59 protein-coding genes and 1 riboswitch (2 of these 60 running past the window's edge) are annotated in these 54,412 nt (G+C 71.5%); of the genes, 34 read left to right on the top strand and 25 right to left on the bottom strand.

Annotated features, from left to right (window positions below; translation table 11 throughout):
* The 4 genes from ACFVYF_RS12890 to ACFVYF_RS12875 all read left to right on the top strand — a co-directional run.
* Nucleotides 1-284: the 3' portion of a dipeptide ABC transporter ATP-binding protein gene (locus ACFVYF_RS12890; protein ID WP_389455040.1), read on the top strand. The gene continues 1,513 nt to the left of window position 1, outside the view; only the last 284 of its 1,797 coding nucleotides appear in the window; the start codon falls outside the window, past its left edge; it ends in the stop codon at nt 282-284.
* Between the two features lie 47 nt (nt 285-331).
* Nucleotides 332-1,246 (top strand): ROK family protein, encoded by a 915-nt coding sequence (locus ACFVYF_RS12885; protein ID WP_389455479.1) that lies wholly within the window; start codon nt 332-334, stop codon nt 1,244-1,246.
* 92 nt (nt 1,247-1,338) lie between these two features.
* Nucleotides 1,339-1,695 (top strand): DUF779 domain-containing protein, encoded by a 357-nt coding sequence (locus ACFVYF_RS12880; RefSeq protein WP_389455038.1) that lies wholly within the window; start codon nt 1,339-1,341, stop codon nt 1,693-1,695.
* 75 nt (nt 1,696-1,770) lie between these two features.
* Nucleotides 1,771-3,003: a phosphodiester glycosidase family protein gene (locus tag ACFVYF_RS12875; RefSeq protein WP_389455037.1), complete on the top strand. Its 1,233-nt coding sequence runs from the start codon at nt 1,771-1,773 to the stop codon at nt 3,001-3,003.
* A 32-nt stretch (nt 3,004-3,035) separates the two neighbouring features.
* Here the strand turns inward: ACFVYF_RS12875 and ACFVYF_RS12870 are convergent, their stop codons facing one another.
* From ACFVYF_RS12870 to ACFVYF_RS12845, 6 genes are all read right to left on the bottom strand, one after another.
* A complete protein-coding gene (locus tag ACFVYF_RS12870; RefSeq protein ID WP_389455035.1) occupies nt 3,036-3,230 on the bottom strand; it encodes a hypothetical protein in 195 nt (64 codons plus the stop codon).
* A gap of 177 nt (nt 3,231-3,407) precedes the next feature.
* Complete coding sequence (locus tag ACFVYF_RS12865) at nt 3,408-4,277, bottom strand: phosphatidylinositol-specific phospholipase C/glycerophosphodiester phosphodiesterase family protein (RefSeq protein WP_389455033.1); 870 nt, start codon at nt 4,275-4,277, stop codon at nt 3,408-3,410.
* A gap of 276 nt (nt 4,278-4,553) precedes the next feature.
* Entirely contained in the window at nt 4,554-5,642 is a 1,089-nt protein-coding gene (locus ACFVYF_RS12860) for an acyl-CoA dehydrogenase family protein (protein WP_389455031.1), read from the bottom strand.
* Nucleotides 5,639-6,823 carry an acyl-CoA dehydrogenase family protein gene (locus ACFVYF_RS12855; protein WP_389455029.1) on the bottom strand — a complete coding sequence of 395 codons (1,185 nt, stop codon included), beginning with the start codon at nt 6,821-6,823 and terminating at the stop codon, nt 5,639-5,641. The genes ACFVYF_RS12860 and ACFVYF_RS12855 overlap by 4 nt, the downstream gene beginning before the upstream one ends.
* Nucleotides 6,820-7,797, bottom strand: coding sequence for an NADPH:quinone oxidoreductase family protein (locus ACFVYF_RS12850; RefSeq protein WP_389455027.1), 978 nt, complete (start codon nt 7,795-7,797; stop codon nt 6,820-6,822). The genes ACFVYF_RS12855 and ACFVYF_RS12850 overlap by 4 nt, the downstream gene beginning before the upstream one ends.
* 204 nt (nt 7,798-8,001) lie before the next feature.
* Nucleotides 8,002-8,595: a helix-turn-helix domain-containing protein gene (locus ACFVYF_RS12845; protein ID WP_389455025.1), complete on the bottom strand. Its 594-nt coding sequence runs from the start codon at nt 8,593-8,595 to the stop codon at nt 8,002-8,004.
* 77 nt (nt 8,596-8,672) lie between these two features.
* On the opposite strand from ACFVYF_RS12845, the gene ACFVYF_RS12840 reads away from it, so the two are divergent.
* The 5 genes from ACFVYF_RS12840 (at nt 8,673) to ACFVYF_RS12820 (ending at nt 13,480) form a co-directional block, all read left to right on the top strand.
* Nucleotides 8,673-9,608 carry an NAD(P)/FAD-dependent oxidoreductase gene (locus tag ACFVYF_RS12840; protein WP_389455023.1) on the top strand — a complete coding sequence of 312 codons (936 nt, stop codon included), beginning with the start codon at nt 8,673-8,675 and terminating at the stop codon, nt 9,606-9,608.
* 29 nt (nt 9,609-9,637) lie between these two features.
* The gene (locus ACFVYF_RS12835) at nt 9,638-11,176 is read left to right on the top strand and encodes an ATP-dependent DNA ligase (RefSeq protein WP_389455021.1); all 1,539 of its coding nucleotides are present in this window, start codon (nt 9,638-9,640) and stop codon (nt 11,174-11,176) included.
* Nucleotides 11,173-11,646, top strand: coding sequence for an NUDIX domain-containing protein (locus ACFVYF_RS12830; protein WP_389455019.1), 474 nt, complete (start codon nt 11,173-11,175; stop codon nt 11,644-11,646). Before ACFVYF_RS12835 ends, ACFVYF_RS12830 begins: the two co-directional genes overlap by 4 nt.
* Nucleotides 11,647-11,829: 183 nt before the next feature.
* Entirely contained in the window at nt 11,830-13,215 is a 1,386-nt protein-coding gene (locus tag ACFVYF_RS12825; RefSeq protein ID WP_389455017.1) for an NADP-dependent succinic semialdehyde dehydrogenase, read from the top strand.
* 25 nt (nt 13,216-13,240) lie between these two features.
* Nucleotides 13,241-13,480, top strand: coding sequence for a DUF6213 family protein (locus tag ACFVYF_RS12820; RefSeq protein WP_383275976.1), 240 nt, complete (start codon nt 13,241-13,243; stop codon nt 13,478-13,480).
* A 240-nt stretch (nt 13,481-13,720) separates the two neighbouring features.
* On the opposite strand, the gene ACFVYF_RS12815 is transcribed toward ACFVYF_RS12820, so the two are convergent.
* Nucleotides 13,721-14,395: a transcriptional regulator gene (locus ACFVYF_RS12815; RefSeq protein WP_389455015.1), complete on the bottom strand. Its 675-nt coding sequence runs from the start codon at nt 14,393-14,395 to the stop codon at nt 13,721-13,723.
* A gap of 197 nt (nt 14,396-14,592) precedes the next feature.
* Between ACFVYF_RS12815 and ACFVYF_RS12810 the strand changes: the two genes are divergently transcribed.
* The 3 genes from ACFVYF_RS12810 to ACFVYF_RS12800 are packed head-to-tail and all read left to right on the top strand — an operon-like array spanning nt 14,593 to nt 17,405.
* Entirely contained in the window at nt 14,593-15,657 is a 1,065-nt protein-coding gene (locus tag ACFVYF_RS12810) for a type III polyketide synthase (RefSeq protein ID WP_389455013.1), read from the top strand.
* 4 nt (nt 15,658-15,661) lie between these two features.
* Nucleotides 15,662-16,876 carry a cytochrome P450 gene (locus ACFVYF_RS12805; RefSeq protein ID WP_389455011.1) on the top strand — a complete coding sequence of 405 codons (1,215 nt, stop codon included), beginning with the start codon at nt 15,662-15,664 and terminating at the stop codon, nt 16,874-16,876.
* Nucleotides 16,877-16,883: 7 nt separating this feature from the next.
* Nucleotides 16,884-17,405 (top strand): cupin domain-containing protein, encoded by a 522-nt coding sequence (locus tag ACFVYF_RS12800; protein ID WP_389455009.1) that lies wholly within the window; start codon nt 16,884-16,886, stop codon nt 17,403-17,405.
* 50 nt (nt 17,406-17,455) lie between these two features.
* Here ACFVYF_RS12800 and ACFVYF_RS12795 read toward each other — a convergent pair whose 3' ends face one another.
* Complete coding sequence (locus tag ACFVYF_RS12795; protein WP_389455007.1) at nt 17,456-18,685, bottom strand: acyl-CoA dehydrogenase family protein; 1,230 nt, start codon at nt 18,683-18,685, stop codon at nt 17,456-17,458.
* A 169-nt stretch (nt 18,686-18,854) separates the two neighbouring features.
* Between ACFVYF_RS12795 and ACFVYF_RS12790 the strand changes: the two genes are divergently transcribed.
* A complete protein-coding gene (locus ACFVYF_RS12790; protein ID WP_389455005.1) occupies nt 18,855-19,499 on the top strand; it encodes a TetR family transcriptional regulator in 645 nt (214 codons plus the stop codon).
* A gap of 100 nt (nt 19,500-19,599) precedes the next feature.
* On the opposite strand, the gene def is transcribed toward ACFVYF_RS12790, so the two are convergent.
* Entirely contained in the window at nt 19,600-20,139 is a 540-nt protein-coding gene (def, locus tag ACFVYF_RS12785) for a peptide deformylase (protein ID WP_389455003.1), read from the bottom strand.
* 153 nt (nt 20,140-20,292) lie between these two features.
* On the opposite strand from def, the gene ACFVYF_RS12780 reads away from it, so the two are divergent.
* From ACFVYF_RS12780 to ACFVYF_RS12760, 5 genes are all read left to right on the top strand, one after another.
* Complete coding sequence (locus tag ACFVYF_RS12780) at nt 20,293-21,531, top strand: MurT ligase domain-containing protein (protein WP_389455001.1); 1,239 nt, start codon at nt 20,293-20,295, stop codon at nt 21,529-21,531.
* Nucleotides 21,532-21,559: 28 nt separating this feature from the next.
* On the top strand, nt 21,560-22,288 hold the full coding sequence (locus ACFVYF_RS12775) for a type 1 glutamine amidotransferase (RefSeq protein WP_383276000.1): 729 nt from the start codon (nt 21,560-21,562) through the stop codon (nt 22,286-22,288).
* A gap of 202 nt (nt 22,289-22,490) precedes the next feature.
* Nucleotides 22,491-23,516 (top strand): 6-phosphofructokinase, encoded by a 1,026-nt coding sequence (locus ACFVYF_RS12770; RefSeq protein WP_389454999.1) that lies wholly within the window; start codon nt 22,491-22,493, stop codon nt 23,514-23,516.
* Between the two features lie 180 nt (nt 23,517-23,696).
* The gene (locus tag ACFVYF_RS12765) at nt 23,697-24,650 is read left to right on the top strand and encodes a cytochrome c oxidase assembly protein (protein ID WP_389454997.1); all 954 of its coding nucleotides are present in this window, start codon (nt 23,697-23,699) and stop codon (nt 24,648-24,650) included.
* 150 nt (nt 24,651-24,800) lie between these two features.
* The gene (locus ACFVYF_RS12760) at nt 24,801-24,959 is read left to right on the top strand and encodes a hypothetical protein (protein WP_383276009.1); all 159 of its coding nucleotides are present in this window, start codon (nt 24,801-24,803) and stop codon (nt 24,957-24,959) included.
* A gap of 24 nt (nt 24,960-24,983) precedes the next feature.
* Here ACFVYF_RS12760 and ACFVYF_RS12755 read toward each other — a convergent pair whose 3' ends face one another.
* From ACFVYF_RS12755 to ACFVYF_RS12740, 4 genes are all read right to left on the bottom strand, one after another.
* Nucleotides 24,984-26,189 (bottom strand): histidine kinase, encoded by a 1,206-nt coding sequence (locus ACFVYF_RS12755; protein ID WP_389454995.1) that lies wholly within the window; start codon nt 26,187-26,189, stop codon nt 24,984-24,986.
* Between the two features lie 91 nt (nt 26,190-26,280).
* Nucleotides 26,281-28,023 carry a cation acetate symporter gene (locus tag ACFVYF_RS12750; RefSeq protein ID WP_389454993.1) on the bottom strand — a complete coding sequence of 581 codons (1,743 nt, stop codon included), beginning with the start codon at nt 28,021-28,023 and terminating at the stop codon, nt 26,281-26,283.
* Between the two features lie 34 nt (nt 28,024-28,057).
* A complete protein-coding gene (locus tag ACFVYF_RS12745; protein WP_389454991.1) occupies nt 28,058-28,417 on the bottom strand; it encodes a hypothetical protein in 360 nt (119 codons plus the stop codon).
* A 10-nt stretch (nt 28,418-28,427) separates the two neighbouring features.
* On the bottom strand, nt 28,428-29,183 hold the full coding sequence (locus ACFVYF_RS12740; protein ID WP_383276512.1) for a LytR/AlgR family response regulator transcription factor: 756 nt from the start codon (nt 29,181-29,183) through the stop codon (nt 28,428-28,430).
* Nucleotides 29,184-29,307: 124 nt separating this feature from the next.
* On the opposite strand from ACFVYF_RS12740, the gene ACFVYF_RS12735 reads away from it, so the two are divergent.
* The 4 genes from ACFVYF_RS12735 (at nt 29,308) to ACFVYF_RS12720 (ending at nt 32,815) form a co-directional block, all read left to right on the top strand.
* Entirely contained in the window at nt 29,308-29,811 is a 504-nt protein-coding gene (locus tag ACFVYF_RS12735; protein WP_389454989.1) for an Lrp/AsnC family transcriptional regulator, read from the top strand.
* Nucleotides 29,812-29,935: 124 nt separating this feature from the next.
* On the top strand, nt 29,936-30,766 hold the full coding sequence (ddaH, locus tag ACFVYF_RS12730) for a dimethylargininase (RefSeq protein WP_389454987.1): 831 nt from the start codon (nt 29,936-29,938) through the stop codon (nt 30,764-30,766).
* Complete coding sequence (rocD, locus tag ACFVYF_RS12725) at nt 30,763-31,989, top strand: ornithine--oxo-acid transaminase (RefSeq protein WP_389454985.1); 1,227 nt, start codon at nt 30,763-30,765, stop codon at nt 31,987-31,989. The genes ddaH and rocD overlap by 4 nt, the downstream gene beginning before the upstream one ends.
* A gap of 100 nt (nt 31,990-32,089) precedes the next feature.
* Nucleotides 32,090-32,815 carry a lysophospholipid acyltransferase family protein gene (locus ACFVYF_RS12720; RefSeq protein ID WP_389454983.1) on the top strand — a complete coding sequence of 242 codons (726 nt, stop codon included), beginning with the start codon at nt 32,090-32,092 and terminating at the stop codon, nt 32,813-32,815.
* Nucleotides 32,816-32,869: 54 nt separating this feature from the next.
* Here ACFVYF_RS12720 and ACFVYF_RS12715 read toward each other — a convergent pair whose 3' ends face one another.
* The 8 genes from ACFVYF_RS12715 to ACFVYF_RS12680 all read right to left on the bottom strand — a co-directional run bounded on the left by ACFVYF_RS12715 (nt 32,870) and on the right by ACFVYF_RS12680 (nt 39,898).
* Nucleotides 32,870-34,465 carry an alpha/beta hydrolase gene (locus ACFVYF_RS12715; RefSeq protein ID WP_389454981.1) on the bottom strand — a complete coding sequence of 532 codons (1,596 nt, stop codon included), beginning with the start codon at nt 34,463-34,465 and terminating at the stop codon, nt 32,870-32,872.
* 134 nt (nt 34,466-34,599) lie between these two features.
* Entirely contained in the window at nt 34,600-35,355 is a 756-nt protein-coding gene (locus ACFVYF_RS12710; protein ID WP_389455478.1) for an urease accessory protein UreD, read from the bottom strand.
* Nucleotides 35,352-36,029, bottom strand: coding sequence for an urease accessory protein UreG (gene ureG / locus ACFVYF_RS12705; protein WP_389454979.1), 678 nt, complete (start codon nt 36,027-36,029; stop codon nt 35,352-35,354). Before ureG ends, ACFVYF_RS12710 begins: the two co-directional genes overlap by 4 nt.
* Before the next feature lie 147 nt (nt 36,030-36,176).
* Nucleotides 36,177-36,851 (bottom strand): urease accessory protein UreF, encoded by a 675-nt coding sequence (locus ACFVYF_RS12700; RefSeq protein ID WP_389454977.1) that lies wholly within the window; start codon nt 36,849-36,851, stop codon nt 36,177-36,179.
* Entirely contained in the window at nt 36,851-38,572 is a 1,722-nt protein-coding gene (locus tag ACFVYF_RS12695; RefSeq protein WP_389454975.1) for an urease subunit alpha, read from the bottom strand. Before ACFVYF_RS12695 ends, ACFVYF_RS12700 begins: the two co-directional genes overlap by 1 nt.
* Nucleotides 38,565-38,876, bottom strand: coding sequence for an urease subunit beta (locus tag ACFVYF_RS12690; protein WP_389454973.1), 312 nt, complete (start codon nt 38,874-38,876; stop codon nt 38,565-38,567). Before ACFVYF_RS12690 ends, ACFVYF_RS12695 begins: the two co-directional genes overlap by 8 nt.
* 13 nt (nt 38,877-38,889) lie before the next feature.
* The gene (locus ACFVYF_RS12685; RefSeq protein ID WP_389454971.1) at nt 38,890-39,192 is read right to left on the bottom strand and encodes an urease subunit gamma; all 303 of its coding nucleotides are present in this window, start codon (nt 39,190-39,192) and stop codon (nt 38,890-38,892) included.
* A 430-nt stretch (nt 39,193-39,622) separates the two neighbouring features.
* Nucleotides 39,623-39,898, bottom strand: a complete 276-nt coding sequence (locus tag ACFVYF_RS12680) for a type II toxin-antitoxin system Phd/YefM family antitoxin (RefSeq protein ID WP_389454969.1) — start codon at nt 39,896-39,898, stop codon at nt 39,623-39,625.
* 205 nt (nt 39,899-40,103) lie between these two features.
* On the opposite strand from ACFVYF_RS12680, the gene ACFVYF_RS12675 reads away from it, so the two are divergent.
* The 3 genes from ACFVYF_RS12675 to ACFVYF_RS12665 all read left to right on the top strand — a co-directional run bounded on the left by ACFVYF_RS12675 (nt 40,104) and on the right by ACFVYF_RS12665 (nt 42,071).
* The gene (locus ACFVYF_RS12675; RefSeq protein ID WP_389454967.1) at nt 40,104-40,739 is read left to right on the top strand and encodes an ATP-dependent Clp protease proteolytic subunit; all 636 of its coding nucleotides are present in this window, start codon (nt 40,104-40,106) and stop codon (nt 40,737-40,739) included.
* A 7-nt stretch (nt 40,740-40,746) separates the two neighbouring features.
* Complete coding sequence (locus ACFVYF_RS12670) at nt 40,747-41,055, top strand: hypothetical protein (RefSeq protein WP_389454965.1); 309 nt, start codon at nt 40,747-40,749, stop codon at nt 41,053-41,055.
* A gap of 338 nt (nt 41,056-41,393) precedes the next feature.
* Nucleotides 41,394-41,594: riboswitch (cyclic di-AMP (ydaO/yuaA leader) on the top strand.
* Nucleotides 41,595-41,597: 3 nt separating this feature from the next.
* Nucleotides 41,598-42,071, top strand: a complete 474-nt coding sequence (locus ACFVYF_RS12665) for a C40 family peptidase (RefSeq protein ID WP_389454963.1) — start codon at nt 41,598-41,600, stop codon at nt 42,069-42,071.
* Between the two features lie 297 nt (nt 42,072-42,368).
* On the opposite strand, the gene ACFVYF_RS12660 is transcribed toward ACFVYF_RS12665, so the two are convergent.
* Nucleotides 42,369-42,824: an ATP-binding protein gene (locus ACFVYF_RS12660; RefSeq protein ID WP_389454961.1), complete on the bottom strand. Its 456-nt coding sequence runs from the start codon at nt 42,822-42,824 to the stop codon at nt 42,369-42,371.
* Between the two features lie 250 nt (nt 42,825-43,074).
* Here ACFVYF_RS12660 and ACFVYF_RS12655 point away from each other — a divergent pair, with 250 nt between their 5' ends.
* Nucleotides 43,075-43,932 (top strand): helix-turn-helix domain-containing protein, encoded by an 858-nt coding sequence (locus ACFVYF_RS12655; protein ID WP_389454959.1) that lies wholly within the window; start codon nt 43,075-43,077, stop codon nt 43,930-43,932.
* Between the two features lie 9 nt (nt 43,933-43,941).
* Nucleotides 43,942-44,166 carry a DUF397 domain-containing protein gene (locus tag ACFVYF_RS12650; protein WP_389454957.1) on the top strand — a complete coding sequence of 75 codons (225 nt, stop codon included), beginning with the start codon at nt 43,942-43,944 and terminating at the stop codon, nt 44,164-44,166.
* Nucleotides 44,167-44,196: 30 nt separating this feature from the next.
* Here ACFVYF_RS12650 and ACFVYF_RS12645 read toward each other — a convergent pair whose 3' ends face one another.
* Nucleotides 44,197-45,330 carry an 8-amino-7-oxononanoate synthase gene (locus tag ACFVYF_RS12645; RefSeq protein ID WP_389454955.1) on the bottom strand — a complete coding sequence of 378 codons (1,134 nt, stop codon included), beginning with the start codon at nt 45,328-45,330 and terminating at the stop codon, nt 44,197-44,199.
* Nucleotides 45,331-45,489: 159 nt separating this feature from the next.
* Between ACFVYF_RS12645 and bioB the strand changes: the two genes are divergently transcribed.
* The 4 genes from bioB (at nt 45,490) to ACFVYF_RS12625 (ending at nt 49,682) form a co-directional block, all read left to right on the top strand.
* Complete coding sequence (gene bioB / locus ACFVYF_RS12640; protein ID WP_389454953.1) at nt 45,490-46,704, top strand: biotin synthase BioB; 1,215 nt, start codon at nt 45,490-45,492, stop codon at nt 46,702-46,704.
* Nucleotides 46,697-47,977, top strand: coding sequence for an adenosylmethionine--8-amino-7-oxononanoate transaminase (locus ACFVYF_RS12635; RefSeq protein WP_389454951.1), 1,281 nt, complete (start codon nt 46,697-46,699; stop codon nt 47,975-47,977). The genes bioB and ACFVYF_RS12635 overlap by 8 nt, the downstream gene beginning before the upstream one ends.
* A gap of 33 nt (nt 47,978-48,010) precedes the next feature.
* Nucleotides 48,011-48,745 carry a dethiobiotin synthase gene (gene bioD / locus ACFVYF_RS12630; protein ID WP_389454949.1) on the top strand — a complete coding sequence of 245 codons (735 nt, stop codon included), beginning with the start codon at nt 48,011-48,013 and terminating at the stop codon, nt 48,743-48,745.
* A 238-nt stretch (nt 48,746-48,983) separates the two neighbouring features.
* On the top strand, nt 48,984-49,682 hold the full coding sequence (locus ACFVYF_RS12625) for a class I SAM-dependent methyltransferase (RefSeq protein WP_389454947.1): 699 nt from the start codon (nt 48,984-48,986) through the stop codon (nt 49,680-49,682).
* Here the strand turns inward: ACFVYF_RS12625 and ACFVYF_RS12620 are convergent.
* Nucleotides 49,677-50,051, bottom strand: coding sequence for a fic family toxin-antitoxin system, toxin component (locus tag ACFVYF_RS12620; protein ID WP_389454945.1), 375 nt, complete (start codon nt 50,049-50,051; stop codon nt 49,677-49,679). The two genes, ACFVYF_RS12625 and ACFVYF_RS12620, sit on opposite strands and share 6 nt — an antisense overlap.
* A gap of 4 nt (nt 50,052-50,055) precedes the next feature.
* The gene (locus tag ACFVYF_RS12615) at nt 50,056-50,295 is read right to left on the bottom strand and encodes a toxin-antitoxin system HicB family antitoxin (protein WP_389454943.1); all 240 of its coding nucleotides are present in this window, start codon (nt 50,293-50,295) and stop codon (nt 50,056-50,058) included.
* 204 nt (nt 50,296-50,499) lie between these two features.
* Here ACFVYF_RS12615 and ACFVYF_RS12610 point away from each other — a divergent pair, with 204 nt between their 5' ends.
* The 3 genes in view from ACFVYF_RS12610 to ACFVYF_RS12600 are tightly spaced (at most 47 nt apart) and all read left to right on the top strand, a layout consistent with a single transcriptional unit that may run on beyond the window.
* The gene (locus tag ACFVYF_RS12610) at nt 50,500-51,426 is read left to right on the top strand and encodes an ABC transporter ATP-binding protein (protein WP_389454941.1); all 927 of its coding nucleotides are present in this window, start codon (nt 50,500-50,502) and stop codon (nt 51,424-51,426) included.
* Between the two features lie 7 nt (nt 51,427-51,433).
* Complete coding sequence (locus tag ACFVYF_RS12605) at nt 51,434-54,001, top strand: ABC transporter permease (RefSeq protein ID WP_389454939.1); 2,568 nt, start codon at nt 51,434-51,436, stop codon at nt 53,999-54,001.
* 47 nt (nt 54,002-54,048) lie between these two features.
* On the top strand, nt 54,049-54,412 hold the beginning of the coding sequence (locus tag ACFVYF_RS12600) for an LLM class F420-dependent oxidoreductase (RefSeq protein ID WP_389454937.1). 527 nt of this gene lie beyond the right edge of the window; the window shows 364 of its 891 coding nt (coding positions 1-364); its start codon is at nt 54,049-54,051; its stop codon lies beyond the right edge, outside the window.

Below are 54,412 nucleotides of genomic sequence, written 5' to 3'. Positions count from 1 at the left end.
TCCTGGAAGTGATCGCCGAGCTGCAGGACGAACTCGGTTTCGCCTGCCTGTTCGTGTCCCACGACCTCGCGGTCGTGCAGCAGTTCGCCCAGCACGTCGTCGTGATGCGTGACGGCCGTATCGAGGAGGAGGGCAGTACCGCGACCACGCTTCTGCGCCCGGCGACGGACTACACGCGGCGGCTCATCGCCGCCGTGCCGGTGCCGGACCCCGTCCTCCAGCGCCGGCGGCGCACGGAACGCCGGGCCGCGCTCGCCGCCGGCGGAACGGAGGCAGCTCTGTGAGCGCGCGGGACGGGAGCCCCGGCTCGGCATCGTCCCCCGCAACAGAGCTGTATGCCGGAATCGACATCGGCGGCACCAAGACCCAAGTCGTCCTGTGCGCACCCGACTTGACCGTGGTCGACAGCCGCGAGGTGCCCACCCCGGCGGCGGAGGGCGGCTGGGCGATGGTCCGGGCGGCACTGGACGCACTGGTTCGCCTCCTGGACGGCGGGCCCGCCGTCCTGCTCGGGGTCGGGATCGGCGCGGCGGGTGTCGTCGACTCCCGTGCCGGGCGGATCCTGGTGGCCAGCGACTCCTTCCGCTCCTGGGCCGGCTTCGCGGTGACGGCGGCGGTCGAGGACGCCCTCGGAGTGCCGGCCTTCCTGGACAACGACGTCAACGCGTTCCTGCGGGGCGAGGCGACGACGGGTGCCGTCGCGGGCGAGCCGCACGTCCTCGGGATGACGCTGGGCACCGGCGTCGGCGGCGCCCTGTGGCTCGACGGCGCGCTGTTCGACGGACCGCACGGAGCGGCGGGCGAGATCGGCCACATCCCGGGGTTCGGCGACCTGCCCTGCACCTGCGGTGGCCGCGGCCACCTGGAGACGCTGGCCTCCGGCCGCGCCGTCACGGCACGGTACGGCGAACGGACCGGACGGCGGCTCTCCGCCCGTGCCGTCGCCGAAGCGGCGGCGCACGGCGACCCGGACGCGGCCGCGGTGTACGAGGCCGCGGGGTCGGGGGTCGCGCGCGCGATCCTGATCACGGCCGGTCTGACGGACATCACGACCTTCGTGATCGGCGGAGGTGTCAGCGAGGCCTGGGAGCTCCTCGAACCGCCGGTCCTGGCCGCGCTCACCGCCGAACCGCCCGTCAGCGGACGGACGGTCCGGGTCGTCCGGGCCGGGCTCGGCAGCTCCGCCGTCGCGGTCGGCGCAGCGTCCCGCGTACGGGCCGAACTGGGCACGCCGGTACCGGGGTAGCGCTGGCCCGCGCGGTTGCCGCCGTGCAACCTCGATGCAACGTGCCGGCGGGTTGGCTGGGTCCCGACACCCCCAGGACGGGAGCCACCGCAGTGGACACGAACCCGCGCGTCGAACTGACCCCCGCCGCCGCCGAGCTGCTGCGGCGGCTGCGGGCGCTGCACGGCCCGTTGATGTTCCACCAGTCCGGCGGCTGCTGCGACGGCAGCGCGCCCATGTGCTACCCGGAGGGCGAGTTCCGTACCGGCGGATCCGATGTGCTGCTCGCCGAAATGGAGGTCGAGGGCGTCGAGGAGAAGGTGACGTTCTGGATGTCGAAGAGCCAGTACGAGGTGTGGAGTCACACCCGGCTGATCGTCGACGTCGTGCCGGGCCGGGGCAGCGGCTTCTCGCTGGAGGCACCCGAAGGAGTGCGTTTTCTGATCCGTTCCCGAGTCGTCGGCGTCTAGGACCTGTCCAGGTCATCGCCGTCTGGTGCACTCCCCTTGAGTCCTGGGACAGTTGACGAGACATCAGGGGGGACTGTGACGCGACGCAACGCGCGGTTCAGAAGAACGGTACTGACGGTCCTCGCGGCATGGAGTGCGCTGGCCGGTGCGGCCCTGGTGGGGGCGGCACCGGCCAGCGGCGCGCAGAGCGGCACCGAGATCGCACCGGGCGTCACGTACCGGGAGCTCGACATCCCCGCGGCCAAGGGGGTGACGCACGCCCATGTGGTCAGCGTCGACCTGCGCGATCCGCGGGTACGGGTGGATCTGCTCCACCCGGGCGTGGTGGCGTCCCGGGCGCCCGTCTCGCAGCTCGCCGACACACGGGGAGCCGTGGCCGGCGTCAACGGCGACTTCTTCAACATCACGGAGACCCAGCATCCCGGGGTCGAGGCGACGGGCGCGACCGTCGGCCCCGCGATCGCGAGCGGGCACACCCTCAAGGGCGCGGTCCCGGACGGCCAGCGCTTCGGGCCCGCCCTGCCGGCCGGTACGACCACGAAGGACGTGCTGGGCGTGGGCGTCGACGGCAGAGCCCGGCTCGACAGCCTCGCGCTCGACGGCTCGCTGCGCACGAAAGAGGGGCGTCTGCCGCTCGGCGGGCTCAATCAGTACGCGCTGCCCGAGGGTTCGATCGGCGCGTTCACCTCGGACTGGGGCAGCGTCTCCCGGGTGCGGGCCACCTGCGGCACGGACGCGGACCGGGCCGCGCCCTGCAGTACGGACACCCATGAGGTGACGGTCAGGGGCGGACGGGTGGTGGCCTCAGCGGACACCCCCGGTACCGGCCCCATCGCGGCGGGGACCACCGTCCTGGTCGGCCGTGAGGCGGGCGCCCAGCAGCTGCGGAAGCTGTCGGCCGGCGATCCGGTCGCGGTACGGCACCGGCTGGTGGCGGCAGACTCCCGGATCCCGTACCGCTTCGCCCTCGGCGGCTACCCGGTCCTGACCGGCGGTCAGCCGCTGCCGGGCCTGGACAACGCGACCTCGGCGGTACGAACGGCGGTGGGCATCGCGGACCACGGTCGCCGGTTGCTCCTGCTCGCGCTCGACGGCGCGCCCGCGTATCGCAGCGGACTGACCATTGCCGAAGTGGCCTCCACCATGCGGGGGTTGGGCTCCGAGGACGCCTTCAGTCTCGACGGCGGCGGCTCCACCACGCTGGTCGCCCGGGAGCCCGGTGCGGGCACCGTCAGCGTCCGCAATCACCCCAGCGGGGGCGCCGAGCGCCCGGTCCCCAACGGCATCGGGGTGTTCGTACGCTCGTGAACTCACCCGCAGGGCAAGGCCGCTGCCCTGCGTCAGGGGTTCAGGCTGCTCACGATGTCCGCCGTCGCCGTGAGTCCGTCCTGGATGGTGGGCGCCATGCTCGTGCCGGCGAGATAGAAGCCGAGCAGCATGCAGACCAGGGCGTGCGAGAACTTCAGTGCGCCGTTGCGCAGGAAGACCACCGCCAGGATCAGGAGCAGCACCACCACTGAGATGGAAATGGCCATCGTCAACCTCCTCCGCCACGTCGACACCGCGGCTTTCGGCCGCAAGTGTCGCGTAGCGGAGGGTCCGTCCGGGCGGCTGACGTGTCCTCCGAACGTGTGGTGTCCAGGCCCTGTCGTCACATTCCCGTCTGCCCCGCGATCCGGGCGCGGGCGACGACGGGAATGTGACGACGGGACCTAGGCCGCCCGCCGGTGGGCGTCCAGGAAGGCTTCGAGGCCGGCGAGGTCGTCGGTGTTGAGGTAGTCCACGCCGGCGGCGAGGAGTTCGCTCCAGAGGGCGTCGCGGGCCGGGCCGGCCAGGTCGGGTGTGGCCCAGAACCGGATCTTCTGCCGGCGCCTGTGTGCCGTCGTGATGATGCCGCGCAGCTTCTCCCGTTCCGCGGCGGGGAACGGACCGACGCCCAGCCAGGTGAAGTTGAGCGTCCAGTTGTCGCTGATCAGCGGGACGAAGGAGGCGGGGGCGGCGCTGCCGAGGTCGGTGAGACGCCCGTCGTAGAACGCTCGCCGTACGCGCTGTGCCTCCATGGGAGCCCGGGCGGCGCGGTCTCCCGAGATCACCGCGGTGACCGGTCCCGGGTCCACCTGGCCGTGCGCGAAGGTGGTGAACAGATGGCGGTAGCGGCGCAGATGCCGGTCGAGTTCGAGGTACGTCGACGCGCCTTCGGTCTTGATGTCGATGAGCAGTTGCAGGGGGGTGCGGTAACCCTGGTACACCGAGCCGTGGTTGGCCTTCACACGCGCGGCCAGCGGGGCGAGATAGAGGGATTCGAGGGTGCGGGCCGGGTCCAGGTCGACCGGGTCGTGGGCGACGAGGAGTTGGTCGCCCACGAGGTAGATGTCGGCCTCGACGCTGCCGAAGCGGTGGTCGAGGGCGTCGAGGAGAGGGCGGGGGTGGTCGTAGTCGTTGTGCGCGTGGGCGCGCCACAGCGGGCGCGGGCCGTGAGTGCGCTGCTCGCCGGCCCGCGCGTACGCGGTGGGGAGCGCGACGGAGCCCGCGAGGGCGGCGCCGAGGGTGGTGAGGGCTCTGCGGCGGGTGGTAAGGGCCATGCTCTGCCTCCCTGGAAGTGCCGTACGGGACGGATGGGTGCACCGCCCGGCCGAGCGAAATCGGGACGGGGAGAGTATGCGGCCCCTGGGGTCCGAAGGAGCAGTGTCGTGCGGGGAGTTGGCCGGACTGCCGCCATGCGTTCACCTCGTCGGGCGCGGTTCGGGGATACCGGCGCGCCCGCCTCCGCTCATGCCGTCCACGGAAGAGAAGGCGACGAACCGAGCACACCAAAAGGCCCGCCCCCCGGACGGGGACGGGCCTCAGGTGAGCAGCAGTCAGGGCGCCCGTAGGTCGACCAGTTCGGCCAGCTCCTCGCGGTGCCGCCCGGCGGTGCCGTACGCGATCGAGTCGGCCTTCGCGCGCTTGAGATACAGGTGGACCGGGTGTTCCCAGGTCATGCCGATGCCGCCGTGCAGTTGCAGGGCCTCCTCGGCCGCGTGGACGGCGACCGGCGCCGCGTACGCCTGCGCGACGGCGATCGCGACGGCGGTGTCCTCGCTGCCCGTCGCGAGCGCGTCCGCGGTGTTGCGGGCCGTGGCCCGCAGATGGACGACCTCCAGCCACAGCTGCGCGAGCCGGTGCTTGAGCGCCTGGAACCCGCCGACGGGCCGGTTGAACTGCTTGCGCTCCTTGAGGTAGCGCACCGTCTCCGTCAAGCACCATTCGGCGACGCCGAGTTGCTCGGAGGCGAGCAGCCCGGCACCCGCGCGCAGGGCACGCCGTACGGCCGTGGCGGCGTCGGGGGTCAGCCGACGGGCGCGGGAGCCGTCGAAGGTGACCGTGGCGACCGGCCGGGTGAGGTCGAGGGAGGTCCGCGGCGTCACGGTGGCGGCGTCCGCGTCCACGGCGTACAGACCGCCGTCCTCCGCCGGCACCAGCAGCACATCGGCGGCCACCGCGTCGGCGACGCCGGTCAACTCCCCGTACAGGGCGCCGTCTTCATGCCGTACGGCCGGAAAGGCGCCGCCGGGTGCGACGGACAGGGCGACGGCGAGCACCGCGATCGTCCGGCCGGAGGCCAGCGCGATCAGCAGCTCGGCGGCCTCGTCGCCCTCGCAGGCCAGCAGTGCCTCGGTCGCGACGACGGCGCTGGTCAGATAGGGCACGGGCGCGACCGCGCGGCCCAGCTCCTCCAGGACCACGGCGACTTCACGGTGGGTCGCGGCCTGGCCGCCGAGCGCCTCCGGGACGAGAAGACCGGCGAGACCCATGCCCTCGGCGAGCACCTTCCACAGGGCCCGGTCGTGCGGGGCGTCGGTCTCGGTGCGGGCGATGACGCCTGCCGCGTCGCAGTGGTCGGCGAGGAGGTCGCGGACGGCGGAGCGCAGCGCCTCTTCCTCCTCCGAGTACAGCAGGTCGGTCATCGGGCCAGGTCCTTCCAGGCGACGTCCTTGTCGGTGCGCGGCTCGGAGGGCAGTCCCAGCACGCGTTCGGCGACGATGTTCAGCAGGACCTCGCTGGTCCCGCCCTCGATGCTGTTGCCCTTGGAGCGGAGGTAGCGGTAGCCGGCGTCACGTCCGGTGAAGTCGACGAGCTCCGGCCGGCGCAGCGTCCAGTCGTCGTACAACAGGCCCTCCTCGCCGAGGAGTTCGACCTCCAGGCCGCTGATCTCCTGGTTGAGGCGGGCGAAGGCGAGTTTCATGCCGGAGCCCTCCGGGCCGGGCTGGCCCGCGACGAGCTGCTGGCGCAGCCGCTCGCCGGTGAGCCTGGCCACCTCCGCCTCGACCCACAGCTTCAGCAGGCGCTGGTGCAGGTCGTGGGTGCGCAGGTCGGGCCGCTCGCGCCAGGTCCTGGAGACCGGGCCGATCATGCCGCCCTCGCGGGCGATGCGCATGCCGCCGATGGACACGCGCTCGTTCATCAGCGTCGTCTGGGCGACCCGCCAGCCGTCGCCGACCTCGCCGAGGCGGTGCGCGTCCGGGATCCGTACGTCGGTGAGGAAGACCTCGTTGAACTCGGCCTCGCCGGTGACCTGGCGCAGCGGCCGCACCTCGATGCCGGGGTCGGTCATGTCGCAGACGAAGTACGTGATCCCGCGGTGCTTGGGCACGTCGGGGTCGGTGCGCGCGATGAGGATGGCCCAGCGGGCGAGGTGGGCGCTGGACGTCCACACCTTCTGCCCGTTGACAACCCAGTCACCCGCGTCGTCCCGGACGGCTCGCGTGCCGAGCGCGGCGAGGTCGGACCCGGCGCCCGGCTCGCTGAAGAGCTGGCACCAGACCTCCTCGCCGACCCACAGCGGCCGCAGGAAGCGCCGCTTCTGCTCCTCCGTGCCGAAGCCGAGGATCGTCGGCGCGGCCATGCCGAGACCGATGCCGATCCGGCGCGGGTCGTTGTCGGGCGCCCCCGCGGCCTCCAGCTCGGCGTCCACGACGGCCTGGAGGGTCCGCGGCGCGCCCAGCCCGCCGAGCCCTTCGGGGTAGTGCACCCAAGCGAGTCCGGCGTCGAAGCGGGCCCTGAGGAAGTCCGTCCGGTCGGTCGCGGCCGGGGGATGCGCGGCGATCAACTCCTGTGTGCGGGTGCGCAGTTCGGCGGCCTCCGTCATGCCGCGCCTCCTTCGGTGAGTCCGGGGACGACGGCGACGCGGCCGGTGGTGACACCGTCCGCGACGCGCTGCACGGCCGCCGCGGCGCCGCTCAGCGGGACCCGCTCGCTGACCAGCGGCTTGATCGCGCCCCGTGCGGCCAGCTCGGTGAGCTGCTCGTGGCAGTGCTGGACCAGCTTCGGGTTCTTGGTGTTGTACAGGCCCCAGTGCAGGCCGAGGATCGCGTAGTTCTTCACGAGGGCGTGGTTCAGCGCGGGGCTGGGGATGGAGCCGCTCGCGAAGCCGACGACGACGATCCGGCCCTCGAAGGCGACGACCTTGGTGGACTGCGTGTACGCCTCGCCGCCGACCGGGTCGTAGATCACGTCCGCGCCCCGGCCGCCGGTGGCCTCCTTGACGGCACCGATGACGTCCTCGGCACGGCGGTCCACGACGACGTCGCAGCCGAGCTCACGGGCCACCGCGGCCTTGTCGGCCCCGCCGACGACACCAATGACCGTGGCGCCGGCGGCCTTGCCGAGCTGCACGGCCGCGCTGCCGACCCCGCCCGCGGCGGCGTGCACGAGCAGCGTCTCGCCAGCCTCCAGGCGGGCCCTGCGGTGCAGGCCGAACCAGCCCGTCTGGTAGCCGATGTGCAGCGCGGCCGCCTCGGCGTCGTCCAGGGCGTCGGGTGCGGGCAGCAGGGCGGCGGTGTCCGCGACGGCGTACTCGGCGAAGCCGCCGTACGGCAGCGCCGGGTTGGCGAGCACGCGGCGCCCGTCCTCGGTCTCGCCGCAGATCTCCACGCCGGGCGTGAACGGCAGCGGCGGCCTGACCTGGTACTGGCCGCGGCACATCAGCGCGTCCGGGAAGTTGACGTTCGCCGCGCGCACCTTGAGCAGGATATGCCCCTCGGCGGGCTGCGGGCGCTCCACCTCCGCGAGCCGCATCACCTCGCCGGGCTCGCCGTTCTGGTGCACTTGCCATGCCTGCATGCGGGGCCTCCACGGGACTGTGTCTGATGTGTTCGCACCTCAGGGGCGCCTCAGCCGGTGTCGGGAGACCGACCGTGCTCAACCCATCGGGCCTGCGCGCGCTCGGTCTCCCGACACCGGCGCGCCCCTTCAGCTCACGCTTCGTCTGACCGGGCTCTTCGCATACTAAGCGGTCGCTTGCCGATCAGGGAACAGTCCGCCCCGTCACGCACCGGAGGACCGCGAGGGACGCGCCCGTACATGCACCCGCTCCCCCTGCGGCCCGAACAGGCTCAGGAACTCCGCCGGCCCCTCCCCCGTGGCGCCGAACCAGTGCGGCACCCGGGTGTCGAACTCCGCCGCCTCGCCCGGACCGAGCACCACGTCGTGCTCCCCGAGCACCAGCCGCAGCCGCCCGGAGAGCACGTACAGCCACTCGTACCCCTCGTGGGTCCGCGGCTCGGGTTCCGCCCTCCGCACCGGTTCGAGCACCTTGTAGGCCTGGAGCCCACCGGGCTGCCGGGTGAGCGGCCAGTGCGTGCGGCCGTGCCGCACGATCGGCTTGGACCGGACGCGCGGGTCCCCGACCTGCGGAGCGCCGACCAGTTCGTCCAGCGGCACCTGGTGGGCCCGGGCGATCGGCAGCAGCAGCTCAAGGCTCGGCTTGCGCAGACCGGACTCCAGACGCGACAGCGTGCTGACGGAGATGCCGGTCACCTCGGACAGCCCTGCGAGCGTCGCCCCCCGCTCCTTGCGGATCCGCCGCAGCCGCGGGCCGACCTCCGCGAGCACCTCGTCCGTCTGCGCTTCCTCACTCATCCCCCTATTGCAGAATCGGCAAAGGCATTTGTCAATACGGCAGCCGTCGCGCGACCTTGTCCGTGGAGGTGGTCACCATGACCGAGAGGTACGAAGCAGTGGTCGTCGGAGGCGGCGCGGCCGGACTGTCGGCGGCGCTGGTCCTCGGCCGGGCGCGACGCCACACGCTCGTCATCGACGCGGGCGAGCCGCGCAACGCGCCCGCCGGGCATCTGCAGGGCTATCTGACCCGGGACGGCATGCCGCCCGCCGAGTTCCTCGCCGAGGGACGGCGGGAGATCGAGCGGTACGGGGTCGAGCTGGTCCGGGACCGTGCGGTGGACGTGACACGGGACGAGGAGGGGGAGTTCGACGTGACGCTCGCCGGGGGCCGCACCGTGCACGCCCGCCGGCTGGTCGTCGCCACCGGCCTCGCGGACGAGCTGCCTTCGGTGCCGGGGGTCGCCGAGCGCTTCGGGCGGGACGTCCTGCACTGCCCGTACTGCCATGGCTGGGAGGTGCGGGACGAGGCCTTCGGGGTGCTGGCGACGAGTGTGCTGAGCGTCCACCAGGCGCTCATCGTCACCCAGTGGTCCAAGGACGTCACGTTCTTCCTGCACACCGTCGCCGAGGTGGAGATCCCGGACGAGGAGCTGCGCAGGCTGGCGGCGGCCGGTGTGCGCGTCGTTCCCGGCGAGGTCGCGGGACTCGTGGTCGACGGCGACCGGCTCACCGGCGTGCGTCTGGCGGACGGGGCCACGCACAACCGCTCCGTACTGTTCGTCGCGCCCCGCGCCGTCCCCCGCACCGGTCTGTTCGAGCGGCTGGGCGCCGAGCTGACCGAGACACCGTTCGGCACCTATCCCGTGGTCGACGCGACGGGCCTGACGACCGTGCCCGGCGTCTGGGCCGCGGGCAACGCGATCGGTTTCGCCGAGCAGGTCGTGAACGCCGCGAGCGGCGGCTACCGGGCCGCCGCCACGCTCAACGGCGAACTGCTCCTCGCGGACCTCGACGCGGCCGTGGGGGTGTAGAGCGGCCGGCTCCGTTGCACCATGGCTGCATGCTGCTGAGCAGGCTCGCCCACGTGTCCCAGGAGGTCGCCGCCACCTCGGCGCGGTCCCGGAAGATCGCTCTGCTCGCCGAGCTCTTCCGGGACGCCGACGCGGACGACGTGCCGATCGTCATCCCCTACCTCGCCGGCCGCCTGCCCCAGGGCCGGCTCGGCATCGGCTGGAAGCTGCTCGGTCACCCCGTCCCGCCCGCGGCGGAACCCTCACTCACCGTGCGGGAGGTCGACGCCCGCCTCACCGAGGTCGGCGCGGTCACCGGCACCGGCTCGCAGGCCCGGCGGGGGCAGCTGATGGGCGAGCTGATGGCGGCCTGCACGGCCGAGGAGCAGCGGTTCCTGTTCGGCCTGCTGACCGGTGAGGTACGGCAGGGCGCGCTGGACGCCGTCGCCGTCGAGGGCCTGGCGCAGGCGACCGGGGCGCCCTCCGCGGACGTACGGCGGGCGGTGATGCTCGCCGGGTCGCTGCAGACCGTGGCGCAGGCGCTGCTCGCGGAGGGCCCGGCGGCACTGGACGCGTTCCGGCTCACCGTCGGCCGTCCGGTCCTGCCCATGCTGGCGCACACGGCCGGGTCGGTGACCGAAGCCGTCGGCAAGCTGGGCGCGTGTGCCGTCGAGGAGAAGCTCGACGGCATCCGCGTCCAGGTGCACCGCGACGGCGACACCGTGCGGATCTACACCCGCACCCTCGACGACATCACCGATCGACTGCCCGAACTGACCGCCGCCGCACTGGAGTTGAAGGGCGAGCGGTTCATCCTGGACGGCGAGGTCATCGCGCTCGGCGCGGACGGCAGGCCGCGGTCCTTCCAGGAGATCGCCGGGCGCGTGGGGTCGCGGGTGGACGTGGCCACGGCCGCCGCCGCGGTGCCGGTCTCCCCCGTCTTCTTCGACGTGCTGTCCGTCGACGGCCAGGACCTGCTGGATCTGCCGTTCACCGAGCGGCACGCCGAGCTGGCCCGGCTGGTGCCGGAGCCGATGCGGGTGCGGCGCACGCTCGTGCCGGGTCCGGACGACGCCCCGGCGGCCGAGACGTTCCTCGCGGACACACTCGCCCGCGGTCACGAGGGCGTCGTGGTCAAGGGCCTGGACGCCCCCTACAGCGCGGGCCGGCGCGGCGCCTCCTGGCTGAAGGTCAAGCCCGTGCACACGCTCGACCTCGTGGTGCTGGCCGCGGAGTGGGGCCACGGCCGGCGCACCGGCAAGCTCTCCAACCTGCACCTGGGCGCGCGGAACGAGGACGGGTCGTTCGCGATGCTGGGCAAGACGTTCAAGGGAATGACGGACGCCATGCTGGGCTGGCAGACCGAGCGGCTCCAGGAGCTGGCCGTCGAGGACAACGGCCACGTGGTCACCGTACGGCCCGAACTCGTCGTCGAGATCGCCTACGACGGTCTGCAGCGGTCCACCCGCTATCCGGCCGGTGTGACACTGCGTTTCGCCCGTGTGGTGCGCTACCGCGAGGACAAGACGCCGGCCGAGGCCGACACGGTCGGGACGCTGCTGGCCGCGCACCCGGAGGTGCGGCCGTGACCGCGAAGCGCAGTGCGGGACTCCTGCTGTTCCGGCGCCCCGGCGGTGGCGACGGCCCCCTTCAGGTGCTGCTCGGTCACATGGGCGGCCCGTTCTTCGCGCGGCGGGACGCGGGGGCGTGGAGCGTGCCCAAGGGCGAGTACGAACCCGGCGAGGCGGCCTGGGACGCGGCGCGCCGTGAGTTCCAGGAGGAGCTGGGCCTGGCGCCGCCCGAGGGCGAGGCCGTCCCGCTCGGCGAGGTCCGGCAGAGCAACGGCAAGATCGTCACGGCCTGGGCGATCAAGGCCGACCTCGATCCGGCGACGATGGTCCCGGGCACCTTCACGATGGAGTGGCCGCCCAGGTCGGGGCGGCTCCAGGAGTTCCCGGAGCTGGACCGGGTGGAGTGGCTGGACCTGGACCGGGCGCGCGCCGTGATCGTGCCGGCCCAGTCGGCGTTTCTCGACCGTCTCCTGGAGCACTCGCACTGAGGGCCGCCTTCCGGACCGTGGCGGCGGCTCGCAGAGAGCCGGTGCCCGGACGGTCACGGCGGCCCCGTGAGGGAGCCGGCGGCGGCCGGATCCGGCACCGGCTCGCTGAAAGGACCCTCCGCGTTGCGCCCCACCGCGCCGCGCGGGAGGGTCGAAGGACAGCCCGCTCTCAGGAGGTCGGCCATGCCCATCGCGACGGTGAACCCGGCGAACGGCGAGACACTCAAGACGTACGACGCCCTGGGCGCCGAGGAGATCGAACGCAGGCTCGCCACCGCCGACTCTGCCTTCCGCGCCTATCGCACCACCGCCTTCGCGGAGCGCGCCCGGCTGCTGCACCGGGCCGCCGACCTGCTCGACGAGGATCAGGCGGACATCGCCCAGGTGATGACCACCGAGATGGGCAAGCCCGTCAAGCAGGCCCGTGCCGAGGCCGCGAAGTGCGCCAAGGCGATGCACTGGTATGCCGACCACGCCGAGGAACTGCTCGCCGACGAGGAGCCCGGCGAGTCCGACGCCCGGGACTCCGGCGCCTCCCGGGTGATCGTGCGCTACCGCCCGCTCGGTCCGGTGCTCGCCGTCATGCCGTGGAACTTCCCGCTCTGGCAGGTGATCCGGTTCGCCGCGCCCGCGCTCATGGCGGGCAACGTGGGCTTGCTCAAGCACGCCTCGAACGTCCCGCAGACCGCCCTCTACCTGGAGGAGCTGTTCCGCCGGGCGGGCTTCCCCGACGGGTGCTTCCAGACGCTGCTGATCGGCTCGGGCGCGGTCGAGGACATCCTGCGCGACCCGCGGGTCAAGGCGGCCACGCTCACCGGGAGTGAACCGGCAGGCCGCGCGGTCGCCTCCGTCGCCGGGGACGAGATCAAGAAGACGGTCCTGGAGCTGGGCGGCAGCGACCCGTACGTGGTCATGCCGTCCGCCGACATCGACCGCGCCGCCAAGACCGCGGTGACGGCCCGTGTGCAGAACAACGGCCAGTCGTGCATCGCCGCCAAGCGGTTCATCGTGCACACCGACGTGTTCGACGCCTTCGCCGAGCGCTTCGCGGCCGGGATGAAGGCCCTGAAGGTGGGCGACCCGCTGGACGCAGAGACCGAGGTCGGGCCGCTCTCCAGCGAACAGGGCCGCAGTGACCTGGAGGAACTCGTCGACGACGCGGTCGAGAACGGGGCCACCGTCCTCTGCGGCGCCGAGCGCCCGGAGGGATCCGGCTGGTTCTACGCCCCGACCGTCCTCACCGACATCACCCCCGAGATGCGCATCCACCAGGAGGAGACCTTCGGTCCGGTCGCGACCCTCTACCGCGTCGCCGACCTGGACGAAGCGGTCGCCCTCGCCAACGACACGCCCTTCGGTCTGAGTTCGAACGTCTGGACACGGGACGAGACCGAGGTGGACCGGTTCGTCCGCGATCTGGAGGCGGGCGGTGTGTTCTTCAACGGGATGACGGCCTCCCACCCCGCCTTCCCGTTCGGCGGGGTCAAGCGGTCCGGATACGGGCGTGAGCTGTCGGGTCACGGAATCCGCGAGTTCTGCAACATCACCACGGTGTGGCACGGAGCGTGAGCGTCCGACAGCTACGATCGCCCCTGTGAACCGCGAAGTGACCCTCCCTCTGATCGTCGACGACCGCGGCACGTTGCAGGTGTCGGCCGCCGACGTCAGCAAACTGCTGCGCACGGTGGGCGGCCGCTGGCTGCATCTGGTGGAGGCCGGCCAGGACGGGCTCGACGAGGACACGGTGGCGACGCTCACGATCGAACTCGCCAAGCTCGCCGACCGCATCGACGTGGCCTGCATCGCCCACAGCAGCGGGACGACCGTGGACTGACGGCGCGTCGGCCGGCTCCGAGCTGCCGGGGGCGGCCACCCGCCGCTGCCTCCCGGGACGGGCCGGCCCTTCGGCACGCGGGTCGCTCCCTCGCGACACGGCCCCTCAGCACGCAGGCAGGCCGCCCCCTCGGCACACGGGTCGCCCCCTGGCGACACGGCCCGCCCTCTCGGCACGCAGGCCGCCCCCTTGGGCCACACGCCCGCCCCCTCTGCACATGGGCCGGCGCCCTGCTCCGGGTCAGCCCGGCCGCCCGTCGAGCTCCCACAGCGCGTGCCAGAACCTGGCCTCGTATCCCTGCAGCAGCCGGCCGTACCGAAGGACCTCGTCCTCGTCGACCCGCCCGGTCTCCAGGCCCTCCTCGACGGCGGCCAGGGCCCGCTGCTCCAGCTCCGGCGCGGGCTCGGCGAAGAAGTCGAAGAATCCGCAGGCCTCGTCGTCGAAGCCGTAGTGGCCGCGCAGCGCCTCGGCGATCGTCGCGCAATAGCCGCCCCACGCCGCGAAGTTGGCGCTCAGCGCGAGCACCACGTCGGCCGGCTCGCCGTTGAGGGCCAGCCACGCCACGTACGCGGGATAGGTCTGGCAGTCGCCGAGCGGCTCGTACGCGGCGGCACGCGCCTTGTCCGCCCCGCACGCGGCGGCATACGCCCCGAGTCGGTCCTGGGCCAAAGCCTCACCCTCGGCGAGCATTTCGAAGAAGGCGGCGCTGCGCGGCGCGGCCGCCGACCGTACCGCCAGATGGCCGAACGCCCGGCGGTCCGCGGCGATCACATGGCGCTGTTCCAGCGCGAGCGCGGCGAGGGTGGACCGCTGGGCGGCACCTCGGGCGATCAGCGGGACGAGCCGGTTGGCATGAGGGTCCGGGGCGAGCTTCCCGGTGGTGCTGTCCAGCAGTTCTCCGGCCGTGCGCGCCATCGCGGACTCCTTCGGATCGGATCTGTCCAGGCCCCTTCGACCAGATTGCCACGTCCGCGAAGTTCCCCGGTCTGGAGTAGTCCGGCGCGATATCCCCGCGCTGCCGGGTGATCGTGGGACAACCACCCCTCCGTGGTGAACCACCCTTCCGCCGGGGGACACAGAGTTCCCCGGAAGGCGAAAGTAGGCGCTTCCTCATGGCGACTTTGTGCAGACCCTCGGTGTCCGTCCCAGAGCACGTGATCACGATGGAGGAGACGCTCGAGCTGGCGGCCTCCCGTCATGCGGGCCACCCCCAACTGCCGCTGGCACTGCGGCTGATCGAGAACACCGGGGTGCGCACCCGGCACATCGTCCAGCCGATCGAAGAGACGCTCAAGCACCCCGGCTTCGAAGACCGGAACAAGGTCTACGCCAACGAGGCCAAGGCCCGGGTCCCCGCCGTCGTACAGCGGGCGCTGGACGACGCGGAGCTGCTCACCACCGACATCGACGTGATCCTCTACGTCTCGTGCACCGGCTTCATGATGCCGTCGCTCACGGCCTGGCTGATCAACGCGATGGACTTCAGCAGCGACACCCGGCAGATACCCATAGCCCAGCTGGGCTGCGCCGCCGGAGGGGCCGCGATCAACCGGGCGCACGACTTCTGCAAGGCCTACCCCGAGGCCAACGCGCTCATCGTGGCCTGCGAGTTCTGCTCGCTGTGCTACCAGCCCACCGACCTCGGCGTCGGCTCCCTGCTGTGCAACGGCCTGTTCGGCGACGGCATAGCGGCCGCGGTGGTCCGCGGCAAGGGCGGCACCGGCATCCAGCTCGAACGCAACGGCTCGTACCTGATCCCCAAGACCGAGGACTGGATCATGTACGACGTCCGGGCCACCGGTTTCCACTTCCTGCTGGACAAGCGGGTGCCCGGCACCATGGAACCGCTCGCTCCGGCCCTGCACGCCCTCGCGCGTCAGCACGGCTGGGACGCCTCCAACCTGGACTTCTACATCATCCACGCGGGCGGCCCGAGGATCCTCGACGACCTCAGCAAGTACCTCGAAGTCCCGCCGGAGGCCTTCCGGTTCAGCCGGGCCACCCTCACCGAGTACGGGAACATCGCCAGCGCCGTCGTCCTGGACGCGCTGCGCCGGCTTTTCGACGAGGGCGGCGCCGAACACGCCTCGCGCGGACTGCTGGCGGGCTTCGGCCCCGGTATCACCGCGGAGATGGCCCTGGGCCGCTGGAACAACTCGACCAACGAGACGACGTGACCGAATGACCGAGAAGACAATCACCGAGCCGCTGCCCCCCGTCCGGCACTGGCCCGCCCTCGACCTGACCGGGGTGGACTTCGACCCAATCCTCACCGAGCTGATGCGCGAGGGCCCGGTCACCCGGATCCAGCTGCCGAACGGCGAGGGGTGGGCCTGGCTGGTCACGCGCTACGACGACGTGCGCATGGTGACCAACGACGCCCGCTTCAGCCGCGAGGCCGTCATGGGGCGGCAGGTCACCCGGCTCGCCCCGCACTTCATCCCGGCGGCGGGCGCGGTGGGCTTCGCCGACCCGCCCGACCACACCCGGCTGCGCCGCTCGGTGGCCGCCGCCTTCACGGCGCGCGGTGTGGAGCGGCTGCGCGACAGCGCCCGCCGCATGCTCGACGAACTGGTCGACGAGCTGCTCCAGGACGGACCGCCGGCGGATCTCACCGAGGCGGTCCTGAGCCCCTTCCCCATCGCCGTCATCTGCGAGCTGATGGGCGTGCCGGCCGCCGACCGGCAGAGCATGCACACCTGGACCCAGCTGATCCTGTCCTCCTCGCACGGAGCCGACGTCAGCGAGCGGGCGAAGAACGAGATGAGCGCCTACTTCGCGCAGCTCATCGGCGACCGCAAGGGCAGCGACGGCGAGGACGTCACCTCGCTGCTCGGCGCCGCGGTGGGCCGGGGCGAGCTGACCATGGACGAGGCCGTGGGTCTCGCCGTGCTCATCCAGATCGGCGGCGAGGCGGTCACCAACAACAGCGGGCAGATGTTCTTCATCCTGCTGACCCGGCCCGCCCTGTGGGAGCAGCTCCGCGCCGACCCGGCGATCCGCCCGCAGGCCATCGACGAGCTGCTGCGCTACATCCCGCACCGCAGCGCGGTGGGCCTGTCGCGGATCGCGACGCAGGACGTGGACGTCAGCGGCGTACGGATCCGGGAGGGCGACGCGGTGTACGTGTCGTATCTGGCCGCCAACCGCGACCCCTCCGTCTTCCCCGACCCGGAGCGGATCGACTTCTCCCGCAGCCCGAACCCCCATGTGTCCTTCGGATTCGGACCGCACTACTGCGTGGGCGGGATGCTGGCCCGGCTGGAGTCCGAGCTGATGGTCGACGCCCTGCTGGAGCGGGTGCCCGGGCTGAAGCTCGCGGTGCCGCCGGAACGGGTCCCCTTCAGGAAGGGCGCGCTGATCCGCGGTCCCGAGGCCCTGCCCGTGACGTGGTGAGCGGCCGATGACCGCGTCCGAAGGCCTGCTGGTCCCGCCGGGTCACGGCCGCGTCGTGCAGACGCCCGCGCAGCACGTGACCTTCAAGGTGACCGGCACGCACTCGCGGATGGCGTCCACCTTCGAGGTGGTGGTGCCGCCGGGCTTCGACGTGGGCGCGCATGTACACACCCGCAGCGAGGAACTGTTCTACGTGCTCGAAGGCGAGCTGGACGTGCTCGCCTTCGAGCCGCGCGTGCGGACCCCGGACCACTGGCAGAAGTGGGAGTCGCCCTCGGGCAGCCGGGTCGTACGGGCCACCCCGGGCACGGTCATCGTCGTGCCCCCGGGGTGCCCGCACGCCTTCTCGAACCCCACCGAGACGCCCGCGAAGATGTTCTTCCAGGCGTCGCCGCCGCCCGACCACGAGCGCTACTTCGAGGAACTGCTGGAGATCCTCGGCAGCGGCGGCCCGCCGGACCACGCGGCGATCGAGGAGCTGCGCGCGCGGTACGACATCGAGCAGCTCACTCCCTTGAAGCACCGCTAGCGCCTGTCCCGGGGGCGCCGGACCGGCCGCGGCCGACCCGCGTGCGGCTTCTAGCGGATGGGCATCCCGGACAGCGTCCGCGCGATCACCAGTCGCTGCACCTCACTCGTCCCCTCGAAAATCGTGTAGATGGCCGCATCGCGGTGCATCCGCTCGACCGGGTACTCCCGGGTGTAGCCGTTGCCGCCGAGGATCTGTATGGCCTGCGCGGTGACCTTCTTCGCGGTCTCGCTGGCGAACAGCTTCGACATGGAGCCCTCGGCCGCGGTGAACGGCCTGCCGTTGATCGCCATCCAGGAGGCCCGCCACACCAGCAGCCGCGCCGCGTCGATCGACGTGCGCATGTCGGCCAGCTGGAAGGCCACGCCCTGGTTGTCGATGATCGGCCGGCCGAACTGCTCGCGGGTCTTCGCGTAGTCGAGAGCCACCTCGTACGCGGCCCGGGCGGTGCCGACCGCCATGGCGCCGACGGCCGGTCGGGACGCCTCGAAGGTGGCCATGGCGGCGTTCTTCACGCGCTCGCCGCCACCGGCCCTGGCGCGCTCGCGCGCCCGGGCGAGACGCTCGTCGAGCTTCTCCTTGCCGCCGAGGAGGCAGGAGCCGGGGATCCGCACGTTCTCCAGGACGACCTCGGCGGTGTGCGAGGCGCGGATGCCGTGCTTCTTGAACTTCTGGCCCTGGGACAGGCCCGGCGTGTTCGGCGGCACGATGAAAGAGGCGTGGCCCTTGGAGCCCAGTCCGGAGTCGACGACCGCGACGACGACGTGGACGTTGGCGATGCCGCCGTTGGTCGCCCAGGTCTTGGTGCCGTTGAGGACCCACTCGTCCTTGGCCTCGTCGTACACGGCACGGGTGCGCATGGAGGCGACGTCGGAGCCGGCGTCGGGCTCGGAGGAGCAGAAGGCGGCGACCTTGACATCGTTGGCGTCGCCGTACATCTGGGGGATCCAGGTGCCGATCTGCTCCTCGGTGCCGTTGGCGAGGACGCCCACCGCGGCGAGGCCGGTGCCGACGATGGACAGGGCGATGCCCGCGTCGCCCCAGAACAGCTCCTCCATGGCCATCGGGATACCGAGGCCGGTGGGGTCGAAGTACTGCTGGGCGTAGAAGTCCAGGGAGTAGATGCCGACCTTGGCGGCCTCCTGGATGACCGGCCACGGCGTCTCTTCACGCTCGTCCCATTCGGAGGCCGCGGGACGGATCACATCGGCGGCGAAACCGTGGAGCCAGTCCCGGACCTCCTTCTGTTCGTCGTTGAGTTCCATGGTGAACTCGGCCATGACCCCTCCAGCGCTGCATTCGCGTGTTACTTGCGGTAACAGGAGTGTGTTACCGACGGGTAGGAAAAGTCAACTCCCGGCCCCCGCTCGGCAGCCCGTTCGATACCAGGGTGCCCGTGAGTGTTAGTTTGCGCAGGCGTCACCGATTCAGCACGGGTGGGGAGAACACATGGAGACCACACAGCGGACCGACCAGCAGAGGTCCGCCGACCGCCGCCGGCGCGAGCTGCTGGAGGCCGCCGACCGGGTGGTGCTCCGCGACGGACCAGGCGCGTCGATGAACGCCATCGCCGCGGAAGCGGGCATCACCAAACCGATCCTCTACCGCCACTTCGGCGACAAGGGCGGACTCTACGCCGCGCTCGCCACCCGGCACACCGACGCACTCCTCGCTTCGCTGCGGGCGGCCCTGGACGCGCCCGCCGAACGACGTGAGCGCGTCGAGGCCACCCTCGACACCTATCTGGCGGCCATCGAGGCCCGCCCGCAGGTGTACCGGTTCCTGATGCATCCGGCGGAGGGCGCCTCGTCGGGCGACCACGGTTTCGACGTCGGCAAGCACTCCGCTCCCCTGCTGCGCCGCATGGGCGAGGAACTCGCCGAGGTCATCGAGGAACGCGTCGACCTCGGCCCGGGCAGCCAGCAGCTCGCACGGGTGTGGGGGCACGGGATCGTCGGCATGATGCACGCGGCCGGCGACTGGTGGCTGGGCGAACAGCCTTGCTCACGCGCCGAGTTGGTGCGCAGTCTCGCGGACCTGCTGTGGGGGCGGCTGGCCGCGGCCGGCGACAAGGTGGGCGGCCCGGGCTTCTGACCTGGTGCGAGCTCCCCGCCGGGACTCGGCCGGCCGGCTGTACGGGATCCGGCGCACAGCGGCCCCAAGGCGCCCGCGCCGGCAGTACGGGACCCGGTGCTCAGCGGCCCCAGGGCGCCCGCGCCGCCTGCCGCATGACCCGGCGGTGGCGCCGGCCGCTCAGCCGGTCCACGTACAACCCGCCCTCGAGGTGGTCGCATTCGTGCTGCAGGCACCGGGCGAACCAGCCCGTGCCGTGCACCGTGACCGGCTCCCCGGTCACCGTGAAGCCCTCGACGACCGCGTGGTCGTACCGCTCGGTGCCCGCCTCCAGACCCGGCAGCGACAGACAGCCCTCCGGGCCGCGCAGCACCACACCGTCCGCTGCCACGAGCCGTGGGTTCACCACATGTCCCAGATGGCGCACGTCCTCGTCGTCCGGGCAGTCGTAGACGAAGACCCGCAGCGGCTCGCCGACCTGGTTCGCGGCGAGGCCGACGCCCTGGGCGGCGTACATCGTCGCGAACATGTCCTCGACGAGCCGGGCCAGTTGGGGACCGAAGTCGGTGACCTCCGCGCACGGCGCGTGCAGTACGGGGTCCCCGAGCAGGGTGATGGGCCGGACGCGTCCGCGGACGCCCGGGATGGGGCCTTGTCGCATGGCGGCAAGGGTACGGTCCTCATGAGCGCGCGAACGTCGCGCGGGCACCGTGGTGGTGCCGCGATTCGGGCACGTGAGTGGATCTCGATAGGCTGAGGCCCACACGGTGCCGGGGGCAGAGGCGCGGCGCGTACGCAAGGAGGATCGGACACGATGTCAGGCAACTCGGACCCGCTGACACCGCGGGCCAAGCTGGCCGTGACGGCGGGCAAGGCGGCAGCTGCCGTCTCGCGTGCCGCCGGACGCGGCAGCGGATCGGTGATCGGCGGCCGGGTGGCGCTCAGGCTCGACCCCGATCTACTGGCCCGGCTCGCCACACACCTGGACGTGATCCTGGTGTCGGCCACCAACGGCAAGACCACCACCACGCGGCTCATCGCGGAGGCGCTGCGCGCCGCGGGCGTGGTCGTCTCGAACGCGCTGGGCGCCAACATGCCCGCGGGCATCACTTCTGCCCTGGCCGGCGGCTCGGACGCCAAGTTCGCGGTCATCGAGGTCGACGAGAAGTACCTGGCCGGTGTTGCGCGTGACACCGACCCGAAGTGCATCGCGCTCCTCAACCTCTCCCGCGACCAGCTCGACCGCGCGGCCGAGACCCGCATGCTCGCCGAGCACTGGCGCGAGGGGCTGGCCGGGTCCAAGGCCGTCGTGATCGCCAACGCGGACGACCCGCTGGTCGTGTGGGCCGCGTCCTCCTCACCGAACGTGGTGTGGGTGGCCGCCGGCCAGATGTGGAAGGACGACGCCTGGTCCTGCCCGTCCTGCGGCGGTGTGATGCAGCGCCCCGGCGACGACTGGTTCTGCGGCGAGTGCGGCTTCCGCCGTCCGACGCCCAGCTGGGCGCTGTCCGGCGACTACGTCATCGACCCGCACGGATCGAGCTGGCCGATCCACCTCCAGCTGCCGGGCCGCGCCAACAAGGCGAACGCCGCCTCCTCGGCCGCCGTCGCCGCCGTCTTCGGCGTACCGCCGCAGGTCGCCCTGGAACGGATGTACCAGGTGCAGGCGGTCGCCGGCCGCTATGACGTGGTGCAGTTCATGCAGCGCGACCTGCGGCTGCTGCTCGCCAAGAACCCGGCCGGCTGGCTGGAGACGTTCTCGCTGATCGACCCGCCGCCGACGCCGGTGATCCTCTCGGTGAACGCGCGCGGCGCGGACGGCACCGACACCTCCTGGCTCTGGGACGTCGACTACACGCGGCTGACCGGCCACCCGATCTTCGTCGTCGGCGACCGCAAGCTGGACCTCGCCGTACGTCTGGAGGTCGCGAACCAGTCGTTCCAGGTCTGCGAGAACCTCGACCAGGCCGTCCAGCAGGCACCGCCGGGGCGGATCGAGGTCATCGCCAACTACACCGCGTTCCAGGACCTGCGCCGCCGTGTCGGCAACTGACCACCAAGGACTCAGAGGACGATCATCGATGAGTGACAACAGCCTGCGTCTGGTGTGGATCTACCCGGACCTGCTGAGCACCTACGGCGACCAGGGCAACGCCCTCGTCGTGGAGCGGCGGGCCCGCCAGCGCGGCCTCGACGTCGCCCGGCTCGACGTGCGCAGTGACCAGCCGATCCCCACCTCCGGCGACATCTATCTGATCGGCGGCGGCGAGGACCGGCCGCAGCGGCTCGCGGCCGAGCGGCTGCGCCGCGACGGCGGACTGCACCGGGCGGTCGGCAACGGCGCGATCGTCTTCTCGGTCTGCGCCGGCTACCAGATCCTCGGCCACGAGTTCATCAACGACCTCGGCCAGCGCGAGCCGGGCCTCGGCCTGCTCGACGTGATCTCCACGCGCGGCGAGGGCGAGCGGTGCGTCGGAGACGTGCTCGGTGACATCGACGCCCGCCTGGGCCTGCCCCCGCTGACCGGCTTCGAGAACCACCAGGGCATCACCCACCTCGGCCCGACCGCCCGGCCGTTCGCCAACGTGCGGCTGGGCAAGGGCAACGGCACGGGCGACGGCACCGAGGGCGCGTACAACGACACCGTCTTCGGCACGTACATGCACGGTCCCGTGCTGGCCCGCAATCCGCAGATCGCGGACCTGCTGCTGAAGCTCGCCCTGGACGTGAACGCGCTGCCGCCGATCGACGACCGCTGGTACGAGGCGCTGCGCTCCGAGCGCATCGCGGCGGCGCAGCAGCCCGCCTGACCTGGCCGGGAAACGATTCCGCTGAGGCCCCTGGGCCACCGCGGACGGGGCCCGTCTGACAGCGCCTCCGCTCACGTGTGCGGGGGCGTCCAGCAGGCGGACGCCCCGTGCTGCTCCGCCCCCTTCCGCCGGTAGGGTGGCGGGGATCCTGCCGGACAACGTGGTCCGGTCCCCGGCCCACGTTGAGAAGGTAATTCGGGCTATGCGCATTGGTGTCCTCACGTCCGGCGGCGACTGCCCCGGTCTGAACGCCGTCATCCGGTCCGTCGTGCATCGCGCCGTCGTGGACCACGGCGACGAGGTCATCGGCTTCCGCGACGGCTGGAAGGGCCTGCTCGAGTGCGACTACGTCAAGCTCGACCTCGACGCGGTGAGCGGCATCCTGGCGCGCGGCGGCACGGTGCTCGGCTCCTCCCGGGTCCAGCCGGCGCATCTGCGTGACGGCGTGGAACGCGCCCGGGGCCATCTCGCGGAGCTCGGCCTCGACGCGATCATCCCGATCGGCGGCGAGGGCACGCTCAAGGCGGCCCGGCTCCTGTCGGACAACGGTCTGCCGATCGTCGGTGTGCCGAAGACCATCGACAACGACATCGCCGTCACGGACGTGACCTTCGGTTTCGACACGGCCGTCGGCGTCGCGACCGAGGCCCTGGACCGGCTGAAGACGACCGCGGAGTCCCACCAGCGCGTGCTGATCGTGGAGGTCATGGGCCGCCACACCGGCTGGATCGCCCTGCACTCCGGAATGGCGGCCGGCGCCCACGCCATCGTCGTACCGGAACGCCCCTTCGACATCGAGGAGTTGGCCGCGAAGGTCGGTGAACGCTTCGCCGCAGGCAAGCGGTTCGCGATCGTCGTCGCCGCCGAGGGCGCGAAGCCCCGCGAGGGCTCGATGGCGTTCGACGAGGGTGTCAAGGACGTCTACGGGCACGAGCGGTTCGCGGGTATCGCCCGGCAGCTCTCGCTCGAACTGGAGGAGCGGCTCGGCAAGGAGGCGCGGCCGGTGATCCTCGGGCACGTCCAGCGCGGCGGCACCCCGACCGCGTACGACCGCGTGCTCGCCACGCGGTTCGGGTGGCACGCGGTGGAGGCGGTGCACCGCGGGGAGTTCGGCCATATGACCGCGCTCCAGGGGACCGACATCGTGATGGTGCCGCTGGCCCAGGCCGTGGAGACCCTGAAGACCGTTCCGGACGAGCGGTACGCCGAAGCGGAGTGCGTGCTCTGAGGATCGGCTACCGCCTGTTCGCCGTGGTGAGTCGCGCCCACGCGGCGTAGCCGCGCCCTGTCACAGCCCCGCGCCCCTTACCGGCGCGTTGTACCGCCCCCGGTCGAAACAGCGGCCGGGGGCGGTTCTACTCTGGTGCGGACAGACAGCGCACAACCCGTACGAATCAGGAGCCGGCGGATGGATCACAGCGGGCACGGCATGACCATGGATCTGCCGCCGTTCACGCTGGGGCGGGGGCTCGAGTGGTCCCCGGACCCGTTCTTCCTCGTCGCCTGTCTGGTGGGACTCGGTCTGTACGGCTGGGGTGTGGTGCGGCTGGCGCGACGCGGTGACAAGTGGTCGGCCGGCCGGGCCGTGTCCTTCGTGATCGGCGTCCTGACCGTGATGCTGGTCATGTGCACCCGGCTGAACGACTACGGCATGGTCATGTTCAGCGTGCACATGGTGCAGCACATGGTGATCAGCATGCTGTCGCCGATCCTGATCCTGCTGGGGGCGCCGATCACGCTGGCGCTGCGCGCGCTGCCGGTGGCCCGCACCCGGGGCAACAAGGGTCCGCGCGAGCTGCTGCTGATGTTCCTGCACAGCCGGTTCATGCGGGTCATCACGCACCCGGCGTTCACCATTCCGCTGTTCATCGCCAGCCTGTACGCGCTGTACTTCTCGCCGGTCTTCGACTTCCTGATGGGCTCGAAGACCGGGCATGTGGCGATGATGTGCCACTTCCTCGCCGTCGGCCTGGTCTTCTTCTGGCCGATCATGGGCGTGGACCCGGGCCCGCACCGGCCCGGCTATCTGCTGCGGATGCTGGAGCTGTTCGCCGGCATGCCCTTCCACGCCTTCTTCGGGATCGCGCTGATGATGGCGTCGGAGCCGATGGTGCAGACGTACAAGAACCCGCCCGCCTCGCTCGGCATCGACGCGCTCGCCGACCAGAACGCCGCGGGCGGCATCGCCTGGGCCTTCAGCGAGATCCCCTCCGTCCTGGTGCTCCTCGCCCTGCTCTTCCAGTGGTACGGCTCCGAGCAGCGGCAGGCCCGCCGCACGGACCGGGCCGCGGACCGCGACGGCGACAAGGAGCTCGCGGCGTACAACGCCTATCTGGCCTCCCTCGACGCGCGCGGCCGCTGAGCCGTCCGCCGGCCCCTGAAACCCGCCACTGAGCGGGATCGTGGACGCCCCGCGGGCCAGGGATCCCCGGCACTCATTTCGCCGTGTGCACCGCTCGGAAGCAGAACCGGGGCACCATGGAGAGGGACGGACCATGAGGAGGGTGTTGCGATGCCCGGTTCTACGAAGACCATGGGGGTGCTCACCGTAGGTGGGCTCGTCGTGGTGACGGCCTACACGGTGGCGCTCGGAAGCAACGGCTGGCTGTGGTTCGGCTGGGTCGTGCTCGGTCTGATCACTCTGGGAATGGTGGCTACCCGCAGCACCTGACAGCGGAATCCGGCTGCCCCGGGGTCACTCCCGGGGCAGCCGTCCCGCCGAGTGCACGCCGGGCTGGTACTTCGGCAGCCGGGCCGTGATCCTCATGCCCGCTCCCACCGCGGTCTCGATGACGAGGCCGTGGTCGTCCCCGTACACCTGGCGCAGCCGTTCGTCGACGTTGGAGAGACCGATCCCGCCCGACGGGCTGACCTCCCCGGACAGGATGCGGCGCAGCAGGCCGGGGTCCATTCCGGCGCCGTCGTCCTCGATGACGACGAGCGCCTCGGCCCCGGAGTCCCGCGCGGTGATGCTGATGTGACTCTTGTCGGTCCTGCCCTCCAGACCGTGCTTCACGGCGTTCTCCACCAGCGGCTGGAGACAGAGGAAGGGCAGCGCGACCGGCAGTACTTCGGGGGCGATCTGCAGGGTGACCGAGAGCCGGTCGCCGAACCGGGCCCGCACCAGCGCCAAGTAGTGGTCGATGGCGTGCAGTTCTTCGGCGAGGGTGGTGAAGTCGCCGTGCCGGCGGAACGAGTAGCGGGTGAAGTCGGCGAATTCCAGGAGCAGTTCGCGGGCCCGCTCCGGGTCGGTGCGCACGAACGAGGCGATGACGGCCAGCGAGTTGAAGATGAAGTGCGGGGATATCTGGGCGCGCAGGGCCTTGATCTCCGCCTCGATCAGACGGGTACGGGACTGGTCGAGGTCGGCGAGTTCCAGCTGGACCGAGACCCAGCGGGCGACTTCACCGGCGGCCCGTACGAGGACGGCGGACTCGCGGGGCGCGCAGGCCACGAGCGCTCCGTGCACCCGGTCGTCGACCGTGAGCGGGGCGACGACGGCCCACCGCAGCGCGCAGTCCGGTGTGTCGCACGTCAGCCGGAAGGCCTCGCCGCGGCCGGTCTCCAGCGGTCCGGCGAGCCGCTCCATGATCTCGGCGCGATGGTGCTCCCCCACTCCGTCCCAGGCGAGCACCGTCTCCTGGTCGGTGAGACAGAGCGCGTCCGTGCCGAGCAGGGTCCGCAGCCGACGCGCCGACTTCCGCGCCGTCTCCCCGGTGAGCCCCGCGCGCAGCGGGGGTGCCGCGAGCGAGGCGGTGTGCAGGGTCTCGAAGGTGGCGTGCTCGACGGGGGTACCGAGGCCGCCGAGGGTCTCGGGCCGGGCGGTGCGCCGGCCGAGCCAGAAGCCGGCGGCCAGCAGCGGAAGTACGGCGACGCACAGTCCGGCGAGGAATCCGCTCATGCCGTCACCTCGCCCCGTCCCTGCCGCGGGCCGGGGACGGGCGTCTCCCGCCGCGGTCCGCCCACTGCGTCCCCTCGCCACGCGATGCCCTTCACGCCTCGACCTCCTTCGGGTGCACGGCCGCGCGCCGCTGGCCCTCGGAGAGCTCTTCGGGCAGATGGAACCGTGCCAGGATCGCCGCCGTCCCCGGCGGCACCCGGCCCGGGGTGGCCAGGGACACCAGCATCATGGTGAGGAAGCCGAGCGGCACGGACCACAGGGCGGGCCAGGCGAGCAGCGCGTGCAGGGTGCCGGTGCCCGGGTATCCGGCCATCGTCGCGGCGACCGCGACGAAGGCCGCGCCGCCGCCGACCAGCATCCCGGCCGCCGCGCCCGGCGGGGTCAGCCGGCGCCACCAGATCCCGAGGACGAGCAGCGGGCAGAAGGACGACGCGGACACGGCGAAGGCGAGTCCCACGGCGTCGGCGACGGGCAGCCCGCCCACCAGCACGCTCGCGGCCAGCGGCACGGCCATCGCGAGCGCGGTGCCCAGGCGGAAGTGCCGGACCCCGCGCGAGGGCAGCACGTCCTGCGTGAGCACACCGGCCACCGCCATGGTCAGCCCGGACGCCGTGGACAGGAACGCGGCGAACGCCCCGCCCGCCACCAGCGCGCCGAGCAGATCCGCGCCGACCCCGCCGATCATCCGGTCGGGCAGCAGCAGTACGGCCGCGTCCGCGTCCCCGCTGAGGGTGAGTTCGGGGGCGTACAGCCGGCCCAGTGCCCCGTACACCGGCGGCAGGAGGTAGAAGGCGCCGATCAGACCGAGTACCGCGACGGTGGTGCGGCGGGCGGCGACCCCGTGCGGGCTGGTGTAGAAGCGGACGACGACGTGCGGGAGGCCCATCGTGCCGAGGAAGGTGGCGAGGATCAGCCCGTACGTGGCGTAGAGCGGGCGTTCCTCGCGGCCGGCGGCCAGGGAGGTCGACATCCCGCCGGTGCGGCGGCGGTCGGCCACCGGGACCGGGTCGCCCCCGGCGAAGGTCAGCCGGGTGCCGCGCCCGATGTGGTGGACGCCTGCGGGGAGCCGTACGCGCTCCCGGGTGTAGCGCCGGCCGTCGACCGTGCCCGTCGCCGTGACCTGCAGCGGTCCGTCGAGTTTCAGGTCGAGGGTGTCGTCGACGCGGACGACCCGCTGCTCGCGGAAGGTGGCCGGTTCGTCGAAGGCGTGGCGCGGCGCTCCGTCGCCCTGCCAGGCCAGGAACAGGAACAGCGCGGGGACCAGCAGGGCGGTGAGCTTCAGCCAGTACTGGAAGGCCTGCACGAAGGTGATGCTGCGCATGCCGCCCGCGGCGACGGTCGCGACCACCACGATCGCGACGAGCACCCCGCCGAACCAGTCGGGCGCGTCGGTCAGCACGGCCAGGGTCAGCCCCGCGCCTTGCAGTTGCGGCAGCAGATAGAGCCAGCCGACGCCCACGACGAAGGCGCCGGCCAGGCGCCTGACCCCCTGCGAGGCGAGCCGGGCCTCCGCGAAGTCGGGCAGCGTATAGGCCCCGGAGCGGCGCAGCGGGGCGGCCACGAACAGGAGCAGCACGAGGTAGCCCGCGGTGTAGCCGACGGGGTACCAGAGCATGTCGGGGCCCTGGACCAGGACGAGGCCCGCGATGCCGAGGAAGGAGGCCGCGGACAGGTACTCGCCGCTGATGGCGGCCGCGTTGAGGCGTGGGCCCACCGTGCGCGAGGCCACGTAGAAGTCGGAGGTGGTCCGGGATATGCGCAGGCCGAACGCGCCGACCAGGACGGTCGCCACGACGACCAGGGCGACCGCGGGCACGGCGTACGTCTGGTTCACCGGGCGGCTCCCGCCCCGGCACCCCCGGGGTGTCTCACCGGTCCTCCACCAGCCGTACGAAGTCCTTCTCGTTGCGTTCCGCGCGGCGCACGTACCAGGCGGCCAGCAGCACCAGGGGCGGGTAGAGGCAGAAGCCGAGGACGGCCCACTCCAGGCTCGCGCCGTCGGGCATCCAGGCGAAGACGAGGGGCAGCGGGCCGACGAGCAGCACCAGCACGGCGAACACGGTGAGGCCGGCCCGCAGCTGGCTGCGCATCAGGGAGCGGACGTAGGTGTGGCCGAGCGTGGTCTGTTCGTCGATCTCGGTCCTGGGGCGGTAGCGGCCGGACGTCCTGCGGGTGCGCCGGGGTATCCCGGTGACGACCACCCGGCGTTCGGTCGGATCCTGCGGCACTCGGTCCTCCTCAGCTCGTGGTCCGGCGCAGCAGCAGATCGCGCAGTTCGCGGGTGTGCCGGCGGCTGACCTGGAGCTCGACGGAATCGATCAGGACGCTCACCGTGCCCGCGTCCAGCCGGAGTTCGTCGATGTGGCGCAGCGCGACGAGATGGCGCCGGTGGATGCGCACGAAGCCGCGGGAGCGCCAGCGGTCCTCCAGGGTGGACAGCGGGATGCGGACGAGATGGTTGCCCTGGGCGGTGTGCAGGCGCGCGTAATCGCCGTGGGCTTCGACGTGGGTGATCTCCTCGACGGCCACGAAGCGGGTGACTCCGCCGAGTTCGACGGAGATGTGGTCCGGGTCGGGCTCGTGCACCGGTATCAGCGGGGCGGTGTCCATGAGCTGGGCGGCCCGGCGCACGGCCTCGGCGAGGCGCTCCCTGCGGACCGGTTTCAGTACGTAGTCGACGGCCTTGAGGTCGAAGGCCTGCACGGCGAAGCCCTCGTGGGCGGTGACGAACACGACGAGCGGCGGCTTCGCGAACCCGGTGAGCAGCCGGGCCATGTCGAGGCCGTCGAGCCCGGGCATCTGGATGTCGAGGAAGACGACGTCGATCGCCTCGGGTCCGCCGGGGCCCGACTCCAGCGCCCGGTTGATCCGGCGCAGCGCCTCGGTCGCACCGCTCGCGCCCTCGGCACTGCTGACCCGTGGATCGGCGTTCAGCAGATAGAGGAGCTCCTCGAGGGAGGGTTGTTCGTCGTCGACGGCGAGCGCGCGCAGCATGAAGGTGGAGTGTAAGAGCATTTCCTACGTCTGGACATGCGCGGGGCGCCGACGCTGCCGCGGCACGCGCCGGGGACGCCTCCGCGCGGCCGGACCGGGACGGCTCGCTGGATACAGTGCCGCCATGAACAGCAAGCCCGCCGTGTTCGACGACCTCGACCGCAAGATCATCACGGAGCTGATGGCGAACGCCAGGACCAGCTTCGCGGAGATCGGCGCCACGATCGGTCTGTCGGCCACGGCCGTCAAACGCCGGGTCGACCGGTTGCGCGAGACCGGCGTGATCACGGGCTTCACGGCCACGGTGAAGCCGACGGCGCTCGGCTGGCGCACCGAGGCGTATGTGGAGGTGTACTGCGAGGGCGCCGCGCCGCCCCGGCGGCTCGCGGAGGTGGTCCGCAACCACCCGGAGATCACGGCGGCGATGACGGTGACCGGCGGCGCCGACGCGCTGCTGCATGTGCGGGCGACCGATGTGGACCACTTCGAGGAGGTGCTGGAGCGGATCCGCACCGAGCCGTTCATCCGGAAGACGATCAGCTACATGGTGCTGTCCCATCTGCTGCCGGAGGCTCCGGAGGCGGGGGCGACGCACGCGGCCCCGGATGACGCAGGAACCATGCGCTGACAGCTCCGAACACGCAGCAATCATGCGCACACGCGCAGCTCTCGTCGCTTGTCGGACGTCTCCCCCTTTTCTTACCTTGGAGGCACACCCCACCCGACACCGCAGGAAGCGGAGGAGCCACTCTGTGCCCGACAGCCGTGTGCCGCGCCCCCGGCGCTTTCTTGTCTGCGAACCCAGACACTTCGCCGTGCAGTACGCGATCAACCCCTGGATGCATCCCGACGCGCAGGTGGACGTCGATCTCGCCCACGGCCAGTGGCGGGCGCTGATCAGCGCCTATCGCGCCCACGGCCACAGCGTCGACTCCGTCGAGCCGGTCACCGGCCTCCCGGACATGGTGTTCGCCGCGAACTCCGCGCTCGTCCTCGCGGGCCGCGTCTTCGGTTCGCTCTTCCACGCCCCGCAGCGCCGCCCCGAGTCCACCGCGTACGAGACGTGGTTCAAGGCGGCCGGATTCGACGTCCACCGCCCCGAGTCGGTGTGTGAGGGCGAGGGCGACCTGGTCCCGGTGGGCCGGTTCGTCCTGGCCGGCACCGGCTTCCGCACGACCCGCGAGGCGCATCGCGAGGTGCAGGAGTTCTTCGGCGTCCCGGTGATCAGCCTCCAGCTGATGGATCCGCGCTTCTACCACCTGGACACCGCGCTGTTCGTGCTCGAGGACGGCAGCGGCGGCCACGAGGCCAACATCGCGTACTACCCGGAGGCGTTCTCGCCCGGCAGCCGCGAGGCGCTGGACCGGCTCTTCCCGGACGCGGTGATCGCCACCCACGAGGACGCCATGGCGTTCGGCCTCAACTCCGTCTCCGACGGCCATCACGTCTTCATCTCACCGCGGGCCGAGGCCCTCGCCGGCCGGCTCGTGCGCCACGGCTACGTTCCCGTCCCCGTCGACCTGTCGGAGTTCCACAAGGCCGGCGGCGGCATCAAGTGCTGCACTCAGGAGATCCGCTCATGACCGCTCCCGCCCGTACGCGTACCTCCGATGACGTCATCCGCGCCGAAGCTCCCGTCCTCGCCCACAACTACCACCCGCTGCCCGTGGTCGTGGCCCGCGCCGAGGGCACCTGGGTCGAGGACGTCGAGGGGCGCCGCTACCTCGACATGCTGGCCGGGTACTCGGCCCTCAACTTCGGCCACCGCCACCCGGCCCTGGTCGAGGCCGCGCACCGCCAGCTCGACCGGCTGACCCTCACCTCGCGCGCGTTCCACAACGACCAGCTCGCCCGGTTCGCGGAGTCGCTGGCCGCGTTGACGGGCCAGGACATGGTGCTGCCGATGAACACCGGCGCCGAGGCGGTGGAGAGCGCCATCAAGGTGGCCCGCAAATGGGCGTACGAGGTGAAGGGCGTGCCGGCCGACCGGGCGACGATCGTGGTCGCCGCCGACAACTTCCACGGCCGCACGACCACCATCGTCAGCTTCTCCACGGACGAGAGCGCCCGCGCTGGCTTCGGCCCGTTCACGCCGGGCTTCCGCGTGGTCCCGTACAACGACCTCGCGGCCCTCGAAGCGGCCGTCGACGAGACGACGGCGGCCGTGCTCATCGAGCCCATCCAGGGCGAGGCGGGCGTGGTGATCCCGGACGACGGCTATCTGGCCGGCGTGCGCGAGCTGACCCGGCGCGCCGGGTGTCTGTTCATCGCGGACGAGATCCAGTCGGGACTCGGGCGCACGGGCGGCACGCTGGCCGTCGACCACGAGGGCGTCGTCCCGGACATGGTGCTGCTCGGCAAGGCGCTCGGCGGCGGCATCGTGCCGGTGTCCGCTGTGGTCGCCCGCCGTGACGTGCTCGGGGTGCTCAGGCCCGGCGAGCACGGGTCGACGTTCGGCGGCAACCCGCTGTCGGCCGCGGTCGGCTCGGCCGTGGTGGAACTGCTGGAGACGGGTGAATTCCAGCGCAGGGCCGCCGAACTGGGCGTGGTCCTCAGGGGCGGTCTGGAGGCGCTCGTGGGCCGGGGCGTCCTCGGCTTCCGTTCGCGCGGGCTGTGGGCGGGCGTGGACATCGACCCCGCCATCGGCACAGGCCGTGAGATCAGCGAACGCCTCATGCGGGAAGGGGTTCTGGTCAAGGACACGCACGGGTCCACCATCCGCCTCGCGCCTCCGCTGACCATCACCGGCGAGGAACTCCGGTCGGCTCTCGGATCGCTGGAGAAGGTGCTGGCGCAAGAGGTCTGATACCGGCCATCCGGCGACAGAGCGTGACACCCGGATGGTTACGCCTGGCGAGGGCCGTGCCTACACTGATCGCTCCCCCGGGGATTGAAGGAGCGTCGGAGTGTTTTATTACGTGCTCAAGTATGTGCTTCTGGGTCCACTGTTGAGGCTGGTGTTCCGGCCTCGGATCGAGGGCCTGGAGCACGTACCCTCGGCGGGCGCGGCCATCGTCGCCGGAAATCACCTGTCGTTCGCGGACCACTTCCTGATGCCGGCGATCCTCAAACGGCGCATCACCTTCCTCGCGAAGGCCGAGTACTTCACGGGCCCCGGGATCAAGGGCCGGCTGACCGCCGCCTTCTTCCGCAGCGCCGGACAGATCCCGGTGGACCGCTCGGGCAAGGAGGCCGGCCAGGCGGCCATCCGCGAGGGACTCGGCGTGCTGCGCAAGGACGAGCTGCTCGGCATCTACCCGGAGGGCACCCGCTCGCACGACGGGCGCCTGTACAAGGGCAAGGTGGGCGTCGCGGTGATGGCGCTCAAGGCCCAGGTGCCGGTGATCCCCTGCGCGATGATCGGTACGTTCGAGGCCCAGCCGCCGGGCCAGAAGATCCCGAAGGTCCACCCCGTGGTGATCCGCTTCGGTGAACCCCTCGACTTCTCCCGCTACGACGGGATGGAGAACGAGAAGGCCATCCTGCGGGCCATCACCGACGAGATCATGTACGCCATCCTGACCCTCTCCGAGCAGGAGTACGTCGACCGGTACGCGGCCGTCGCCAAGGCCGAGGAAGCCGCCGAGAAGGCGGAGCGGGCGCGCAAGTTCCCCCGGATGCCGCTGAGTTGACCGGAAGGGGCGGCCGGAGTTCCGGCCGCCCCCCTCTATGTGTACGAGCCCGGACTACGGCTTCGGCGTGGCGTGCGGTGCGCAGGTCACGTCGGCGGCGTCCGTCTTGCCGGTGAGCAGGTACGTGTCCACCCGGTCGTTGATGCACGGGTTGACCAGGCCGGTCACACCGTGCGAACCGGCGTCCTTCTCGGTGATCAGGCGGGAGCCCTTGAAGCGCTTGTGCAGCTCGACGGCGCCTTCGTACGGGGTGGCGGCGTCACGCTGCGACTGGACGATCAGAACGGCGGGCAGACCCTTGCCGGTCTTGACGTTCACCGGCGTCTGCTGCTTGGCCGGCCAGGTGGCGCAGGGCAGGTTCATCCACGCGTTGGCCCACGTCATGAACGGGTAGTCCTGGTTCAGCCGCGTGTTGTCCCGGTCCCACTTCTTCCAGCTGGTGGGCCACTTGGCGTCGGCGCACTCGACGGCGGTGTAGACGGCGTTGCCGTTCTCCGAGGAGATGTTGCCCGCGGTGTCCGACAGGTCGGGCGAGGCGGCGTCGACGAGCGCCTGGGTGTCACCGGCGACGTACTTGCTGAACACCGTCGCGACCGGCACCCACGAGGAGTCGTAGTACGGGGCGCTCTGGAAGAAGCCGATCAGTTCGGCGGGGCCGACGACGCCACCGAGCGGGCTCTTCTTCGCGGTGGCACGGAGCTTCAGCCACTGGTCCTGCACCTTGGCGCGGGTGTCTCCGAGGTGGAAGGTCGCGTCGTTCTTGGCGACCCAGTCCTGCCAGTCCTTCCAGCGGCCCTCGAAGGCGATGTCCTGGTTGAGGTTGGCCTCGTACCAGATGTTCTCCCGCGACGGGTCGACGACACTGTCGACGACCATGCGACGGACGTGGCCCGGGAAGAGCGTGCCGTAGACGGCGCCGAGGTACGTGCCGTAGGAGACGCCCAGGAAGTTGAGCTTCTTCTCGCCGAGAGCGGCCCGGATGACGTCCAGGTCGCGCGCGGTGTTCGGCGTGGTCATCTGCGGCAGCATGGCGCCGCTGCGCTCGGCACAGCCGTCCGCGTACTCGGCGGCGAGCTTGCGCTGGGCGCGCTTGTCCGCCTCGGAGTCCGGTACGGGGTCGGCCTTGGGTGCCTTGACGAACTCCTGCGGGTCGATGCAGGAGATGGGCGCCGAGTGGCCGACACCGCGCGGGTCGAAGCCCACGAAGTCGTACCCCTTGGCCGTGTTCGCCCAGACCGGGTTCTTGTTGGTGACCCGGGTCGGGAAGCGCATGCCCGAGGCGCCGGGGCCGCCCGGGTTGTAGACGAGGGCGCCCTGACGCTCCGCCTTGGTGCCGGTGTTCGCGATGCGGTCGACGGCGAGCTTGATCTGCTTGCCGTTCGGGTGGGCGTAGTCGAGGGGCACGCTGACCCAGCCGCACTGGATCGGCTTCGCGAAGCCCCAGTCCGCCGGACAGTCCTGCCAGTCGATCCCGGCCTTGGCGGCCTTGGCCGCGGCGACAGCGGCGCCCCGCGCTTCCCGGTCCTGTCCCTGCCGCGAGTCGGCCGAGGCCGACGGCGCCGCGACGGCACCGGCTATCAGGGTCGCCGTGACCAGCGCGCCGGCCGAGCCGAACGCCGTCACTCGCCTTGTCGGTCGTATACCACTCAAGTGGGACCTCCCCGTACATCGTTGCGATTGGTACGGGGATCCTTTCGGCTGTGAGGTCCCTGGCAACAGATGCGACCTGGCTTCTTTACCGATCCGATAACCGGTGACCGGGGCCCCGTTCAGCGGAGAGCACGTCAACCGAGTGCGTTCAGCGCCTCGTCCAGGGTCCGTCGCAACCGCAGCCCGTCGGGCGCGAGGGCCGTCACCAGAACACCGGGACCGGTGAGCGGTGTCAGCGCCGCGTACTCCCCCAGCAGCCGCGGCGCCACCGGCTTTCCCTCGAACTCCGGCCGTACGACGACCAGTTGACCGAGCGCCCGGTGTCCCGCCAGCACGGCCGGGCCGTCCCAGCCACCGGGTGCGCCGGGCCCGCAGGACAGCTCCTGGTCGAGCAGCGGCCGACCGGCGAGGCGCACGGTGAGCCGGCTGGTGAGCCGGCCCGGTTCCTCGGCGGCCCGTCCGAGCACCTGCTCCTCCCGGAAGACGAGCCGGGCTCCGGTCGCGAGCTCGACGCGGGAGGAAACGGACAACTCGCTCCCGTTGGCGGAGATCAGCTGTTCGGGCAGCCAGTGCAGCTCGCCTCCCGCGGCGACGGTGAGCCGGACGTCGTAGCGCGCCTCACCCTTGGCCTGACCGGGCAGGGCGATGGTGGCGGCGGCCGATCCGACGTGCAGCAGCGCCCGTTCACCGACCCGCGCCTCGACCGTGAGGTGGTCACCGCCGAGCGGGCCGCTCATGGCACCGACCAGCATGACCCGCGCCTCGGCGCCGTGGGCGCGCGTACGGCGCGGCGCGAGCGGCCCCTCGCCTTCCAGCACCGGCAGCGACGTACCGCCTCTGCCGTCGTCCCGTGCCTCGATCCGTGCGGTGGCCCGTACTCCGGCCGTCATACCGTCCACGCGGCGAGCCGCTCCCGTACCCAGTCGGCGACGGGCCCGACCCCCGGCTCGGTCCGCAGCGACTGGAAGACGACCGGCAGTTCGGCCCGCTGCGCCTTGGCGTCGGCCGCCATCCGCCCAAGGTCGGATCCGACGTACGGCGCGAGGTCGGTCTTGTTGACGACGAGCAGATCGGCCGTCGTCACACCGGGCCCGCCCTTGCGCGGAATGTCGTCACCGCCCGCGACATCGATCACGAAGACCTGTGCGTCGACCAGCCCCTTGGAGAAGGTCGCGGTGAGGTTGTCACCCCCGGACTCGACGAGGATCAGGTCCAGCGGGCCGACCTCGTCCTCCAGGTCCTCGACCGCTTCGAGGTTCGCGGAGATGTCGTCGCGGATCGCCGTGTGCGGACAGGCCCCCGTCTCGACGGCGGTGATCCGCTCGGGCGGCAGCACGGCCTCCCGCAGCAGGAACTCGGCGTCCTCACGCGTATAGATGTCATTGGTGACGACAGCGAGGGACAACTCGTCACGCAGCACCCGGCAGAGCGCGGCAACGGTGGCCGTCTTCCCCGAGCCGACGGGCCCGCCGAGCCCGATCCGCAGAGCACGGCGCGAACCGTCCGGACGGCGAGCGTCGGCACTGACGGCGGAGGGTCCGTCGTGATCGTGGTCAAGATGCATGGCTACGGCTCCAGATGACTTCTCAGCCCGTCAGGGGCTTTCAGCCCGTCCGGCGTTTGAGGACGAGCCCTTCGGGCGAACAGGGGTCTGGGGGCGCAGCCCCCAGGGTCGATGAGAGAGGGCAGGGGCGGAGGGGGCGAAAACCCCCTACGACGCGAACAGCCGCACAGGCCACCCCGCATGCACCTCCGCACTGATCTCCAGCAGCGGAGCCGACGCGGCGGGAAGCGCACCCACCCCTTCGGCAAGAACACGGCGGGCCGCGTCGACCGCCTGCCCGGCCACCAGATCCAGCTCCGGCGCAAGCCGGGCAAGGACCGCGGTCGCGTCGAACGGATCAAGGCTCAGCAGCCGCACCGTCGCGGTCGCCGGCCCGCTGACGCTCTCGTACAGGGAGCAGTACGCGGCGTCCTCCGGCCCCAGCCCGGCCGCCCGGGCCGCCAGCCCGAGGACGACGGGCTGATGGGCACCCTTGGGGAACTCCCGTGCCAGCGCGTCGAGTTCGGCCGAGGGCCAGGTCGCCCGGGCGGCCCGCATCAGCTGCCGCCCGAGCCGCCGCCCGGCACCGCGCAACGCGGACGACGGCGTACGGGCGTCCGCGGCCGTGTCCAGCTCCACCGGATCGACCCCGAGCGCGGCGGCCGCGGCCAGTGCGGCCGACACCAGCCCCGTCGTGTGCAACCGCCCCCGGCAGAAGTCCGCAAGACTCGGCGCCCCGGTGATCCGGCCGGCCTTGACGGCCGCCTCGGCCCCGCCGGAGTGCGCGTGCCCCCCGGCGGGAAACCGGCCGTCCGCCAGGACGAGCAGTGCCGCGCGCGACATCAGAAGAGGAAGTAACGCTGGGCCATGGGCAGTTCGGCGGCGGGCGTGGCCTCGACCAGCTCCCCGTCGATGTGCACGGCGAAGCTGTCGGGGTCGACCCGCACCTGCGGCCGCGCGTCGTTCTCCCGCATGTCGGCCTTGGTCACCGCCCGGGTCGACTCGATGGGGACGAACCGCTTCCCGAGCCCGAGCCGCTCCGGCAGCCCGTCCTCGATGGCCAGCGGTGCCACGAAGTTGAACGAGTTGGCGGCCGGTGCCCGTCCGATCGCCCCGAACATGGGCCGGGGCAGGATCGGTTGCGGTGTCGGGATCGAGGCGTTGGCGTCGCCCATCTGCGCGTACGCGATCTGCCCGCCCTTGATGACGAGATGCGGCTTGACGCCGAAGAACGCGGGCTCCCAGAGCACCAGGTCGGCGAGCTTGCCGGTCTCCACGGAGCCGATCTCACGGGCCAGACCCTGCGCGAGCGCCGGATTGATCGTGTACTTGGCGACATAGCGACGTACGCGGTGATTGTCGGCGCGGCCGTCACCCGGCAGTGCGCCGCGGCGCCGCTTCATCACGTGCGCCGTCTGCCAGGTGCGCAGGATGACCTCGCCGACCCGGCCCATCGCCTGGGAGTCCGACGAGATGATCGAGATGGCGCCGAGGTCGTGCAGGATGTCCTCGGCCCCGATGGTGGAGGGCCGGATCCGCGACTCCGCGAAGGCCAGGTCCTCGGGGACGGACGCGTTGAGGTGGTGGCAGACCATCAGCATGTCGAGGTGTTCCTCGGCGGTGTTGACGGTGTAGGGCCGGGTCGGGTTGGTGGAGCTGGGCAGCACGTGCGGCTCGGAGACCACGGTCATGATGTCGGGCGCGTGCCCGCCGCCCGCACCCTCGGTGTGGTACGCGTGGATCGTGCGGCCGGCGATCGCGGCGAGCGTGTCACCGACGAACCCGGCTTCATTGAGCGTGTCCGTGTGGATCGCGATCTGCGTGCCGGTCCGGTCGGCGACCGTCAGCGCGGCGTCGATCGCGGCCGGCGTCGAGCCCCAGTCCTCGTGGATCTTCAGGCCGAGCGCTCCCCCGCGGATCTGCGAGAGCATCGCCTCCTGGGAGACGGTGTTGCCCTTGCCGAGCAGCCCGAAGTTGAGCGGGTACTGCTCCATCGCCTCCAGCATCCGGGCGAGGTGCCAAGGGCCGGGCGTGACCGTGGTCGCCTTGGAGCCCTCGGCGGGGCCGGTGCCGCCGCCGACGAGCGTCGTGATCCCGGAGGCCAGTGCCTCGTCGGCGATCTGCGGACAGATGAAGTGGACGTGCGCGTCGATGGCGCCCGCCGTCAGGATCCGCCCGTTGCCCGCGATGATCTCCGTCTCCGGGCCGATGACGAGGTCCGGGTGCACCCCGTCCATGGTGTCCGGGTTGCCCGCCTTGCCCAGCGCGCTGATCCGGCCGTCGCGGATGCCGACGTCGGCCTTGACGATGCCCCAGTGGTCGATGACCACCACACCCGTGATGACCGTGTCCGGCGTGCCGTCTGCGCGCGTAGCGCGCGACTGGCCCATGGATTCGCGGATCACCTTGCCCCCGCCGAACACCGCCTCGTCGCCGGCGAGTCCGGGACCGCCGGCGCGGTCCTCCTCGATCTCGATCAGCAGGTCGGTGTCGGCGAGCCGGATGCGGTCGCCGGTGGTGGGGCCGAACAGATCGGCGTACGCGGCACGTGAGATCTCAGGCATCGAGGGCACCTCCGACCTCTCCGCGAAGACCGGGCACCACGCGGGCGCCGGCGAGCGGGACGAGTTCGACGTCGACGGGGATCCCGGGCTCGAAGCGCACGGCGGTGCCGGCGGCGACATTGAGCCGCCTGCCGCGCGCGGCCGCGCGGTCGAACTCCAGACCGGGATTGGCCTCGGCGAAGTGGTAGTGGGAGCCGACCTGGACGGGGCGGTCGGCGGCGTTGAGGACGGTGAGCCGGGTGACCTCGCGGCCTTCGTTGAAGGCGACGGGTCCGTCGGCGAACAGGATCTCTCCGGGAATCACGGCGCTCCCCCCGTCAGACGATCGGGTCGTGGACGGTGACGAGCTTGGTGCCGTCCGGGAAGGTGGCCTCGACCTGGACGTCGTGGATCATCTCGGGGATCCCCGCCATGACGTCGTCCCGGTTGAGCAGCCTGCGTCCGGAGGACATGAGTTCCGCGACGGTACGGCCGTCACGCGCGCCTTCGAGAATGTGCGACGTGATCAGGGCGACGGCCTCGGGGTGGTTCAGCTTGAGCCCACGGGCCCGTCGCTTCTCGGCCACATCGGCGGCCACATGGATCAGCAGCCTCTCTTGCTCGTGCGGGGTCAGTTGCACGGCGTCCCACCTCACAGTCTCGCTCCGGACCGTGCGGGGTCCGGTTGCCGCAGCCACCCGCGACGGGATAGGTGTAACACACAGACAGATTGCCCGATCATGCGCAATCCGGATACAAAAACCCCTGGTGGCGTGGATCGGCAGGCTAGTTGGACGGAGTTTCAACTACGTTAACCAGACCTTGATCCACTCATGACCTCGCGCTGGGCTCGCCCATACTCGCCGGACCCCGCAGCCCGTCCTGCGGGACGGCGGCGATACGAAGCCGAACAGCGCCATCTGCGCGGCGAACCCCTGCGCCACGGCGATCATGGTCCGGGCGACACTCTCCGGGATCGCCGCCCTGCGGACGGCGGCACCGCGTGCGCCGTGGGTGGATCCGGCCGCTCGGCGGCGGAACGAACGGCGCAACCGCCGGCGCCGGTTGGATCTAGCCGTTCGGCCGGTGCTCGGCGGCGATGCCGAAGCGGTGTCGCTCGCGCGGGGCGGCGGAGGCGGCCTCGCGGACGCTGGAGACGGCGCTGACCACCTGGTCGTCCGCCGGGTCCCCGAGCGCTTCGAGCCGCTCCAGGTCGGCGGCGGAGACGAGGGCGACCAAAGGCTTCCCGTGCCGCGTCACGACGACGCGCTCACCGCCGTACACCACGCGGTTGATCAGATCGGCGAGCTCAGCCCTTGCTTGCGTCACCGGAATCTCGTAGGCCATGTCCTCCAGCTTAAACGGGGCCCCTGACACCGCTCCGGGAGCGGACGATCCCCTCTGCCCGCACGGAAAACGACCGCGGGCAAGGGTCCCGTCGAGCACCCCACCCGGCCGTGATTTCGCTGTCAGCGAGGACCCCACGGACGACGAGCGTACGTCCTGTACATTTTTTACAGACGTCGATCAGTCGATCAAGGAGGCGTGCGCCATGGACAGCCCGTCCGCCCGCTATGTCCTGCCCGAGTTCACCGAACGCACCGCGGTGGGACACCGGACGCTGGATCCGTACTCGAAGCTGCTCGACGAGCGGATCGTGTTCCTCGGGACACCGATCGACGACACGTCGGCGAACGACGTGATGGCCCAGTTCATGCACCTCGAATATCTGGCCCCGGACCGGGACATCTCGCTGTACATCAACTCCCCCGGCGGCTCGTTCAGTGCGATGACGGCGATCTACGACACGATGCAGTTCGTCACCTGCGACGTCGAGACGGTCTGCCTCGGCCAGGCGGCGTCGGCCGCGGCCGTGGTGCTGGCCGGGGGCACACCGGGCAAACGCTCCGCACTGCCGGGTGCGCGCGTCCTCCTCCACCAGCCCTCGATCCCCGAACCGATCCACGGTCAGGCGAGTGATCTGGCCATCCAGGCCGAGGAGTTGGTGCGCACCCGCACAATGCTGGAGGAGATGCTCGCGCGGCACACGGGGCAGAGCCCCGAGCGGGTCGCCGCGGACATCGAGCGGGACAGGATTCTGGACGCGCCGGCGGCGGTGGCGTACGGACTGGTGGACCGCATCATCGCGAGCCGCAAGGTCTCGCGCACCGCGCCCGGCGAGAGGTGAACTGCCGATGCTCCCACCCGAATTGCCCCCGCTGCCCGCACTGACGCGCGCCGAGGCCGAGTTGATCGACCGTTACCTCGACGTGGTCGACCTGCTCGGCCGGATCAACCCCGCCCGCCCCGGGGACACCTATCGCGGACTGCGGGCCGCCCAGGCGCTGGTGAGCAAGGCGACGGCGCTGCGCGACGCGCTCACGCTGATGCACCAGCGCGGCGAGAGCGAGGTGCACGCGCCGACGCTGGCGCGCGCACTGCGCGTTCTGGACGGCGAGCGCCGGGCGGCTCGCGTCACCGTGCCGCCCGACGCGCAGATCTGACGCGCCCACACCCTCGCCGGCCAAGTGCGAGCGCCCGGCGAGGTGTCCGGACCAGGACACAAACGCACCAAACGGTGTACCCCCCAATGGCGTAGACAGGCCCCCCTTCGAGGGCCCTCACGACTTGCGCAACGCGCGTACAGTCCGGGCGGAATGAGGCATTCCGCCGCAGGTGCGGGGCTGGTCGGCACCCCCAACCCCCGTTCGAAACAGGGGGTGTCCACCCGAACGGGTGAGTGGTGAGTAACCCCACAAATCCCCGGTTCCGTTCGGTTTTTCAGACATCCATGGGTGAAGATCCCTTCCGACGACAAGACCCCGCCAAAGCGGCGGGGCGATCCGGGCGGACGCCGAGTCCTGCCGCCGCCCGGATGACCGGTCGACAGGAGTGGATCGGCAGGAGTGGAGGACCCAAGCACGACGGGTCGCCGGAACAGTCGTTCCGAGCAGCCCTTGGGGTGAAGCCGCAGCAGCGGCCGGGCAACTTCGCCAGCCCGAATCCGACAGGTCATCCTTCACAGGCGGCTGACGAAGGGTTGCGCATGACTGCGCTCAATCGTGTCCCGTCGCTGTGGACCAGGGCCGGTACGGCCTCGGCTCTCACCATCGCCGCCGTGGGCGGCAGCCTCGTGGTTCCGGGCGTCGCATCCGACGCCGCAGCGGCCACACCTGCGACGAAGGCACTCCAGATCGCGGCCTCCAAGAAGGGCTCCCCGTACAAGTACGGAGCCACGGGACCGCGTCGCTTCGACTGCTCCGGGCTCACGCTCTACTCGTACAAGAAGGCGGGCAAGAAGCTGCCTCGTACGGCCGCGGCGCAGTACAACAAGAGCCACCACGTCTCGGCCTCGCACCGCAAGGCCGGAGACCTCGTGTTCTTCCACTCGGGCCGGAACGTCTACCACGTCGGCATCTACGCCGGGAAGGGACGGATCTGGCACTCCCCGAAGACCGGAGAGGTCGTGAAGCTCCAGAAGATCTGGACGAAGAGCGTCTGGTACGGCCGGGTCGGCTGATCCGCCTCCGGGGGGTGACGGCCCGTGCCGTCACCCCCCGGAGGGCCGACGACGCCTCGCGGCGACCCCGCCCTTGAGCTCGGGCCGGACAGCGCCCACAGAGCGCGCAGCAGCCCCTGAGCGCGCCGGCCGCGCCTTCACCGGTCATGCAAGGGACGTCACGTCACCCATACGGGCGTACGGACGTGTCGTTGCGGTCCTGGTGTCCGGCGATCCAGGTGCTTCCGGCCCCGTGGCGCCGCAGCGCACCCGTACGGGACGCACACGCTCGCGGACCCTCGTAGCACGGCCGCCGCGTCAAGGCTCCTGCTGGCCCGCCGTCACCGGCTCTGCGGGGAGCGACCACGGCAGTTGGATCGCGACCGTCTTGCCGCCCTCCCGGGTGGGCCGGACAGTCAGCTTGCCTCCGTACTCGGCGGTCAGCCAGCGGATGATGACCATGCCCCGCCCGTTGTCCTGCTGGACGGCCGCGGGCAGGCGTTTCGGGAAGCGCGGATGGCTGTCGGTGACGCCGATGCGCAGATGCTCGTCACGGTCGAGACAGAGGTCCACCGTGAAGGTGGGCGACTGCCCGAACGTGTGCTGGACGGCGTTGGTGGCGAGTTCGGACACGATCAGGCGCACGGTGTCGGCGATGTCCGTGTCGCCCGGCAGGCCCCACTCGGCCAGCACGGTGGCGACGTATTTTCGGGCCGCGGAGACCGAGGCGGGATCGCTCGGCAGAGTGACGGATGCTTCCTGGTGATCTGCCATGGCGACGTCGTCCCTTTCCCACGGGACCGGAGTCCGACACGGAGCGGATGGTTCGAGTACGGTCCCGGACTTGGTGCTTCGCGCCAGATTGCCATCACTGCGGGGGTCACGGGTGGCGATCCACGGAGATATGCATATATCTGTCGCTCGAAGCGGTGAACTCTCCGACGACCGACCGTATTTGGGCGGGCCCCCTGCTCATCCTCTACCGTCGCCGTGACAGCCGCGTGCCGGGCGGAAGGAGACGGCCATGCAACACGGTCCAGCGGTGCGGCGCCGCAAGCTCGGCGCCGAGCTGCGCGGCCTGCGCGCCGCGGCGGGCCTCACCAGTGGCGAGGCGGCCCGCCTGGTCGGCTGGCACCAGTCCAAGGTGAGCCGTATCGAGACCGGCATCAGCGGAGTGAAGCCGGCCGACGTCTGTCTGCTGCTCGACGCGTACCGCGTGGTGGACCCCGAACTGCGCGAGTTACTCGTCGGGTTGGCAGGCTCCGAGGGAAACGGCCGCCATCACTGGTGGCACGCCTACCGCGGTGTACTGCCGCCCACGTACCGCGACTTCATCAGTCTGGAGTCGCAGGCCAGCGGAATGCGCACGCTGGAGACCTCCGTGGTGCCGGGGCTGTTGCAGACGCGTGAGTACGCCCGTGCGGTGACCCGGGCCGCCGTCGACGGCCTGGAGGAGCGCAAGTTGGACGCGCTGGTCGAAGTACGGCTGGCCCGGCAGGACGTGCTGCGTTCGAATCCGCCGCTGGAGCTGACCGCCGTGCTCGACGAGGCGGTGCTGCGCCGGACGGTCGGCGGCCCGGAGGTGATGGAACGGCAGCTGGCGCGGCTGCTGGCGGCGGCGCACCTTCCTCACGTGCGGCTTCAGGTGCTGCCGTTCGCCGCCGGAGCCCATATCGGCATCAGCGGGCCTTTCGTTATCTTCTCATTTCCGAACACAACTGATCTGGACGTAGTTGTTCTTGACCACATGACGAGTAGCCTCTACCTCGAACGGAAAGAAGACCTCCAGGCCTACAGCGAGGCCTTCAACGCCCTTCAGTTCCACGCCCTTTCGCCCAAGGACTCGTTGGACTACATCGCCGCGATACGTGACGGCGCGTAAGGAGGCACCATGTCCGCAATGCCTCGGTACGTAGCTTCCAGTACTTCTCTGCACGGCGTGCGCTGGCTGCGCAGCAGCCGCAGCACCGGAATGAACAACTGTGTCGAGACCGCGCGACCAGGACCGGGCCCGTGGGCCGGGCTGGTCGCCGTCCGTGACTCGAAGAACGAGGCGGGACCCGCCCTGCTCTTCGCCCCTGCCGCCTGGGAGGGTTTCATCGCCGCGCTGAGCTGACCCCCGAGCTGTTCGACCCGTTCACGTCATTCACCTCGTACGGCTGATCACGCGTACGGCGTGGTCGATCTGCCCGTCGGTGAGATCCGCGCGGGCGGTCAGCCGCAGCCGGGAGATGCCGTCGGGCACGGAGGGCGGCCGGAAGCAGCCGACGGCGATTCCCGCCGTACGGCAGTCGGCCGCCCACCGCACGGCCCGCTCGGGGGACGGCGCCCGCACGGAGACGACCGCGGCGTCCGGTCGTACCGCCTCCAGGCCCTCGGCCGTCAGACGGGTGTGCAGGGCCGTCGCCACCTCCCTGGCCCGTGTCGCGCGCTCCGGCTCACGGCGCAGCAGGCGCAGCGCCGCGAGGGCAGCGCCCGCCGCTGCCGGGGCGAGACCGGTGTCGAAGATGAACGTCCGGGCCGCGTTGACCAGGTGGTCGATGACCGGCGCGGGACCCAGGACCGCACCGCCCTGGCTGCCGAGCGACTTGGAGAGCGTGACCGTCACAACGGTGTCGGGGTCGCCCGCGAGACCCGCCGCCTGCGCGGCACCCCGTCCGCCGTCGCCGAGCACCCCGAGTCCGTGCGCGTCGTCGACGACGAGTCCCGCGCCGTACTCCCGGCAGGCAGCGGCGAGCCCGGCGAGCGGCGCCGCGTCCCCGTCCACCGAGAAGACCGTGTCGGACACGGCGATCGCGGTCCCCTGGTGGGTGCCCAGCGCCTTGCGTACGGCGTCCGGATCGGCGTGCGCCACGACCTGCGTCGTCCCGCGGGCCAGCCGGCAGCCGTCGATCAGCGACGCGTGGTTGCCCGCGTCGGAGACGACCAGGGAGCCGTGCGGCGCGAGCGCGGTGACCGCGGCGAGGTTGGCGGCGTATCCGGAGGAGAAGACCAGCGCGGACTCGAAGCCGCAGAAACCGGCGAGCTCGCGTTCGAGTTCGCCGTGCAGCTCCGTGGTGCCGGTGACGAGCCGTGAGCCGGTGGCGCCGCCTCCCCAGCGGTGCGCGGCCTCCGCGGCTGCCCCGGTGATCTCGGGGTGCCGCGCGAGACCGAGGTAGTCGTTGCTCGCGAGATCCAGCAGCGGGGAGTCGGCGGGGCGCGGGCGCAGCGTGCGGACCAGGCCGGTCCGGCGCCGCTGGTGCGCCTGCTCGTCGATCCACGAGAACGGCGATCCGGCCATGCTGGCGCCTCCGGGCCCTGGTGTCGTTTTGTAGGCAGTGCACAGACCCTAGCCGTCCTGCCGGGCACCCAGGATGTGGCAATACCCACACGTCGAACCGTCTCTGTTGTGCAAACTCTCCTTGGCCCGGAGCCGCCGGATAGGCCAGGATCGTGCCTCATGGACCTGCTGAACACGCTGGTGGAGAAGGGGCTTCGGCGCGAACTGCCGAGCCGGGACGAAGCGCTGGCCGTGCTGGCCACGTCCGACGACGAGCTGCTCGACGTGGTGGCCGCGGCGGGCAGGCTGCGCCGGCACTGGTTCGGCCGACGGGTGAAACTCAACTATCTGGTGAACCTCAAGTCGGGCCTGTGCCCCGAGGACTGCTCGTACTGTTCGCAGCGCCTGGGGTCGAAGGCCGAGATCCTGAAGTACACCTGGCTGAAGCCCGACGAGGCCTCGCAGGCCGCGGCGGCGGGGCTGGCCGGGGGCGCCAAGCGGGTCTGTCTCGTGGCCAGCGGGCGCGGTCCGACGGACCGGGACGTCGACCGGGTCTCGGACACCATCAAGGCGATCAAGGACCAGAACGAGGCCGTCGAGGTGTGTGCCTGCCTCGGCCTGCTCTCCGACGGCCAGGCCGAGCGGCTGCGCGAGGCGGGCGCGGACGCGTACAACCACAACCTGAACACGTCCGAGGGGACGTACGGGGACATCACGACCACGCACACGTACGCCGACCGGGTGGACACGGTCCAGAAGGCGCACGCGGCCGGCCTGTCCGCCTGCTCCGGTCTGATCGCGGGCATGGGCGAGAGCGACGAGGACCTGGTCGACGTCGTCTACGCGCTGCGCGCCCTCGACCCCGACTCCGTCCCGGTGAACTTCCTGATCCCGTTCGAGGGCACTCCGCTCGCCAAGGAGTGGAATCTGACGCCTCAGCGGTGTCTGCGGATCCTGGCGATGGTCCGGTTCGTCTGCCCGGACGCCGAGGTCCGGATCGCGGGCGGCCGTGAGGTCCATCTGCGCAGCATGCAGCCGCTGGCGCTGCACCTGGCCAACTCGATCTTCCTCGGCGACTACCTCACGAGTGAGGGGCAGGCCGGCAAGGCGGACCTGGACATGATCGCGGACGCCGGGTTCGAGGTGGAGGGAGCGGGCGAGGTGACGCTTCCGGAGCACCGGGTCCCGGCGGGCGCCGGCCGCGGCTCGCACGCGAGCGCGGGATGCGGGTCCGGCGAAGGCGCCGGATGCGGGTCGCACGAGGGGGCGGGCTGCTCCCACGAGGACGGCGGGGTCTGCGGGTCCACCGCCGCGCCGCAGGTGAACGAGGCGCGTACGGATCTCGTCGCCGTACGCCGTCGCGGCGCCGGGACGGAACTCGCGCCCAATGCCTGACCTGTCCGTGCGCGAGCTGCTCGACCTCGACCGGCGCCATGTGTGGCACCCGTACGGTCCGATGCCGGGCCGGCAGGAGCCGCTCGTCGTGGAGTCGGCGAGCGGGGTGCGGCTGCGGATGGGCGACGGCTCGGGCGAGTTGATCGACGGCATGTCGTCGTGGTGGTCGGCGATCCACGGCTACAACCACCCGGTACTCAATGACGCGGTGCGCTCCCAGCTGGAGCGCATGAGCCACGTCATGTTCGGCGGGCTCACCCATGAACCCGCCGTACGGCTCGCGAAGCGCCTTGTCGACATCTCGCCCGAGGGCCTGGAGCATGTCTTCCTCGCCGACTCCGGGTCGGTGTCGGTCGAGGTCGCCGTCAAGATGTGTCTGCAGCACTGGCGTTCGCTGGGCCGTCCGGGCAAGCAGCGGCTGCTGACCTGGCGCGGCGGCTACCACGGGGACACCTGGCAGCCGATGTCCGTGTGCGATCCCGAGGGCGGGATGCACGGGCTGTGGCAGGGCGTGCTCCAGCGGCAGGTGTTCGCGGGGCCGCCGCCGGCCGAGTACGAGGAGTCGTACGCCGACGAGCTGCGCGAGCTGATCGAGCGGCACGCCGACGAACTGGCCGCGGTGATCGTGGAGCCCGTGGTGCAGGGGGCGGGCGGGATGCGGTTCCACTCCCCCGCGTATCTGCGCGTGCTGCGCGAGGCGTGTGACGCGCACGACGTGCTGCTCGTCTTCGACGAGATCGCGAGCGGGTTCGGGCGTACGGGCGCGCTGTTCGCGGCGGAGCACGCGGGCGTCACGCCGGACGTGATGTGTGTGGGCAAGGCGCTGACCGGCGGCTATCTGACGCTGGCGGCGACCCTGTGCACCTCGCGGGTCGCCGACGGCATCTCGCGCGGCGAGGTCCCGGTGCTGGCCCACGGGCCCACGTTCATGGGCAATCCGCTGGCGGCGGCCGTGGCCCTCGCCTCGATCGACCTGCTGCTCGGCCAGGACTGGGCGACCGAGGTCAAGCGCATCGAGGCGGGCCTGCGGGAGGGCCTGGCCCCGGCTTCCCGGCTCGCGGGGGTCCAGGACGTCCGCGTGCTCGGCGCGATCGGCGTCGTCCAGCTCGACCACGAGGTGAACATGGCGGCGGCCACCGCGGCGGCCGTGCGCGAGGGCGTGTGGCTGCGCCCCTTCCGCGACCTCGTCTACACGATGCCGCCGTACGTCACCGGTGACGCGGACCTGGCACGGATCGGACGCGCGGTGTGCGCGGCTGCGGAGGCCGGCTGACATGCCGGTTCGGACGGCAATGGGAGAGGTGACATGCCGGTACTGGTGATCACGGGGACGGGCACGGAGGTCGGCAAGACGGTCACGACGGCCGCCGTCGCCGCGGTGGCCCTCGCAGCCGGGCGCTCGGTGGCCGTGCTCAAGCCCGCCCAGACGGGTGTACGGCCGGAGGAGCGCGGAGACGCCGACGAGGTGGCCCGGCTCGCGGGTGCGGTGACCACCCTCGAACTCGCCCGGTATCCCGAACCGCTCGCGCCCGCGACGGCCGCCCTGCGGGCCGGTCTGCCGCCGGTGCGGCCTCAGGAGGTGGCGGACGCGGCGGCCAAGCTGGCCACCGAGCACGACCTGGTCCTGGTCGAGGGCGCGGGCGGACTGCTCGTCCGTTTCGACGAGGCGGGCGGCACGCTGGCGGACGTGGCCCAGCGGCTGGAAGCACCGGTCCTCGTCGTGGCGTCGGCGGGTCTGGGCACCCTGAACACCACGGAACTCACCGCCATCGAACTCCGGCGCCGCGGGCTCGACTTCAGGGGTGTGGTCATCGGAAGCTGGCCCGACTCCCCCGATCTCGCGTCGCGTTGCAACCTCGCGGATCTCCCGGCGGTGGCCGGGGCCCCGCTGCTCGGTGCGGTGCCGCAGGGTGCCGCGGTCCTGGCCGACTTCGCGGTGCGGGCGCCGAGTTGGCTGGCGCCCGGGCTGGGCGGGACGTGGGACGCGGAGGCGTTCATGGTCCGGGAGGCTCCTGGCGTGCCGGTGCGGGCCGGGAGCTGAACAGGGGGAGCTGAGGAGCGGCCGCCGGCGCAACGCGAGGATCCCCGCGCCGGCGGTGAGGACGCACGGGGGGCACCCCGTGCACCGGCCACCTCACCGGCCGCGGCTCCACGAACAGACGTGCGGCCACAGCGCCCGGAGTGTGGCTCCGGCGCCCGCCGCACCGCGCCAGCAGGGGTGCGCCGGCCATGTACGGGGGACAATCGCGGTAATGCCCGCCCTCCATGGGAGGTCCGTCATGCCACTACGGTCCGGGGACTCCGCCAAGGTGCCGCGGGACGCCGTGCACCATCCGCTGTTCGCCCGCTACTACGCGCGGCTCAGCGTGACCGCGGAGACGCGGATGGGCATGGGACCGGTACGCGACCGGCTGCTCAGCGGTCTGTCCGGGCGGGTGATCGAGGTCGGCGCGGGCAACGGCCTGAACTTCGCGCACTACCCGAGCGCGGTCTCCGAGGTCGTGGCGATCGAGCCGGAGCGGGTGCTGCGGCGGTTGGCGGTGGAGGCCGCCGTGCGTGCGGGCGTGCCCGTCGACGTGGTGCCGGGCGCGGCGGAGGCCCTGCCCGTCAAGAGCGAGGCCTTCGACGCCGCCGTGCTCTCGCTGGTGCTGTGCAGCGTGCGGGATGTGCCGCGGGCGCTGGTGGAGCTGCGCCGGGTGCTGCGCCCCGGCGGGACCGTGCGGTTCTTCGAGCACGGCAGAGGTGGCGGGCGCGCGATGGCCCTCACCCAGCGCGCGCTGGACCGCACGCTCTGGCCGCCGCTCAACGGCGGCTGCCATCTCGCCCGGGACCCGGTCGCCGCACTGCGCGACGCCGGGTTCGAACTGGGCCCGTACCGGCGGATGCTGATGCCCGAGTCGGGGCCGCGGCTGCCCACGTCCTACTGCGTGCTGGGCAGCGCCCGGCGCCCGGAGCTCAGTGGCCCGGAGCCCTCATAGGCCCCACTGGCGCAGTTCGCGCGCGATGTCGTGGACCGTGGCCTCACCGCTCTTGACCAGACGCGCGAGGTCGCGCACCTGCTCGGCCGAGGTGACGACCTTGACGCCGCTGGCGATCAGGTAGGCGTACGCGACGGCGGAGGCGAACAGCGCGTTGGAGCGCTCCAACGCCGGTACGTGCAGCAGGAGTTGGAGCAGTGCGGCGGCGCGCGCGTGCGGGCTGTCGTAGACGGGGATGTCGAATATCTCCGCCTCGTGCCGGCTGACGGCGGCGACGAGGGCTCCCCAGTCCGTGACCTGGGGATCTCCGGGTGTCTTCTGTTCGGCGATCATGAGGAGCCAGGCAAGGTCGATCTTGAAATCGCTCAACGGATCAACGACGACCTTCGCGCTTGCCCTCGCGGTCCGTGCCGAACTCCTCGGCGAAGACGGTCTCGTACTGCTTCATGAAGTCGGCGGCGGCCTCCACGAACGTGTGGCCCGCTTCCCCGGTGTCCTGCCGGACCAGCTCTTCGATGTAGCGGTTCACGCTCATGCCACGCTCCAGGGCACGTTCGCGGGCGGCGCGAGCGGTGCCCTCGTCCACCCGCACGTTCAGCTGGGTCTTGGCCATACCACGAAGCTAGCGCTGAAGTGCTAGCTCGGGCAAGGGGTACGGAGTCGGCCCGCGGGTGGAGAGTGCCCCTTACATGAGTGTCGGGGACAGGACCTGGGGCGGAGGGCGCCTGAGACTTAGGGGGGATACCGGGTGTGCCCTCGGTCACACTAACCTCGGCCGGAACGATGGGTCCGGACGTCCACGACCAAGGAGGCGGCGTTGTCCACAACTGCTGCGGAGCATCCCGCCGGCCCGGCGGACGCCGGCGGGGTCGCGGCCCGCGCACGCGGACTGACCAAGGCGTACGGCTCCGGCGAGACGGCCGTGATCGCGCTCGACTCGGTCGACGTGGACATCGCGAGCGGCCGGTTCACCGCCGTCATGGGCCCCTCGGGCTCGGGGAAGTCCACGCTCATGCACTGTCTGGCGGGACTCGACACCGTGTCGGCCGGACAGGTGTGGCTCGGGGACACCGAGATCACCGGACTGAAGGACCGCGATCTGACCCGGCTGCGGCGGGACCGGATCGGCTTCATGTTCCAGTCCTTCAACCTGATCCCGACGTTGAACGCGGCCGAGAACATCACGCTGCCCATGGACATCGCCGGGCAGAAGCCCGACCAGAAGTGGCTGGACCAGGTCATCGACACACTGGGGCTGCGCGACCGGCTGAAGCACCGGCCGGCCGAGCTGTCCGGCGGACAGCAGCAGCGGGTCGCCTGTGCGCGGGCGCTCGCCTCCCGGCCCGAGCTGATCTTCGCGGACGAGCCGACCGGCAACCTCGACTCCCGTGCCGGGCTCGAAGTCCTCGGCTTTCTGCGCGAGGCCGTCGACCACCTCGGCCAGACGGTCGTCATGGTCACCCACGATCCGGGCGCTGCCGCCCACTCCGACCTGGTGCTCTTTCTCGGTGACGGCCGGATCGTGGACGAGATGGCGCGGCCGACGGCGGAAGGAGTGCTGGAGCGCATGAAGCGTTTCGACTCGGTCCGGGCGACCTTCGACGGGGAGGGCGGCTCCGGGGCCGCGCCGGGGGACGACACCGGCGGCACGAAGGCGAGCGGCCGCTCCGGCGAGGCACCGCCCGGCGCCGGTGACGTACCTCCAGGCGGCCGGTCCGACGACGTAACCCTCGACAAGGACTGAGGCGGTCGTGCTCAAGGCGACACTGCGGAGCTTTCTCGCGCACAAGGGACGGCTGCTGCTCTCGGCGCTGGCCGTCGTCCTGTCCGTGGCGTTCGTCGCGGGCAGCCTGATCTTCTCGGACACGGTGACCCGTACGTTCGACCGGCTCTTCGCCTCGACGTCGGCCGATGTCACCGTGGCACCGCGGAACGATCTGAAGTCGCAGATCCCGTCCGGGGCGACGCAAACCGTGCCCGCCTCGCTCGCCGACCGGGTGGCGAGGATCGACGGCGTCGCGAGCACGCACGGGGATGTGTCCGTCGAGAACATCACGGTCGTCGACCGCGAGAACAAGTCCGTCGGGCCGACCACCGGCGCCCCCACGATCGCCACCGACTGGTACCTCACCGACCGCAGTCCGGTGAAGCTCACCTCCGGGCACGCGCCCGAGGGCAGCGGCGAGGCACTGCTCGACGCGGACACCGCCAAGAACAAGCACGTGAAGATCGGTGACACCCTGACCGTGCTCGCGCAGCCCGGGTCGTTCAAGGTACGGGTCGTCGGGATCGCCACCTTCACCACCACCAACCCCGGTGCCGCGCTGGTCTTCCTGGACACGCCCACCGCCCAGACCAAGCTGCTGGGCAAGCCCGGGCTGGCCACCGGCATCTCCGTGACGGCCGCGCAGGGTGTGAGCGACGCCCAGCTCAAGCAGCGCATCGCCGGCGAACTCGGCACGCGCGCGTACGACTTGAAGACCGCCGACGAACAGGCCGAGTCGGCTGCGGACCAGCTCGGCGGATTCCTCGACGTGATCAAGTACGTCATGCTCGGCTTCGCCGGGATCTCGGTCCTCGTCGGCATCTTCCTGATCGTCAACACCTTCTCGATGCTCATCGCCCAACGCACCCGCGAACTGGGGCTGTTGCGCGCACTCGGCGCCGACCGCCGCCAGGTGCGCCGGTCCGTGCTCACCGAGGCGACGCTCCTCGGCGTGGTCGGCTCGACCCTCGGTCTCGCCGCGGGGATCGGACTCGCTGCCGGACTGATCGAGCTCATGGGCCTGTTCGGCATGAACCTGAAGTCGACCGAGATGGTGATCGGGTGGGTGACACCCGTCGCCGCGTACGTCGTCGGAGTGGGCGTCACCTTCGTCGCGGCGTATCTCCCCGCCCGGCGCGCGGCGACCGTCTCGCCGATGGCGGCGCTGGCGGACGCCGAAATCGCCGGTGTGGGGCGGCCGTTGAAGACCCGGGCCGTCGTGGGCTCGGTCGTCGGCGTGGCCGGAGCCGCCGCACTCGTCGGGTGCGCGACCGCGACGAAGACGGCCTCGGCCGCCTCGCTGCTGGGTCTCGGCGTCGTCCTCACACTCCTCGCGACCGTGATCGCCGGCCCGCTGCTGGTGCGCCCAGTGATCCGGGTCCTCGGCGCGGCCTTCCCGGCGCTCTTCGGCACCGTCGGCCGGATGAGCCAGCGCAACGCGCTGCGCAACCCCCGCCGCACCGGCGCCACCGCCGCCGCCCTGATGGTCGGCCTGGCGCTGGTCGGCGGCATGTCGGTGGCGAGCGCGTCCATGTCCAAGTCGTTCGACCAGCAGATCGACAAGACGCTGGGTGCCGACTACGTGGTGCAGAACAGCAACTTCATGCCCTTCCCGCAGGAGATCACGGAGAAGGTGAAGGCCACGGACGGCACCGGCCTCGTCGTACGGCAGCGGTTCTCGGCCGTCGCGGTCCGGCTGCCGGACGGCAAGCGGATCGAGACGACCGCGGCGGGCTACGAGGCACGGCTCGACGACGTCGCCCACATCACCTACACCCAGGGCGACACGGCGGCCGCGCTCGCCGACGGCGCCCTGGCCATGGACGCGGACTTCGCCAAGGACCACGGCGTACGGATCGGCAGCACGGTCCGCGTCGAGTTCCCCGCGGGCCGCACGGCCGAGCTCAAGGTCGCCGCGCTCACCGACCAGGAGGGCTCCGACGGCTTCGGGACGCAGGGCGGGCTCTACTTCGGCTTCCCGACCATGGAGAAGTACGTGCCCGGCGGGCAGGACTCGGCGCTGTACGTGAACGCGGCGCCGGGCACCGACGCCGGCCAGTTGCGCGCGGCCCTGGAGAAGACGCTCGACCCCTATCCGCAGGTACAGGTGCGCAACCTCGCCGACTACAAGAAACTGATCCACGATCAGATCGCCGTACTGCTCTACCTCGTCTACGCGCTGCTCGGGCTCGCCATCGTCATCGCGGTGCTCGGCGTGGTGAACACCCTCGCGCTGTCGGTGGTGGAGCGCACCCGTGAGATCGGGCTGCTGCGCGCGATCGGGCTCGGCCGGCGGCAACTGCGCCGGATGATCCGGCTGGAGTCGGTGGTGATCGCCGTGTTCGGCGCGGTCCTCGGCCTGGCGCTCGGCCTCATCTGGGGCCTGTGCGTGCAGCAGGTGCTCGCCCTGCAGGGCATGACGGCACTCGCGATTCCCTGGACCACCATCGTGGCGGTCGTGGTGGGTTCGGCGATCGTGGGCATCGTCGCGGCGCTGCTGCCCGCGTTGCGTGCCTCGCGCATGAATGTTCTGGCGGCCATCGCGCACGAGTGATGGACTCCGGTGGCCGTTCCCAACTCGCCTACAGGCAGGAAGAGTGCATGCAGCGGCCGTTCCGGTTCGGAGTCAGCCTGATCACTCCCGCGCCCGCCGACGAGTGGCGCGCGAAATGCCGCCGGGCCGAGGAACTCGGCTACGACGTGATCCAGGTCCCCGACCATCTGGGCATGATCGCGCCCTTTCCGGCCCTGGTCGCGGCGGCCGAGGCGACCGAGCGCCCGCGACTGGGCACGTTCGTGCTCAATGCGGGCTTCTGGAATCCCACGCTGCTGGCCCGCGAGGTGGCCACCACCGACGCGCTCACCGGTGGCCGCCTGGAACTCGGCCTCGGCACGGGTTACGTACAGGCGGAACACGACACGGCGGGCCTGCCCTACGGATCGCCGGGCGAGCGGGTGGACCATC

The sequence above is a fragment of the Streptomyces sp. NPDC058274 genome, from assembly GCF_042881375.1.
Classification (GTDB): Bacteria; Actinomycetota; Actinomycetes; order Streptomycetales; family Streptomycetaceae; genus Streptomyces.
This window is presented reverse-complemented; position numbering and strand designations above follow the sequence as displayed.

Excerpts from the sequence above, each read along its gene's own strand:
- ACFVYF_RS12740 (WP_383276512.1), bottom strand. The coding sequence starts at position 29,183 with ATGCTGCGCGCGCTCGCCGTCGACGACGAACAACCCTCCCTCGAGGAG.
- def (WP_389455003.1), bottom strand. The coding sequence starts at position 20,139 with ATGCGACAAGGCCCCATCCCGGGCGTCCGCGGACGCGTCCGGCCCATC.
- ACFVYF_RS12670 (WP_389454965.1), top strand. The coding sequence starts at position 40,747 with ATGCTCCCACCCGAATTGCCCCCGCTGCCCGCACTGACGCGCGCCGAG.
- bioB (WP_389454953.1), top strand. The coding sequence starts at position 45,490 with ATGGACCTGCTGAACACGCTGGTGGAGAAGGGGCTTCGGCGCGAACTG.
- ACFVYF_RS12665 (WP_389454963.1), top strand. The coding sequence starts at position 41,598 with ATGACTGCGCTCAATCGTGTCCCGTCGCTGTGGACCAGGGCCGGTACG.
- ACFVYF_RS12660 (WP_389454961.1), bottom strand. The coding sequence starts at position 42,824 with ATGGCAGATCACCAGGAAGCATCCGTCACTCTGCCGAGCGATCCCGCC.
- ACFVYF_RS12755 (WP_389454995.1), bottom strand. The coding sequence starts at position 26,189 with ATGAGCGGATTCCTCGCCGGACTGTGCGTCGCCGTACTTCCGCTGCTG.
- ACFVYF_RS12760 (WP_383276009.1), top strand. The coding sequence starts at position 24,801 with ATGCCCGGTTCTACGAAGACCATGGGGGTGCTCACCGTAGGTGGGCTC.
- ACFVYF_RS12615 (WP_389454943.1), bottom strand. The coding sequence starts at position 50,295 with ATGGCCAAGACCCAGCTGAACGTGCGGGTGGACGAGGGCACCGCTCGC.
- ACFVYF_RS12860 (WP_389455031.1), bottom strand. The coding sequence starts at position 5,642 with ATGACCGACCTGCTGTACTCGGAGGAGGAAGAGGCGCTGCGCTCCGCC.
- ACFVYF_RS12635 (WP_389454951.1), top strand. The coding sequence starts at position 46,697 with ATGCCTGACCTGTCCGTGCGCGAGCTGCTCGACCTCGACCGGCGCCAT.
- ACFVYF_RS12870 (WP_389455035.1), bottom strand. The coding sequence starts at position 3,230 with ATGGCCATTTCCATCTCAGTGGTGGTGCTGCTCCTGATCCTGGCGGTG.
- ACFVYF_RS12815 (WP_389455015.1), bottom strand. The coding sequence starts at position 14,395 with ATGGCGCGCACGGCCGGAGAACTGCTGGACAGCACCACCGGGAAGCTC.
- ACFVYF_RS12795 (WP_389455007.1), bottom strand. The coding sequence starts at position 18,685 with ATGGCCGAGTTCACCATGGAACTCAACGACGAACAGAAGGAGGTCCGG.
- ureG (WP_389454979.1), bottom strand. The coding sequence starts at position 36,029 with ATGCATCTTGACCACGATCACGACGGACCCTCCGCCGTCAGTGCCGAC.
- ACFVYF_RS12625 (WP_389454947.1), top strand. The coding sequence starts at position 48,984 with ATGCCACTACGGTCCGGGGACTCCGCCAAGGTGCCGCGGGACGCCGTG.
- ACFVYF_RS12655 (WP_389454959.1), top strand. The coding sequence starts at position 43,075 with ATGCAACACGGTCCAGCGGTGCGGCGCCGCAAGCTCGGCGCCGAGCTG.
- ACFVYF_RS12825 (WP_389455017.1), top strand. The coding sequence starts at position 11,830 with ATGCCCATCGCGACGGTGAACCCGGCGAACGGCGAGACACTCAAGACG.
- ACFVYF_RS12800 (WP_389455009.1), top strand. The coding sequence starts at position 16,884 with ATGACCGCGTCCGAAGGCCTGCTGGTCCCGCCGGGTCACGGCCGCGTC.
- ACFVYF_RS12775 (WP_383276000.1), top strand. The coding sequence starts at position 21,560 with ATGAGTGACAACAGCCTGCGTCTGGTGTGGATCTACCCGGACCTGCTG.
- bioD (WP_389454949.1), top strand. The coding sequence starts at position 48,011 with ATGCCGGTACTGGTGATCACGGGGACGGGCACGGAGGTCGGCAAGACG.
- ACFVYF_RS12700 (WP_389454977.1), bottom strand. The coding sequence starts at position 36,851 with ATGTCGCGCGCGGCACTGCTCGTCCTGGCGGACGGCCGGTTTCCCGCC.
- ACFVYF_RS12840 (WP_389455023.1), top strand. The coding sequence starts at position 8,673 with ATGACCGAGAGGTACGAAGCAGTGGTCGTCGGAGGCGGCGCGGCCGGA.
- ACFVYF_RS12850 (WP_389455027.1), bottom strand. The coding sequence starts at position 7,797 with ATGCAGGCATGGCAAGTGCACCAGAACGGCGAGCCCGGCGAGGTGATG.
- ACFVYF_RS12770 (WP_389454999.1), top strand. The coding sequence starts at position 22,491 with ATGCGCATTGGTGTCCTCACGTCCGGCGGCGACTGCCCCGGTCTGAAC.
- ACFVYF_RS12780 (WP_389455001.1), top strand. The coding sequence starts at position 20,293 with ATGTCAGGCAACTCGGACCCGCTGACACCGCGGGCCAAGCTGGCCGTG.
- ACFVYF_RS12865 (WP_389455033.1), bottom strand. The coding sequence starts at position 4,277 with ATGGCCCTTACCACCCGCCGCAGAGCCCTCACCACCCTCGGCGCCGCC.
- ACFVYF_RS12810 (WP_389455013.1), top strand. The coding sequence starts at position 14,593 with ATGGCGACTTTGTGCAGACCCTCGGTGTCCGTCCCAGAGCACGTGATC.
- ACFVYF_RS12650 (WP_389454957.1), top strand. The coding sequence starts at position 43,942 with ATGTCCGCAATGCCTCGGTACGTAGCTTCCAGTACTTCTCTGCACGGC.
- ACFVYF_RS12735 (WP_389454989.1), top strand. The coding sequence starts at position 29,308 with ATGAACAGCAAGCCCGCCGTGTTCGACGACCTCGACCGCAAGATCATC.
- ACFVYF_RS12805 (WP_389455011.1), top strand. The coding sequence starts at position 15,662 with ATGACCGAGAAGACAATCACCGAGCCGCTGCCCCCCGTCCGGCACTGG.
- ACFVYF_RS12765 (WP_389454997.1), top strand. The coding sequence starts at position 23,697 with ATGGATCACAGCGGGCACGGCATGACCATGGATCTGCCGCCGTTCACG.
- ACFVYF_RS12845 (WP_389455025.1), bottom strand. The coding sequence starts at position 8,595 with ATGAGTGAGGAAGCGCAGACGGACGAGGTGCTCGCGGAGGTCGGCCCG.
- ACFVYF_RS12790 (WP_389455005.1), top strand. The coding sequence starts at position 18,855 with ATGGAGACCACACAGCGGACCGACCAGCAGAGGTCCGCCGACCGCCGC.
- ACFVYF_RS12680 (WP_389454969.1), bottom strand. The coding sequence starts at position 39,898 with ATGGCCTACGAGATTCCGGTGACGCAAGCAAGGGCTGAGCTCGCCGAT.
- ACFVYF_RS12675 (WP_389454967.1), top strand. The coding sequence starts at position 40,104 with ATGGACAGCCCGTCCGCCCGCTATGTCCTGCCCGAGTTCACCGAACGC.
- ACFVYF_RS12710 (WP_389455478.1), bottom strand. The coding sequence starts at position 35,355 with ATGACGGCCGGAGTACGGGCCACCGCACGGATCGAGGCACGGGACGAC.
- ACFVYF_RS12835 (WP_389455021.1), top strand. The coding sequence starts at position 9,638 with ATGCTGCTGAGCAGGCTCGCCCACGTGTCCCAGGAGGTCGCCGCCACC.
- ACFVYF_RS12645 (WP_389454955.1), bottom strand. The coding sequence starts at position 45,330 with ATGGCCGGATCGCCGTTCTCGTGGATCGACGAGCAGGCGCACCAGCGG.
- rocD (WP_389454985.1), top strand. The coding sequence starts at position 30,763 with ATGACCGCTCCCGCCCGTACGCGTACCTCCGATGACGTCATCCGCGCC.
- ACFVYF_RS12695 (WP_389454975.1), bottom strand. The coding sequence starts at position 38,572 with ATGCCTGAGATCTCACGTGCCGCGTACGCCGATCTGTTCGGCCCCACC.
- ACFVYF_RS12855 (WP_389455029.1), bottom strand. The coding sequence starts at position 6,823 with ATGACGGAGGCCGCCGAACTGCGCACCCGCACACAGGAGTTGATCGCC.